Origin of the sequence: Sphingomonas cavernae (genome assembly GCF_003590775.1) — a bacterium.
GTDB classification, from domain to species: domain Bacteria; phylum Pseudomonadota; class Alphaproteobacteria; order Sphingomonadales; family Sphingomonadaceae; genus Sphingobium_A; species Sphingobium_A cavernae.
Genome location: NZ_QYUM01000001.1, coordinates 1 through 57,671, shown reverse-complemented (window position 1 = coordinate 57,671; position 57,671 = coordinate 1). Strand labels below are relative to the sequence as shown.

General features: G+C 63.4%; 38 protein-coding genes, 3 tRNA genes and 3 rRNA genes (1 of these 44 running past the window's edge). 16 read left to right on the top strand and 28 right to left on the bottom strand.

The genetic code is table 11. The annotated features are described in order from the left end of the window. Positions 1-555, bottom strand: the 5' end (the start) of a protein-coding gene (locus D3876_RS00220; RefSeq protein WP_182911815.1) for an autotransporter outer membrane beta-barrel domain-containing protein. The gene continues 7,413 nt to the left of window position 1, outside the view; 555 of the gene's 7,968 nt are visible here — the first part of the coding sequence; the start codon lies at positions 553-555; the stop codon falls past the left edge of the window. Between the two features lie 412 nt (positions 556-967). Here D3876_RS00220 and D3876_RS00215 point away from each other — a divergent pair, with 412 nt between their 5' ends. Both D3876_RS00215 and D3876_RS00210 read left to right on the top strand, forming a co-directional pair. After that, positions 968-1,468, top strand: a complete 501-nt coding sequence (locus tag D3876_RS00215; protein WP_119759132.1) for a MarR family winged helix-turn-helix transcriptional regulator — start codon at positions 968-970, stop codon at positions 1,466-1,468. 121 nt (positions 1,469-1,589) lie between these two features. Further along, the gene (locus tag D3876_RS00210) at positions 1,590-2,282 is read left to right on the top strand and encodes a TetR/AcrR family transcriptional regulator (protein ID WP_182911814.1); all 693 of its coding nucleotides are present in this window, start codon (positions 1,590-1,592) and stop codon (positions 2,280-2,282) included. Positions 2,283-2,922: 640 nt separating this feature from the next. Here D3876_RS00210 and D3876_RS00205 read toward each other — a convergent pair. Next, positions 2,923-5,232: a TonB-dependent receptor gene (locus D3876_RS00205; RefSeq protein ID WP_147417550.1), complete on the bottom strand. Its 2,310-nt coding sequence runs from the start codon at positions 5,230-5,232 to the stop codon at positions 2,923-2,925. Between the two features lie 453 nt (positions 5,233-5,685). On the opposite strand from D3876_RS00205, the gene D3876_RS00200 reads away from it, so the two are divergent. Beyond that, entirely contained in the window at positions 5,686-6,648 is a 963-nt protein-coding gene (locus D3876_RS00200) for a LysR substrate-binding domain-containing protein (protein ID WP_119759129.1), read from the top strand. Here the strand turns inward: D3876_RS00200 and D3876_RS00195 are convergent. From D3876_RS00195 to D3876_RS00120, 16 genes are all read right to left on the bottom strand, one after another. Further along, positions 6,641-8,026, bottom strand: coding sequence for an amino acid permease (locus D3876_RS00195; RefSeq protein WP_119759128.1), 1,386 nt, complete (start codon positions 8,024-8,026; stop codon positions 6,641-6,643). The genes D3876_RS00200 and D3876_RS00195 overlap by 8 nt on opposite strands. A gap of 49 nt (positions 8,027-8,075) precedes the next feature. Continuing rightward, the gene (locus D3876_RS00190; RefSeq protein ID WP_119759127.1) at positions 8,076-9,422 is read right to left on the bottom strand and encodes an MFS transporter; all 1,347 of its coding nucleotides are present in this window, start codon (positions 9,420-9,422) and stop codon (positions 8,076-8,078) included. A gap of 16 nt (positions 9,423-9,438) precedes the next feature. Next, positions 9,439-11,217, bottom strand: coding sequence for an LVIVD repeat-containing protein (locus tag D3876_RS00185; RefSeq protein WP_119759126.1), 1,779 nt, complete (start codon positions 11,215-11,217; stop codon positions 9,439-9,441). Between the two features lie 143 nt (positions 11,218-11,360). Next, a complete protein-coding gene (locus D3876_RS00180; protein WP_119759125.1) occupies positions 11,361-12,272 on the bottom strand; it encodes a bile acid:sodium symporter family protein in 912 nt (303 codons plus the stop codon). Positions 12,273-12,282: 10 nt separating this feature from the next. Next, positions 12,283-13,050: an aspartate dehydrogenase domain-containing protein gene (locus D3876_RS00175; RefSeq protein WP_182911813.1), complete on the bottom strand. Its 768-nt coding sequence runs from the start codon at positions 13,048-13,050 to the stop codon at positions 12,283-12,285. 25 nt (positions 13,051-13,075) lie between these two features. Beyond that, positions 13,076-15,388 (bottom strand): TonB-dependent receptor, encoded by a 2,313-nt coding sequence (locus D3876_RS00170; protein WP_182911812.1) that lies wholly within the window; start codon positions 15,386-15,388, stop codon positions 13,076-13,078. A 315-nt stretch (positions 15,389-15,703) separates the two neighbouring features. Then, positions 15,704-17,146, bottom strand: a complete 1,443-nt coding sequence (locus D3876_RS00165) for an aldehyde dehydrogenase family protein (RefSeq protein ID WP_238475168.1) — start codon at positions 17,144-17,146, stop codon at positions 15,704-15,706. Next, positions 17,143-18,771, bottom strand: a complete 1,629-nt coding sequence (locus D3876_RS00160) for a thiamine pyrophosphate-binding protein (protein ID WP_119759122.1) — start codon at positions 18,769-18,771, stop codon at positions 17,143-17,145. Before D3876_RS00160 ends, D3876_RS00165 begins: the two co-directional genes overlap by 4 nt. Before the next feature lie 19 nt (positions 18,772-18,790). Next, positions 18,791-19,612 carry an alpha/beta fold hydrolase gene (locus tag D3876_RS00155; RefSeq protein ID WP_119759121.1) on the bottom strand — a complete coding sequence of 274 codons (822 nt, stop codon included), beginning with the start codon at positions 19,610-19,612 and terminating at the stop codon, positions 18,791-18,793. Between the two features lie 17 nt (positions 19,613-19,629). After that, a complete protein-coding gene (locus D3876_RS00150; RefSeq protein WP_238475167.1) occupies positions 19,630-20,388 on the bottom strand; it encodes an ABC transporter ATP-binding protein in 759 nt (252 codons plus the stop codon). Continuing rightward, positions 20,388-21,146 (bottom strand): ABC transporter permease, encoded by a 759-nt coding sequence (locus D3876_RS00145; RefSeq protein WP_119759120.1) that lies wholly within the window; start codon positions 21,144-21,146, stop codon positions 20,388-20,390. The genes D3876_RS00150 and D3876_RS00145 overlap by 1 nt, the downstream gene beginning before the upstream one ends. After that, complete coding sequence (locus D3876_RS00140; RefSeq protein WP_119759119.1) at positions 21,147-21,692, bottom strand: VOC family protein; 546 nt, start codon at positions 21,690-21,692, stop codon at positions 21,147-21,149. 12 nt (positions 21,693-21,704) lie between these two features. Further along, the gene (locus D3876_RS00135; RefSeq protein WP_238475166.1) at positions 21,705-22,700 is read right to left on the bottom strand and encodes an ABC transporter substrate-binding protein; all 996 of its coding nucleotides are present in this window, start codon (positions 22,698-22,700) and stop codon (positions 21,705-21,707) included. Then, entirely contained in the window at positions 22,697-23,626 is a 930-nt protein-coding gene (locus tag D3876_RS00130; RefSeq protein ID WP_238475165.1) for a fumarylacetoacetate hydrolase family protein, read from the bottom strand. The genes D3876_RS00135 and D3876_RS00130 overlap by 4 nt, the downstream gene beginning before the upstream one ends. Before the next feature lie 625 nt (positions 23,627-24,251). Next, the gene (locus D3876_RS00125) at positions 24,252-24,926 is read right to left on the bottom strand and encodes a fumarylacetoacetate hydrolase family protein (RefSeq protein ID WP_119759118.1); all 675 of its coding nucleotides are present in this window, start codon (positions 24,924-24,926) and stop codon (positions 24,252-24,254) included. A gap of 14 nt (positions 24,927-24,940) precedes the next feature. Then, a complete protein-coding gene (locus D3876_RS00120) occupies positions 24,941-25,762 on the bottom strand; it encodes a sulfite exporter TauE/SafE family protein (RefSeq protein ID WP_238475164.1) in 822 nt (273 codons plus the stop codon). A 215-nt stretch (positions 25,763-25,977) separates the two neighbouring features. On the opposite strand from D3876_RS00120, the gene D3876_RS00115 reads away from it, so the two are divergent. Genes D3876_RS00115 through kynU form a run of 3 tightly spaced genes read left to right on the top strand, consistent with a single transcriptional unit; the run spans position 25,978 to position 28,515 of the window. Then, positions 25,978-26,784: an aspartate dehydrogenase gene (locus D3876_RS00115; RefSeq protein WP_119759117.1), complete on the top strand. Its 807-nt coding sequence runs from the start codon at positions 25,978-25,980 to the stop codon at positions 26,782-26,784. Positions 26,785-26,803: 19 nt separating this feature from the next. Then, positions 26,804-27,244, top strand: a complete 441-nt coding sequence (locus tag D3876_RS00110; RefSeq protein ID WP_119759116.1) for a VOC family protein — start codon at positions 26,804-26,806, stop codon at positions 27,242-27,244. Positions 27,245-27,252: 8 nt separating this feature from the next. Beyond that, positions 27,253-28,515 (top strand): kynureninase, encoded by a 1,263-nt coding sequence (gene kynU / locus D3876_RS00105; protein WP_119759115.1) that lies wholly within the window; start codon positions 27,253-27,255, stop codon positions 28,513-28,515. A gap of 3 nt (positions 28,516-28,518) precedes the next feature. Here kynU and D3876_RS00100 read toward each other — a convergent pair whose 3' ends face one another. Beyond that, positions 28,519-29,487 carry a LysR family transcriptional regulator gene (locus tag D3876_RS00100; protein ID WP_119759114.1) on the bottom strand — a complete coding sequence of 323 codons (969 nt, stop codon included), beginning with the start codon at positions 29,485-29,487 and terminating at the stop codon, positions 28,519-28,521. A gap of 111 nt (positions 29,488-29,598) precedes the next feature. On the opposite strand from D3876_RS00100, the gene D3876_RS00095 reads away from it, so the two are divergent. The 9 genes from D3876_RS00095 to D3876_RS21100 all read left to right on the top strand — a co-directional run bounded on the left by D3876_RS00095 (position 29,599) and on the right by D3876_RS21100 (position 36,919). After that, entirely contained in the window at positions 29,599-31,080 is a 1,482-nt protein-coding gene (locus tag D3876_RS00095; protein WP_119759113.1) for a 2-hydroxymuconic semialdehyde dehydrogenase, read from the top strand. An 8-nt stretch (positions 31,081-31,088) separates the two neighbouring features. Continuing rightward, positions 31,089-31,880, top strand: a complete 792-nt coding sequence (locus D3876_RS00090; protein ID WP_119759112.1) for a 2-keto-4-pentenoate hydratase — start codon at positions 31,089-31,091, stop codon at positions 31,878-31,880. Continuing rightward, positions 31,877-32,821, top strand: a complete 945-nt coding sequence (locus D3876_RS00085; protein WP_119759111.1) for an acetaldehyde dehydrogenase (acetylating) — start codon at positions 31,877-31,879, stop codon at positions 32,819-32,821. The genes D3876_RS00090 and D3876_RS00085 overlap by 4 nt, the downstream gene beginning before the upstream one ends. Continuing rightward, positions 32,818-33,852, top strand: a complete 1,035-nt coding sequence (gene dmpG, locus D3876_RS00080; protein WP_119759110.1) for a 4-hydroxy-2-oxovalerate aldolase — start codon at positions 32,818-32,820, stop codon at positions 33,850-33,852. The genes D3876_RS00085 and dmpG overlap by 4 nt, the downstream gene beginning before the upstream one ends. Further along, positions 33,852-34,631 carry a 2-keto-4-pentenoate hydratase gene (locus D3876_RS00075; protein ID WP_119759109.1) on the top strand — a complete coding sequence of 260 codons (780 nt, stop codon included), beginning with the start codon at positions 33,852-33,854 and terminating at the stop codon, positions 34,629-34,631. Before dmpG ends, D3876_RS00075 begins: the two co-directional genes overlap by 1 nt. After that, positions 34,628-35,068: a RidA family protein gene (locus D3876_RS00070; RefSeq protein WP_119759108.1), complete on the top strand. Its 441-nt coding sequence runs from the start codon at positions 34,628-34,630 to the stop codon at positions 35,066-35,068. Before D3876_RS00075 ends, D3876_RS00070 begins: the two co-directional genes overlap by 4 nt. 1 nt (position 35,069) lies before the next feature. Beyond that, positions 35,070-35,591: a 3-hydroxyanthranilate 3,4-dioxygenase gene (locus D3876_RS00065; RefSeq protein WP_119759107.1), complete on the top strand. Its 522-nt coding sequence runs from the start codon at positions 35,070-35,072 to the stop codon at positions 35,589-35,591. A 9-nt stretch (positions 35,592-35,600) separates the two neighbouring features. Then, positions 35,601-36,629: an amidohydrolase family protein gene (locus D3876_RS00060; RefSeq protein WP_119759106.1), complete on the top strand. Its 1,029-nt coding sequence runs from the start codon at positions 35,601-35,603 to the stop codon at positions 36,627-36,629. Between the two features lie 77 nt (positions 36,630-36,706). Beyond that, positions 36,707-36,919: a hypothetical protein gene (locus D3876_RS21100; RefSeq protein WP_182911811.1), complete on the top strand. Its 213-nt coding sequence runs from the start codon at positions 36,707-36,709 to the stop codon at positions 36,917-36,919. Between the two features lie 212 nt (positions 36,920-37,131). On the opposite strand, the gene D3876_RS00050 is transcribed toward D3876_RS21100, so the two are convergent. From D3876_RS00050 to D3876_RS00040, 3 genes are all read right to left on the bottom strand, one after another. After that, positions 37,132-37,947 (bottom strand): bestrophin-like domain, encoded by an 816-nt coding sequence (locus D3876_RS00050; protein WP_119759134.1) that lies wholly within the window; start codon positions 37,945-37,947, stop codon positions 37,132-37,134. Positions 37,948-38,058: 111 nt separating this feature from the next. After that, a complete protein-coding gene (locus tag D3876_RS00045; protein WP_119759105.1) occupies positions 38,059-39,813 on the bottom strand; it encodes a ShlB/FhaC/HecB family hemolysin secretion/activation protein in 1,755 nt (584 codons plus the stop codon). After that, positions 39,810-50,894, bottom strand: coding sequence for a YDG domain-containing protein (locus D3876_RS00040; RefSeq protein ID WP_119759104.1), 11,085 nt, complete (start codon positions 50,892-50,894; stop codon positions 39,810-39,812). Before D3876_RS00040 ends, D3876_RS00045 begins: the two co-directional genes overlap by 4 nt. A 602-nt stretch (positions 50,895-51,496) precedes the next feature. Here D3876_RS00040 and D3876_RS00035 point away from each other — a divergent pair. Next, a complete protein-coding gene (locus D3876_RS00035; protein WP_119759103.1) occupies positions 51,497-52,999 on the top strand; it encodes an arylsulfatase in 1,503 nt (500 codons plus the stop codon). Between the two features lie 290 nt (positions 53,000-53,289). Here the strand turns inward: D3876_RS00035 and D3876_RS00030 are convergent. The 6 genes from D3876_RS00030 to D3876_RS00005 all read right to left on the bottom strand — a co-directional run. Further along, positions 53,290-53,366 (bottom strand) — tRNA-Met (locus D3876_RS00030). 162 nt (positions 53,367-53,528) lie between these two features. Beyond that, positions 53,529-53,643 (bottom strand): 5S ribosomal RNA (gene rrf / locus D3876_RS00025). A 138-nt stretch (positions 53,644-53,781) separates the two neighbouring features. Further along, a 23S ribosomal RNA gene (locus D3876_RS00020) occupies positions 53,782-56,576 on the bottom strand. 341 nt (positions 56,577-56,917) lie between these two features. Then, positions 56,918-56,993: transfer RNA gene (locus D3876_RS00015), tRNA-Ala, on the bottom strand. Between the two features lie 83 nt (positions 56,994-57,076). Further along, a tRNA-Ile gene (locus tag D3876_RS00010) sits at positions 57,077-57,153 on the bottom strand. A 225-nt stretch (positions 57,154-57,378) separates the two neighbouring features. Continuing rightward, positions 57,379-57,671 (bottom strand): 16S ribosomal RNA (locus tag D3876_RS00005); the annotation flags it as partial.

Sequence of the window (57,671 nt, the reverse complement as noted above, 5' to 3'; positions counted from 1 at the left end):
TGCGCCGGTGCTCGCGATGCCCGACCGGCTGCCCCCATCGATCACGCCAGTGTTCTCGATGCGCTCGAACCGCCCGTCGACGCCGCCGACGACACGCCCCGTCTCTGCGTTGCGGAACTGCGTCAGCAGGCCGCTCGATCCGTCGGGAATTGCGATCGCCGCCCCGGAGGTGCCGGTGATCGTGCCGGCATTGCCGATCGCATAGCGAACGAACGCGTCGACCGCCGCGATACCGCGCTGCCCGGAGATAGCGCCGCCCTGGCCGACCGAGATGGTGACGAACTTGCCCGGCCCACCGACGATGCCATCGCCATCACCGCCCTCGATCGCGCCCGCCACGATCACGCGGCCGTTCTCGTCATACCGGATCGCCGAACCCGTGTCGGGATTGTTGCGCACCGTCGCGCCCGCGAGGATCGTGGTGACTTGCCCGTCGACGGTCGAGACAAAGCCGTTGGCGTCGAGCCCGCTGCACACGATCACGCCGCCTTCGGGCGCGCATTCGGCGCGCGCGGGCGTGGTGGAAAGGGCAAGCGCCAGCCCCCCTACGCCCAACAGAAGAGCCGCACGCGTGGAGCCGGATCGCGAAGCACGGAAAGAATGCGAAACACGAGCAGTACGAACAGACACCATGATAAATCCCCATGAAGATTTTGCGGGTTTCCGGCGCGTTCGCATTCACAGAACTCGGCGCCGATACGAAAGATTCGGTGCCAAATGGCAAGAAAATTGGTTTCTATCTAATCGTTTAGCTGCACATCACTGTGCAACAACGACGATTTTCTTTGGGAATATGCGGATCAATCTGCCGCCTGTTTCGCGGTTCTCTCCACGCGCGGAGAACACGAAGCCTTGAACGCGTCGACGGCTCTCTGCGCCCGGGCAGCATGCGACGACATGGCGAGGGCAACGCCTGCGATAGCGGCGAAACTTGACGCGTAACCCGGCGCAGGACTAACCGCTCCGCATGGACGACAGGGATTTCATCGAGCAGATGGGAGCCGCGTTTCTGGCGCACCGCTTCAAGCGCGCCTCGGAGGCTCTGGTCGACGATATCGGCGCCCTGCTCCGCCAGCGTGGATTGGCGATCCCCGGTCGCGGGGCTTCGACAGTGCTGCTGCTGCACCGCGAGGGCCCGATGGGTATCACCGAAATCGCGCAGCGACTGAGGCTGTCTCATCCGCTCATCGTCCGCATGACGGGACAACTCGTCGAGGCGGGGCTCGCCACGACCTCAAGCGACCCAAGGGATATGCGCCGAAGCATCGTGGCGCTGACCAGCAGCGGGCACGCCCAGGCAGCAAGCCTCGAGGCATGCAACGACGATATCGAGCGCGCCATGTCCGAGGTCTTTGACGAAATCGATCTCGACATGCTGACGGGGCTGACGAAGCTCGAATCCGCGCTCCTTGCGCGTCCGATCAGCCAACGCGTCCTTGACGAAAGTCGCACGGAAACAATGCCGTAAAGGCGCGCATCGCCGGGATCCATATTTGCAGCACCAGCGTCGTACTTGGTCGCACGGAACATGGCGCAGAGCAGCGCGCATGGCAGCGCGAGCGAAATTCAGGTGCGTTGAGGATCCGACAATGACTGTGCATGTGCTACCGCATTCCCTGTCTTCGCAGACCGGCAAGGCGACCGCCCGCGGTCGTGGTCAGGCGCGCGCGATCATCCTCGACGTTGTCGATCGCCTGCTGTGCGAGCGTGGCGCCGAGACGCTGTCGATGGAACTCGTCGCGCAGGAGGCCGGGATCGTCAGACGCACGGTCTACAATCACTTCGGCAGCACCGGTGAGCTGTTCAGAATATCACGCAAGCGCCTTCTCGCGGCGATCGCGCCGCTGGCGCCCAATGAGGTGCCTGTCGACATTCCGCCCGTCGCTGCGCTCACCATCTTCGCCAGACGGGCGATCCAGTTGTTTACCGACCCGCGCCAGATCGAATTGATGCTGTCCATCGTGCGCGATGGCCGCAGCCATCCCTGGCTCGCCGCGGCCTATGACCGCGAGATCCAGACGCCGATGCGGAGCGCGCTCGAGCGGTATTTCAGCATCGCGCGTCGCGCGGGCCTTTTTGATCACGATCCGCGGCGGGCGAGCTATCAGTTGCTGTGGACGCTCGACGCGGCCGCCATGTCGCTGAGCATATTCCAGGAAGCCGATGCGAGCCGCGCGCTCGACGAGCATGGCGAACGGAGGGTGCGCGCTTTCGTCATGCAGCATTACGGCCGCGAAGAAGCGCAATTTTTCGGGCCGGGCGACGCCAGGCGCGTCGGCTGAATCATCAGACCGCGGTCGATAATCACCCCCCGACCGCAGTGTTTGAGGCAATAAAAAAGCCCCTTGGCGTGTTGCCTTGGGCTGTGTGTTGTGTTGGTTGCGGGAGCGTGCACTGGACGGTGTAACGTTCCCGCGATTGTAGAAATATGAGCATTTCGCGGAGGAGCCTTGGTCGTGTGTCCTTGGGGCATTGGTTCCGCGGTGACCTCGGTGTGAAGTTGCACTACCGAGACCCACTCTGCTGCACTTCACCGCGCACCAACCTGGCGCTCTTCTGTCATTGTGGCTCAACTTCGAGAACGGCAAACCCGGCAAGTCGGTTATTCACGGACAATTTGGGCCGCTCGAAAGCGGCCCTTTGCTCATGACCGGAAGAACTTCCCCGCGACGTTCGCAACGAAAACGGGTCGGTAATTAGTTTTTCGTAGAACGGCCCGACCGCCACTTCGCTATATACTGGCGACAGAAATGACCGCGGCGATCTCAAAGCGGTCGAGCACCGCATCAAGATCGCCGCTGGCCATAGCTTCGAGTTAGGCGCGAAAAATTGCCTCGTTCATGGAGCACTTGCTCAAAAAATGCAGGCCGGCGAATGCCCCTTCAGAAGTAGTGGCACCCGCCGCTCCACAGTTATTGCGGTTCAGTATTTCCATTTGAGCGACGCGCCGTAGGTGCGCGGCGGAGCGTAGGAGACGAGGACGGATCCGATGACGTCGGACTTGCCGCTTTCATAGAGTTCGTTGGTGAGGTTCTTGGCCCAGAGCGTGAAGGTCCATTTGCCGTCTTCGGTCTGGAGCCCGAGCGAGCCGTTGAGCACGCCCACCGAATCCTGCGCGGTACGATCGCTGTTCTCGTTGTCGAAGAAGAAGCCGTCGGTCCAGCTATAGTCGGCGCGCACGAACCCCTCGAAACGGTCGGTGATCGGCACGGTCAGGTCGCCGCCGATGCTGAAGGAATTCTCGGGGCTGCGGCGCAGCACATTGCCCTTCAAATTGGTCGGCACGGGCACCGAGCAGAAGCAGCTCGTATCAAATTGCAGCGCGGTGCTGATCAGGTCGCCCGTGATCTTCGCGTCCATATAGGTGTAGTTGGCGAACAGCGTCAGCCCGTCGACGGGAACCATCTGCGTCTCGAGCTCGATGCCCTTGACGCGCGCCTTGCCCGCATTGGCGATGACATTGTCGGCGGGCAGGTTGGGATCGAAGATCACGAACTGCTGCGTCTGGAGATCCTTATACTCGGTCCAGAAGCCCGTGAGGTTGAGCCGCAGCCGGTTGTCGAGCCACATCGTCTTGGCGCCGATCTCGTAGTTCCACGCATATTCGGGATCGTAGGAAACCCGCGCCTCGCCGGGATTGGTCGCGTTCTCGCCGTTCCAGCCGCCCGACTTGTAGCCCTTGGAGACCAAGGCGTAGAGATAGACGTCCTCGGCCGGCTGCCAGTGCAGGTTGACGCTCGGCGTCCACGCATCCCAGCTCTGCTTGTCCGAGGCCGTAAAGCTGCGCGTGAAATTGCCGTTCTCGTCCTCGAACTCGGCGCCGAGAAAGTCGCCGATCGTCTCGCGGTAGACCGCAAAGCGCTTGTTGTCCCGGGTGTAGCGGATACCCGCGGTCAGCCCCAGCGTCTCGGTGAAGTCGTACGTCCCTTCCACGAACGCCGCCCAGGTGTCCGACTTCAGCCGGGTCTCGCCAATCTCCTCGCCCTGCGCGAAAAACTCGACGAAGATATAGTCCGAGTTCTCGACGCGCTTCACCTTCTCATGCTGGTAGTAGAGCCCGGCAAGAAAGTTGAACGGCCCGTCGAAATCCGAGTTGAAGCGCAGTTCCTGCGAGAAGCTCTCGACCTTCTCGTCCTTGTTGTTGACGAAATAGTCGTCGTTGAAGGCATCGCGGTCGATCGCGCCGAAATCGATCCGGCCATCGGGGCCGTAGACCAGCCTGGTGAAATCGATGAAGCTGCCCGCGTCGTTGTTGACCGCGACGAAGCTGCCCTCGCGATAGGCGGTGATCGAGGTCAGCGTGCCCGACCCCGTGTCCCAGTCGGCGGTCAGATGGACGCCGCCCAGATCGGCATCCTGCTTGCCGTCGATATTATTGGGTCCGCGCCGCCGGTCGGGGTTCACGAAGGGGATGTTGTGATCCGACGGGATGAGGATATCGACCCATTTGCCCTGCGCGCGGCGGCGCGTCAGATCGCCCGTGAGCAGGATGTCGAGGCTGTCACTGGGCTGGTAGCGCAATTGCCCCAGCACCCCGAACGCCGACAGGTCTTCCATGTCGTTGCCCGTGAAGGTGTTGAAGGCAAAGCCGTCGCGCCGGCGCGCGGTCGCGGCGATGCTGCCCGACAGCCCGTCTGCGATGCCGCCCGCGACATTGGCCTTGACGTCGAACGCGGCGTAATTGCCGATCCCTGCCTCCATGCCCGCGCGGAACTCGTCGGTCGGCTTGCGCGTGATGAAGTTGATCGCGCCGCCCACGACATTCTTGCCATAGAGCGTGCCCTGCGGCCCGCGGACGATCTCGACGCGCTCGAGGTCGAACAGCTCGATCGCGGTGCCCTGCGCGCGCGGCAGGTAGACGTCGTTCAGAAAGAAGCCGATCGCAGCGCTCGACGCCGCGCTCTCGATATCGGTCCCGATCCCGCGCAGGAAGATATTGGGCTCGGACACGTTGTCGGGGTTGAAGGTGAAGCCGGGCACGCGGCTTGCGATCTCCGAAAACTCCTCGATCCCCGCCTTGTCGAGCGCGTCGCCGCTGAACGCCGACACCGACAGCGGCGTCGTCTGCAGGCTCTCCTCGCGCTTGCGCGCCGTCACGATGATGTCCCCAACACCAACCGCCTCAGCCTCAGCCACCGACGCCGCATCCTGCGCCAAACCCGTTGCAGGCAACGCCAGCACCGCCGCCGCGCCGATCATCAGTGCCACCTTCATCTTGCCTGTTCTTTTCACCAGCTTGCCCCTTCCATGTCGCGCCTTGCCGCTGGTGGAACGCCCCTGCGCCGCTCTGTCGGGGGCATCGGGCGTCTTTTCACGCCGCCCTCGGCTTCAAGACCAAGAGGGAGCCTATGGAGCGTCGCCATAAGTGAATAATAGCAATGTTACGCCGACCTATATGATAATGACATATCGGAAGGTCGGGCGCAGCCAAGTCGCAAGATCGTGCTGTGACAACCGAACCGTTATAGCGAAACACAAAGACATTATACTGTCACATAACGGGATGGTGATATGTCGAAATCACTATCCCATTGACGGACTGCATTATAGCCGCATCGACAGCGCCCGATTTCGACACTGCCACCAGCACGCTGCAGCACCGGACATGGATCCTGCCCCGCAAGGCGCATGCCCGCGAGGCGCAAACCGACCGTGTGGACACGGCGAACAGGGTGAGGGGACGTCATGGCGCACGCCGAACAGCGGCTCAAATCGATCGAGAACCGCTTTCTCGCCAAGCTCAAGCTTCGTCAGTTGAAGCTGCTGATCGCAGTAGCCGAACATGGCAGCATTTTGCGCGCGGCCAATGCGCTCAACGTCGCGCAGCCCGCCGCCACCAAGATGATCCGCGACCTCGAAGGCGTGCTCGACATGGAACTCTTCGAACGCTCGCCTAGGGGAGTGAAGACGACGCTCTATGGCGATGTCGTCGTCCGCCACGCCAAGCTGATCCTCGCACAGGTGCGTCATGCCAGCGAGGAGCTGTTCTCGTTGAACCGCGGTGCGATCGGCAAGGTCGCGGTTGGCACGCTGCTGTCGGCTGTTCCGCCGTTCCTCCCCGGCGCGATCGTCGCGATGCGCGCGCAGCGCGCGGGCATCAAGATTTCGGTGCTCGAGGGCATGAACGACATGCTGATGGGGATGCTGCGCGTCGGCGATCTCGACATCGTCGTCGGGCGGCTTCCCGAATATCGCGAGCATGAGGATCTGGTGCGCGAGATACTCTACAACGATCCCGCCTCGATCGTGGTGCGCGAGGGGCACCCGCTGTGCGATTTGCCCGTGGTCACGCTTGCCGATCTCCAGCGCGAGGAATGGATCGCGCCGCCGCCGCACAGTGCGCTGCGTCGCGACCTCGACGAATGCTTCAACAAGGCGGGGCTGGAACCCCCGATGCGCGCGATAGAATCGGTTTCGATCGCGACCAACTATGCGGTGCTGCGCCATACCAATCTGGTCGCGGCGCTTCCCAGCCAGGTGGCGGAAGCGCAGGCCGGGCTCGTGCAGCTTCCCGTCGATTTCGCGCTCAGCTTCGGCGCGATCGGCGTAACGCTGCGCGCGAGCAACGACCGTGCGCCCGCCACCGACTATTTCCTGTCGATCGTCCGCCAGATGGCGCACGCCGCGGTCGCGCCGCCGATCAGGTGACGCGGCGCTTGACCGCGTAGAACATACAGACGACGAGCAGCCACAGCACGCCGACGATCAGCGCGGTCCGCCAGAAGCCGGTGTCGAACGCCATCGTCACGAACACGCTCAGCAGCACGAGCAGCCCCACGATCTGCAGACCGGGAAAAAGCGGTGCGCGCACCGGACGCGTCGTGTCGGCCGCCTGGTCACGAAAACGCATATGCGTCACGAGGATCGAAACCCAGGTGAACAACCCGCCGAACAGCGAGATGCCGACCAGATACTGGAAGGCGTTGGGGCTGAACATCGCGATGGCGGCGGCGATGAGGACGCCGACGCTCGACAGCACGGTCGCGCGGACGGGCACGCCGCGCGCGCTCAGCACGCCGATCGCGCCGGGCACATGCCCCGCGCGCGCCAGCGAGAACATCATCCGGCTCGCCATGTAGAGCGCGGAGTTCATCGCGGAGAGCGCGGCGCTCAACACGACGAAGTTCATGACATGTGCCGCCGCGGAGAAGCCGAAGCTTGCAAACACCTTGACGAACGGGCTCTGCTCGACCGCCTCGGCACCGCTCTGCGTCCACGGAACGATCGCGACGATGATCCCGATCGAAAGGATGTAGAACAGCACGAGCCGCACGAGCATCGTCCGCATCGCGTGCGGCACCGATTTTTGCGGATCTTCCGCCTCACCCGCCGCCACCGCGATCATCTCGATCCCGAAGAAGGAGAACAGCGCGATCAGCACCGCCATCCAGACGCCGCCGAAACCGAAGGGCAGCGGCCCGCCCTCGACGAAATAGTTGCCGAAGCCCGTGGCGGGCACGCCAACGCCGAAGATCTTGGCCAGCCCGAACAGGATGAAGGTCAGGATCGCGCCGACCTTGATCGCCGAAAGCCAGTATTCGACGCTGCCGAAATTGCCGACCGCGCGCGTGTTGACCCAAAGCACGCCCAGCCCGAACACCGCGGTCGACACCCAGACGGGCAGCCCCGGCACCCAATATTCCATATAATGCCCGATCGCGACCGCCTCGCTGCCGATCAGGATGACCATTGTCGCCCAATAGGTATAGCGCACGACGAAGCCCGCGAGCGGCGAGACATATTGCTCGGCATAGGTGCCGAACGATCCCGCGGTCGGGCTGGCGACCGCCATTTCCGAGAGGCTGAACATGACGATGAGCGCGATCGCCGCGGCGATGATGTAGCTCAGCAGCACCCCCGGCCCGGCATAGCCGACCGCGATGCCGCTGCCCATGAACAGCCCCGTGCCGATCGCGCCGCCGATGCCGATCATGGTGAGCTGGCGTTGGGTCAGCCCGCGCTTCAGCCCGCCCTCGCGCGCGGCCGCGGCGCTTTCGATAGGGCCAGACGCGACCTGCGCCGGCATGGGAGCTTCCTGAGCGGGAGTCATCATCTTCAAAGGGTCGCCAACACTGTCACGCATTCCTGCCCACCATTTCGTTATCGTTCGGGGCGATCTCGCGGCTGGCGGGCACGTGCCGGTCGACCAGGATCACGCCCAGCGCGGTCCCGACGATCGCGACGCCGATCATCCCGAAGAACAGCCCGGCGCCACCGGGAAGCCCAAGCACGATTCCCGCCCCGAATGCACTTGAAATCGCGCCCAGCCGGCCAATGCTCGCCGAATAACCGATGCCGGCCGCGCGACATTCGACCGGAAACACATGCGCGGCGAGCCCGTACAGCATCACCTGGAGCGCGAGCACGCCCGCGCCCGTCGCGCCCACGCCTGCCAGAATCCAGCCATGCGGCATGTCGGGGGCCGCGATCAGCCACGCCCAGCCGATCGTCGCCAGCAGCGCGATCGCCGCCGCGCAGATCAACGTCCGGCGCGATCCCAGCCGCGGCGTCGCCCATGCCGCGACGAAAGAGGCAAGGACACCGCACAGGTTGAAGATCATCGCGCCGCGGATCGCGCTGTCCATTGCAAAGCCCGCGCGCGACAGCAGCACCGGGATCCAGCTCAGGCACGCATAGAGCGCAAGCATCGAGGCGAAAAAGGCGACGGCAAGCCCGATCGCCGAGCGCGCGAGCGGTCCCGAATAAACGCGTCCGCCCCCTGCCTCGATCTCGGGTGCGGCAAAGGGGCCGGCCTGCTGCCCGCCCGCCTTTGCCAGCATCCGCGCGATGCGATCATTAGTGCCCTGCTTGCGCGCAAGAAAGATCGGGGATTCGGGCAGCCCCGCGAGCATCACCAGCGCCAGCAGCAACGGCAGCGCGCCGCCCAGCGCGAAGGCCGCGTGCCAGCCAAAGGTCGGGATCAGCCATGATGCAAGGCCCGCACCGATCATGCCGCCACACGGCACCGCCACGATCACCAGCGTCACCGCATAGTTGCGCAGTTTGGGCGGCATCCATTCGGCGACGAGCGCGGTGGCGTTGGGCACCGCCGCGCCCAGCCCCAGCCCGGTGATGAAGCGCAACGCCGCGAACTGCGCCACGTCCTCAGCCAGCGCGGTCAGCATCGCAACCACGCCGAACCAGACCACGCTGGCGATCAATGCGGGGCGGCGCCCGATCCGGTCGCCGAGCGCACCGCCGACCCCCGTGCCGATCGCCATCCCGACCAGCGCCGCCGCCATTGCGGGCGCCAGCGCCGAAGGCTCGAGCTTCCAGTCGGCGAGGATCGCGGGCCCCGCAAAGGCGGCGAGCTGGATATCGAAGCCGTCGAGCAGGATGATCGCACCCACGATCGCCAGCAATCGCCAGTGGAAGCCCCCTGTCCGCAGCCCGTCGACCGCGTCCTGAACCGGAATGCTCACCCCCTCCGCCCCCGGCCTAGTCGCGCGGCGGCCAGGGCTTGGCGGGCAGGCCCATTTTCGGCTCGCCGAGGAGCGGGCTCTTCAGCGCGTAGAAACCGTGATTGGTGAAGAGCCAGATGATGTTGCGGTCATATTCGACATAGATGCCGTAACCGAGATTGCCCTTCACATATTCGGGCGTTTCCTTGTCCGTGGGGAAACGCGGTACATAATAGGCGGCGATCTTGGGTTTGGCCGGATCGCTGACGTCGAAGAGCTGAACCCCCGCATTGTAGAAGGCATAGGGAATCAGCCCCTGACGCGAGGTTCCCGGCTGGGTAAAGTATCCCGGCCGCTTGGGCCCGAAGCTGCCGCGGCGTTCGCAGAAATCCTTGAAGGAGGCGCCTTCGGGCGGCGTCGGCCGCGGGAAGGTCGTTGCGATCCTGGGGTTCTTGGGATCGCGCACGTCGATCGCGAAGATATCCTTGTATGGCTCGAAACAGTCATCGTTCATCGGATAGCCGTTCATGAACACGAAGCCCGTGCGCTCATACTGGCTGACATCGATATTGTCGGCCTCGGTCCCCGCGAACTTGGGCACCATGTCGAGATGGCTGATCACCTTGATCTCGGCGGGGTTGGAAATGTCGAGCACGTAGAAGCCGAGCCCGCCCATCGCCGCGAAGCCGATCGTGCCGCCCTTTTCGACGGGCTTGGGGATGAAGATCGGCATGCGCGATCCCATCCACGATGTCCGGTTCCCCGCGCGCGGATTCTTGAGGTAGGCGTCCTCCTCCTCCTTCACGCCCGCGATCTGGCCGGGCACCGAGAATTGCTGGAGAAATTTCGGATTCTTCGGATCCGACATATCCCAGCTCTGGTAGCCGGGCGAATGGAGATAGTTGGGATATTCGGTCAGCGCGAAGCTGTCATCGGGTGCCGCCGACAGGAACATATATTTGCCGCCGTACCATGCGGGCACATCGAGCGAGCCCGATCCCTGCTGCTCTCCCGGCTTCGCGTCGGGATGCTTGTAGTCGGTCGTGCGCGTCGCGACCTTTTCCCATTGGTCGGGCAGCGGGCCGTGCATGACGTAGACGTTAAAGCCCTTGTGATAGCGCCATTTGCGCAGTTTTTCGACGCCGTCGGGTTCGTACATCTTCTCCTTGTAGATGCCGAAGCGCTGGACCTCGTTGGACTGGACCATCACATATTTGCCCAGCGCCTTGTTCCACTGGATCGACGCCGCACCGATCATCTCGCCGCCGGCAAAGGGATTGACCGGCTTGCCCCCGCCCGCGCCCGTCCAGCTCTGCCCCTTGGTGAGCAGCAGCTTCGCCCTGGCGGGATCGGTGATGTCGAACACCTTCAGATTGAGGCGGTCATAGACGTAGAGATAGCGCTTGTCGTCGAAGTCCGCGATATTCTGCCATGTGTGGAAGGGCGACGGCACATGGGGGTAGAAGGCGACGACCTCCATGTTCCTGGCGTAGGACTTTTGTTCCCAGTGATCGAGCTGACCCGCAAAGGGCGCGCGCTCCTCATGCAGCGGCGTGGCCTTGGGATGACGGAATTCGCCGGTCGCCGGGTCGACACCGTAATCGACGCCCGGCTTGGGCATGGGCGGGCGCTGATCATAGGTCAGGTCATGCCATGCCTTGACCATCGGATCGCGGATATCGGTCTTGGCCTTTTCCTCGCCTTCCGATGACCACGCCGCCGACGCCAGCCCCAGCGCGACCGCCAGCCCGACACCGCCGCCAAGCGCCCGTCGCATGAAGCGGTGAGGAAAGGCAGATTTGGCAGTTGCGCTCATGGGGTTCTCCTCGTTGATTCTGACGATCCGGGCAAATGCGCGCCGCGCGGTTTCCCATTTCCGGGACGAAGGCTAACGCGGGCGGGTATAACGATTAAAATAATGATTTGGGCAGGACCTATGCCAGAGCAGCATAGCGGAACTCATGCCGCGACCTCGGGCGAAGGCATGGCGGCGGCGCCCCTCGCCTGCCGCCTTCGTTCCCAGCGGATATAGAGCCAGGGCACGCTGATCATCAGCAATCCATAGGCGAGCGGCAGCCGCGCGATCGCGGGCATCTCGACAAGCGTCACCGACGCGAGCAGCGCGATCGCAAGATTGTGCACGCCAACCTCGATCACGATCGTCAATGTTTGGATCGCGGGCAGCCGTGCGATCGTCGCCAGCAGCCACGCCCCCATCATGGCGAGCAGCATGAGCGCCAGACAGATGCCGAAACTTTCGCCGAACACGCGCCATCCCGCCAGATGGTGCCAGTTGAACGCGGTCGTGCTGAGGCACATGAAGACTATGCCCAGCACCGATATGGGCCGCGCCGCCTCGACGCCGCGCGCCGCCATCTCCGGCCAGCGCGCACGCACGCCCATCCCCAACGCCACGGGCAGGATCGTCAGCGCGCCAAGCGTGATCGCGGTCTGCCCCAGAGGCATGCCGACCTCACGTGTCGAGCCCAGAAACTGATCGAGCGCGAAATGCGTCCACAGCGGCAAGGTGAAGGCGACGAACAGCGTCGACAGCGCGGTCAGGCTGACCGCGAGCGCAACGTCCGCCCGCGCCGCGAGCGTGATCGCATTGGAGGTGACGCCGCCCGGGCTCGCCGCAAGAATGATGAGCCCGACCGCGACCTCGGGCGCGATCGGAAGCGCGAACGCAAGTCCCAGTGCGATCAGCGGAAGCAGCAGCATCTGCGCCGACAGCCCGACGATTACGGCGCGCGGCCGCGCCAGGATTGCACGGAAGTCATCAGCGCCCAGCGCCAGCCCCATCCCGAACATGATCGCGAAGATGATTATCGGAAACACGGTTTGCGACAGAAAGGGAAAGATGCCGGCCACGCTTGTCTCCTCAGACGAACTCGATCGCGCCGGACTGGCCGCCCGCGCGCAGGATGGAACGGCAGACGGCTTCCGCCATCTCGCTGCCCGACACGCCGACCGCCGGCTGGCGCCGTTCTATGGCGAGCCGCGTTCCGTCGCGCCCGATCGCCTCGATCGCGAGTTCGAGATGCGTGATCCCCGGATCGGCGATCAGCCGCGCGTGGCACAGGTCGAGTCCCGTGGTGGCGAGCGCGCAGGCCACCATCGCGTTGACATTGTGCGGATAGCGACGCGCAATTTCTCGCACGCTGCCGTCGAACAACACCGTTTCGGCGGTCACCGCATCTGCAGCCACGCCCAGGCTGCCGGGCGGCTTGCGAAAGGTTATCGAGACCCGATCCCACATGGCGCCCCACTCGACCAAGCTGTCGAGCCCGACCAACGCGCCATGCGCCACGAACAACGATCTGCCGGACAATCTGGCGCTCCGCACCAGTCGTGCGCGAAGGGCGTCGTCGGCGAGCGCGGTGAGCGACAGCGGCATATAGTCGGCGATGCCGAGCAGCGCCTCGCCGTGCCGCGCGCTCACCTCGGGACCGGCGACCTCGACGACGAGATCGGGCGCGAACGCGCGCGCGTCGTCGAGGTCGTCAAGCACAAGCGCGTCAGGAACGCCCTTCAGCCGGTCGCGGTTGCGATTATGGACGAACGCGATTTCCGCGGTCGATACGTGGTCAGCGAAACGGCGATAGATCTCCGCGCCAATGAACCCGAAGCCGATCAGACCGACACGCATCGCACCGCCCCTTCGCCTTTTCAGTTCAGTATTTCCATTTGAGCGATGCGCCGTAGGTGCGCGGCGGAGCGTAGGAGACGAGGACGGATCCGATGACGTCGGACTTGCCGCTTTCATAGAGTTCGTTGGTGAGGTTCTTGGCCCAGAGCGTGAAGGTCCATTTGCCGTCTTCGGTCTGGAGCCCGAGCGAGCCGTTGAGCACGCCCACCGAATCCTGCGCGGTACGATCGCTGTTCTCGTTGTCGAAGAAGAAGCCGTCGGTCCAGCTATAGTCGGCGCGCACGAACCCCTCGAAACGGTCGGTGATCGGCACGGTCAGGTCGCCGCCGATGCTGAAGGAATTCTCGGGGCTGCGGCGCAGCACATTGCCCTTCAAATTGGTCGGCACGGGCACCGAGCAGAAGCAGCTCGTATCAAATTGCAGCGCGGTGCTGATCAGGTCGCCCGTGATCTTCGCGTCCATATAGGTGTAGTTGGCGAACAGCGTCAGCCCGTCGACGGGAACCATCTGCGTCTCGAGCTCGATGCCCTTGACGCGCGCCTTGCCCGCATTGGCGATGACATTGTCGGCGGGCAGGTTGGGATCGAAGATCACGAACTGCTGCGTCTGGAGATCCTTATACTCGGTCCAGAAGCCCGTGAGGTTGAGCCGCAGCCGGTTGTCGAGCCACATCGTCTTGGCGCCGATCTCGTAGTTCCACGCATATTCGGGATCGTAGGAAACCCGCGCCTCGCCGGGATTGGTCGCGTTCTCGCCGTTCCAGCCGCCCGACTTGTAGCCCTTGGAGACCAAGGCGTAGAGATAGACGTCCTCGGCCGGCTGCCAGTGCAGGTTGACGCTCGGCGTCCACGCATCCCAGCTCTGCTTGTCCGAGGCCGTAAAGCTGCGCGTGAAATTGCCGTTCTCGTCCTCGAACTCGGCGCCGAGAAAGTCGCCGATCGTCTCGCGGTAGACCGCAAAGCGCTTGTTGTCCCGGGTGTAGCGGATACCCGCGGTCAGCCCCAGCGTCTCGGTGAAGTCGTACGTCCCTTCCACGAACGCCGCCCAGGTGTCCGACTTCAGCCGGGTCTCGCCAATCTCCTCGCCCTGCGCGAAAAACTCGACGAAGATATAGTCCGAGTTCTCGACGCGCTTCACCTTCTCATGCTGGTAGTAGAGCCCGGCAAGAAAGTTGAACGGCCCGTCGAAATCCGAGTTGAAGCGCAGTTCCTGCGAGAAGCTCTCGACCTTCTCGTCCTTGTTGTTGACGAAATAGTCGTCGTTGAAGGCATCGCGGTCGATCGCGCCGAAATCGATCCGGCCATCGGGGCCGTAGACCAGCCTGGTGAAATCGATGAAGCTGCCCGCGTCGTTGTTGACCGCGACGAAGCTGCCCTCGCGATAGGCGGTGATCGAGGTCAGCGTGCCCGACCCCGTGTCCCAGTCGGCGGTCAGATGGACGCCGCCCAGATCGGCATCCTGCTTGCCGTCGATATTATTGGGTCCGCGCCGCCGGTCGGGGTTCACGAAGGGGATGTTGTGATCCGACGGGATGAGGATATCGACCCATTTGCCCTGCGCGCGGCGGCGCGTCAGATCGCCCGTGAGCAGGATGTCGAGGCTGTCACTGGGCTGGTAGCGCAATTGCCCCAGCACCCCGAACGCCGACAGGTCTTCCATGTCGTTGCCCGTGAAGGTGTTGAAGGCAAAGCCGTCGCGCCGGCGCGCGGTCGCGGCGATGCTGCCCGACAGCCCGTCTGCGATGCCGCCCGCGACATTGGCCTTGACGTCGAACGCGGCGTAATTGCCGATCCCTGCCTCCATGCCCGCGCGGAACTCGTCGGTCGGCTTGCGCGTGATGAAGTTGATCGCGCCGCCCACGACATTCTTGCCATAGAGCGTGCCCTGCGGCCCGCGGACGATCTCGACGCGCTCGAGGTCGAACAGCTCGATCGCGGTGCCCTGCGCGCGCGGCAGGTAGACGTCGTTCAGAAAGAAGCCGATCGCAGCGCTCGACGCCGCGCTCTCGATATCGGTCCCGATCCCGCGCAGGAAGATATTGGGCTCGGACACGTTGTCGGGGTTGAAGGTGAAGCCGGGCACGCGGCTTGCGATCTCCGAAAACTCCTCGATCCCCGCCTTGTCGAGCGCGTCGCCGCTGAACGCCGACACCGACAGCGGCGTCGTCTGCAGGCTCTCCTCGCGCTTGCGCGCCGTCACGATGATGTCCCCAACACCAACCGCCTCAGCCTCAGCCACCGACGCCGCATCCTGCGCCAAACCCGTTGCAGGCAACGCCAGCAGGCCTGCACAGCCGAGCAAAAGCGCACGGCGAATCCCGTCGATTTGAAATGCCACGTTCTTGATCCTCATCCCCAGCAGCGACACGCCACCGACAGAATACCGCTGCCCCTTTCTTGCGGGGTGCATCCGGTGTTCCTCACCCGTCAACCTGTCTCAATCACAGAGCCTATGGGCAGTCGCCATATGTTAAAAATAATATTATCACGCGCTCATATTCCCGTTTGGCATATAAAAATATCGACGATTCATGCCGGTTTCGCCGCGCCAGGCGCCGATTCCCAGCCATCTCGAAACCAAAAGATGCGACCGGGCGAACCGGCCGCCGCAACCGAAAGCCAACGGCTGTTTGAGTATGAGCGCGAGGTGGACCTAGCGGGCTGAAAAGCAGATGACCTTTGTCTGGGACATCTCGCGGATCGCGAAGCGGACGCCCTCGCGGCCCATATTACCGCGCCCGGCACCACCGAACGGCATCGCGTCGAGCCGATAGTCAGTCGAATCGTTGATCATCACGCCCGCCGCGTGCAGATGCCGCGCGGCATGGTGTGCGTCGCGAATGTTCTCGGTGAAGATCGCCGCATGAATCGCATGTTCGGCGCGGTTGGCCGCTGCAATCGCGGCATCCAGATCGGTAAAGGGGAAGAGGCTGACAACGGGGCCGAAAGCCTCCCGGCGCACGATCCGTGCGCTCGCGGGAACATTCTCCAGCACCGTCGGCGGGAAGATCGCGCCCTGCCGCGCCCCGCCCGCACAGCGCGCCGCGCCCGCGGCCAGCGCCTCATCGGTCCATTCCTCGAGCCGCTCGGCCTCGCACGCGGCGATCATCGGACCGATATCGGTTTCTGCCGCCATCGGATCGCCCACGATCAGCGCCGCTGTCTTCGCGGCCAAGCGGTCGCGAAAATCGGCATAGACCGATGCGTGGACGTAGATGCGCTGCACCCCGATGCAATTCTGCCCCGCCGCCCAGAAGGCGCCCGAAACGCACGCCTCGGCGGCCTTTTCCACATCGGCGTCGGCCGCCACGATCACGGGCCCGTTGGCGCCGAGTTCCATCGCCACACGCTTGATCCCCGCGGTGCGCGCGATCTCCTCTCCCACGCGCGCGCCGCCCGTGAAAGAGACCATCGCGACTTCATCCGACGCCACGAGCGCCGCGCCGAAATCGCGGCCATAACCGGTCAGAAGCTGGAGCGCCTCTGCGGGCAATCCCGCCGCCAGCAGCAACTCGACGAGCATGATCGCGGTGAGCGGCGCCTGATCGGCGGGCTTCAGGATCACCGCATTGCCCGCGGCGAGCGCAGGGCCCAGCTTGTGGCAGGCGAGATTGAGCGGATCGTTGAACGGCGTGATCGCTGCGATCACCCCCAGCGGTTCGTAGACATAGTAACCGTGCCGCCCCTCGCCACCTGCAAAGCTGTCAAAGGGGATCGTCTCGCCAGTCAGCCGCGTCGCCTCTTCGGCGGAGAGGCGTAGCGTATTGACCGCGCGGCGCACCTCCTTGGTCGAGGCCTTGATGACCTTCCCCGTCTCCGCAGTGATCATCGCGGCAAAGCGTTCCGCATCGGCCGAGAGCGCATCGCCGGCTCGGCGCAGGATCGCGGCGCGCTCACCGGTGGAGAGCGCGCGCATCGCCTCGGCCCCGCGCAGTGCGCTTGCGATCGCGTCCCCGGCATCGGCAGCGGTGGCGCAGGCGACATGCGCCAGCACCTCGCCGCTATAGGGATTGTCGACCGCCATGCCGGTATCGGCGCCGCGCCAGACGCCGCCGATCAGCAGCGACGCTTTGGGCTCGACCGCCATCAGCATCATGGCTTGTCCTTGTGCAGCACCAGCGCGTCATATTCGCGGCTGTCGAGCAGCGCCTCGACGATCACCGGTCCATCGGCGGCAAATGCATCGACCAGCGCCGCGCGCAGCGCGTCGGGGTCGGCGGCGGTGACGACGGGCACGCCGAAGAGCGACGGCCCGCCGATCGTGCCCTCGGCGCGCACGGGCGTACCATAGATCGGGTTGTGCTTCTTTTCCTGCTTGATGCGGATCAGCGCGAGATCGTTGTCGGTAAAGACCACGATCACGATGTTGAGCTTCTCGCGGACCGCGGTCGCGAGCTCGCCCACGGTCATCAGAAAGCCGCCATCACCGACGACGGTGCACACTGCGGTATCGGGGCGGCAGAGCTTGGCCGCGATCGCCGCGGGCAGGCCGAAGCCCATCGACGACCAGCCATTGGACATGATCTGCGTGCCGGGCCTGGGCGTCAGCCATTTCTGCCCGATCAGGTGCGTGTGCGCGCCGACGTCGCAGGTCATGATGCCGTCTTCGGGCAGCACGTCGCGCAGCACGTCGAGCGCGGCGCAGGGACCGAAGCGGTTGCTGTCGGGCGACAGCCGTCCGAACAGCTCGGCGGTCCGCGCCGCGATCACGTCGAGATCCCAATTCTTGGGCGGGACATCGAGCGCGAGCAACGCGTCGAGGCCAGCAGCGATATCGCCCGTCACGTCTGCGAGCACAGGGTGCTTGCCCGTGTCGATGTCGACGGGTTCGACATCGATATTGGCGATGGCGAGCCCGTCCTTCATCCAGCCTTCGAAGTTGAATTCGACGGGGTCATATCCGATCGCGACGACCAGATCGGCCTCGGCATGCGTGCGGCCGACAAGGTCGCTGAGCGCGTGGAACAGCACGCCCGCATAGCTTTTGTGGCTTTCGGGAACCATGCCCTTGGCCATCGGCGTCAGCACGATCGGCAGGCCGAAGCGCTCGGCGAGCGCGATCACCTTGTCCGCGACGCGCGCATGCGCGGCACCAAGGCCGACCGCGAGGATCGGCTTCCTGGCCGCGCCGAACGCGGCGACGAGCGCGCCGACCGCGGCCGCATCGGGCTGGCGCGGTGCCTTGGGCGTGACTCGTCCGGGCGAAGGCGAGCTGGTCTCAGCCGCGCTCAGCCCGACGGGCAGACCGACATGCACCGCGCCCGGACGCCCCGACAGCGCGACCTCTGCCGCTTCCGCCAGCGTCTCGCCAACCTTCTCCGCGGTCAGCCGCGTCGTCATCTTGGTGATCGGCGCAAACAGCGCCTGATGGTCGATCCCCATCTGCGTCACGCGGCTGCGCATCGCCTCGGGCATCTCGTCCGACAAGGCTATCATCGGCGAACGGTCGAGCGTCGCCCCGCCCACGCCCGTGGCAAGGTTGGTCGCGCCGGGGCCGAAGGTGCCGAAGCAGACACCCGGAACGCCCGTCAGCCGTCCGCAGATATCGGCCATGAAGCTTGCCCCGCCCTCATGGCTGGTCAGCACGAAATCGATGCCGTCGGTGGTGCGAAGCGCTTCCATATAATCGACCCAGCCGCCGCTCGGTACGCCAAAGACATGGCGCACTCCCATGTCGCGGAGGCTTGTGACTACGGCCTTGGCTACGGTCGTTCCGGTCATTGTCTGTCCTTTGATGCGATTATTGCGCGGGGGCGGTATAGCCCGCCGCGTTGCTGTGGGCGCTGCGCCTGACGCCGCGGATGCCGCATGCGGCGAGGAAGCTCAGCACGCTGTCGTTGAATTCGTCCCCGCGCTCGAAAAACACCGAATGACCCGCGGATATCTCGACAAGGAAGGATCCGGGCACGCGCGCCTGGACACGCCGCACCGCCTCGACGGGGAAGAGCACGTCATCCAGCCCGGCCACGAACAGCACGGGCTTTCCGCCACCCACCGCCTCGGGCGCGACCAGCATCGGCCATGTACCCGTCAGGCTGCGGCGATCGACGCGGTTGAAGCTCGCAATGGCCGCGTAGAGCGCCGCCTGCTCGGGATTGGCCGCACGGAACGTCGCATCGAGCACGCGCTCGAGCTGGCTCATATCGGCGGTCGCGGCGCGTGCGGCATCCATCAGCGGCGCGACATCATCGGGCTCGGCGATGGCGTGGAGCGAGGACGCGATGACGAGCGCACGCACGCGCTCGGGATACGCCGTGGCAAAGCTGATGCATGTTCCTCCACCCATCGACTGCCCGACCAGCACAGTCTCGCTGATATCGAGATGATCGAGCAGCGCGCGCAGATCGGACTCGAAGGCGCTCCGCCCTGCATTCTCGACATCGGTCGAACGCCCGAAACCGCGATGGTCGAAGGTGATGACGCGGTAGGAGCGCGCGAAGGCGGCTACCTGCTGGTACCAGCTCGCATGGTTTCCGCCGATCCCGTGCGCGAACACGATCGCGGGCCCCTCGCCCTGGTCTTCATAGTAGATTTCGCTCTGGCCGATCGAAAGAACGGGCATGGCAGACTCCTGACTGTCTAGACGACGCCCATGATCCGGCTCAGCTCGACGACGTGATCGCCGAACGCGGGCATGTCGCGGGTGATCGATGGATCGCGCGGGCGCGGCAGGTCGATCTTGAGATCGGCGATCAGCCGCCCCGGCCGCTCGGACAGCACGAGCACGCGGTCGGACAGCAGCACCGCTTCCGAAATGCTGTGCGTGATGAGCACCACGGTCTTGCGGTCGCGCTGCCAGAGCCTGAGCAGCTCGATGTTGAGCCGGTCGCGCGTCAGCGCGTCGAGCGCGCCGAAGGGCTCGTCCATCAGCAGCACGCGCGGGTTCTGCATCAGCGCCTGGCCGATCGCGACGCGGTGCTTCATGCCCCCCGAAAGCTCGTGCGGATATTTGTCCTCGAAGCCCTTCAAATTGAGCATCTCGACCATCGCGCCGACATCCGCGGCCTCCGCCGCCGCCTTGCCGCGACGGATCTCGAGCGCGAGCGTCAGGTTCTTGTCGACGGTAAGCCATGGCAGCAGGTTCGCGGTCTGGAAAACCACGCCGACATCGTCGCGCGGGGCGTCGACGCCCTCGTCGAACATCGCTGCGCTGCCCGTATCGAAGCCGTGCAGCCCCGCGAGGATGCGCAGCAACGTGCTCTTGCCGCAGCCCGAAGGCCCGATGATCGAGATGAACTCGCAATCCTCGATCGCGATATCGACATCCTCGAGCGCCTTGGTGCCCGTCGGTCCGCCGTAGAATTTGGTCAGGTTTTCAACCCGGATCGCAACACCCATCAGACTGCCCGCCACCACACGAATTTGGAAAGGAGCTCGACCACATAGAAGAGCACGAGCGAGAGCATGGTCACCGTCAGCAGCGCGGCAAAGGTCAGCGCGGTCTGCGACGAACCCGTCGCGAGCAGGATGACGTTGCCGAGACCGTTGTTCGATCCGACGAACTCGCCCACGATCGCGCCGATCACCGCCAGCGGCATCGCCACCTTGCAGCCATCCATGAAGTTGGGCATTGCCGCGGGAACCTGAAGCCTGGCGAACATCGTCCAGCGGCTCGCCCCCAGCGCGCGGAAATGCTCCTCCAGATTGGAGGGCACGCTTGCGAGGCCCCCAAGCGTCGAGATCACGATCGGGAAAAAGGCGAAGAGGAACGCCATCACCAGCTTCGATCCGAACCCGTATCCCAGCCACACCACCATCAGCGGCGCGAGCCCGACCTTGGGGATCGACTGGAGCGCGATCACCACCGGATAGAGCGTCGAACGCGCGACCGGCACGACATGGATCAGCGCGGCGAGCGCGACGCCCAGCACAGCCGCGAGCGCAAAGCCGCTCAACACCTCACCCAGCGTTACCAGCGAGTGATCGAGCAGCATCGCGCGCGCCTCCCAGAAGGCGACGCCGATATCGCTCAGCGCGGGAAGCAGATAGGATTTGACGCCGAAGAGGCGGACGCCGAACTCCCATGCCGCGGCGAGCGCGACGAAGAACAGCGCCGCGACGACCGGATTGGACTGCGTCCTGGGGGGCGTCGCCATTCAGCCCTCCCCGTCGCGATCGCGGAGCTTCTGAATCCGCGGCGGCGGCGGCACGACGAAATGCTCGAGTCCCCAGCGGTCGAAGGTCTCCATCTCCAGCCCGTTCCATACGCGCGGTTCGTGCGGGGGGAAATCGGGGCCGATCTGGATCATGTCCGAATAGAATTCGACATTGTTGCCGTCAGGATCGCGGAAGACGAGGAAGCTGTTGGCGCCCGGCCCGTGCTTGCCGATGCCGCGATCGATCAGCACACCGCGCTCCTGGAGCATCGCCGCGATCTTCTCGAGCTCGGCCACGTCGTCGACATGGTAGGAGAAATGCTCGAGCGGTGGGCGACCGGGTTCGTGGCCCGCAATCTCCTCGGGCGTCATCTGGAGCAGCGCGAGATCGTGATGATCCTGCCCGGCGCGCATGAACACCATGTGCTGGTCGATCCAGTCGGACACTTCGAGCCCGACAACGTCCCGGTAGAAGGCGACCGACGCGTGAATGTCGCGGACCTTCAGCACCAGATGGCCGAGCTTGTTGGGTTTGGGACGATACATCAACTAAGGCTCCTAGGGCCGCGCTGCGGGCGTCGCCGACGCGCCTTCGAAGACGTCGCCGGGCGCGATATCGCCCTTCAGCGCATAGGCCTGTTTCAAGAAATCGAGCGAGCTGGCGACGCGCGCGGGTTTGAAGGTCCCCGCGCCGTCCTTCATCAGCTCCGCGGTCTCGACCATCTGCTGTTTGGTGATCGCCGCATCGAGCATCGGGAAGCGCTTGGTCATCATGCCGACCACCTCGTCGGGATTGGCGGCGGCATATTCGTAACCGCGATAGGTTGCGGCGAGGAACTTCTTCACCGTCTCGGGCTTCTCGGCGAGCATCTTCTCGGTGGTCAGGATGCCGCTGCCGTATAGGTCGAGGTTGAAGGCGGAATAGGAAATCCGGCCGATGGTGACGCCAGCCTCCTTCGCGCGCTTGTGGTACAGCGGCAGGCTGTTGCCTTCCCAGCATTCGCCCGCGTCGATCTTGCCCTCGACCAGCGACGTCACGACCAGCGCTGGATCGAGCTGGAGCAGCTTCACGCTGTCCTTGTCGACGCCGTTGCGCGTCAGCCAAGCGGGCACCAGCGCCTGCATCGCCGAACTCTGCCCGCCGCCAACGGTCAACCCCGCAAGATCGGCGGGCTTTTCGATGGTGTGGCGTTCCTTGACGTAGCACAGCGCGGCGGGCCAGCGCGTATTGATCGTGCCGACCATCCGCGTCTTCCCGCCATTCTGCCTATTGAGGACGACCGAGACGGGGTCGCCATAGCCGAATTCGAACATGCCCTGGTCGAGCTCGTTGGCGGTGCGGATGCCGCCAAAACCGCGCACGACATTCACGTCGAGGCCGGCCTCGGCATAATAGCCCTTGTCGATCGCCGCGATCACGCCCGCCATGCTGCCCTGTGGCAGCCACGACATATTGAAGGTGACGCGCTCCTTGCCCGCATCGCCCGTACCGCCACAGCCGCCAAGCATCAGCGCCACCGCCGCGACCGCGGCCCGGATCATTCCCTTGCTCATGCTTCCGCCCTTTCCGCACGCACGGGATTGGCGAGCGTGCCGATCCCCTCGACCGTCGCGACCATCTGGTCACCATCCTTCAGGAAAATGCCGCGCCCCATGCCGACGCCCGCGGGCGTGCCCGTCGCGATCACGTCGCCGGGCTTCAGCGTCAGCAGCATCGAGAGATAGGCGATCTGCTCATAGGTGTTGAAGATCATCTCGCCCGAATTGCCGTCCTGCATCACCTCGCCATTGACGCTCAAGGTGAGCTTCAGGTCGTGGAGGTCGTCGATACATTCGGCGGGGACGAACCACGGGCCCATCGGGGTGAAGCTGTCGAAGCTCTTGCCGCGGAACCAGTCGTGCGAGAACGGGAAGTCGCTGCGCCGCGTCATGTCGCGCGCCGAGATGTCGTTGACGATCACATAGCCCGCGATGTGTGCATGCGCCTGCTCGACCGGGATGCGCCGTCCCGCCCGGCCGATCACCACGCCCAGCTCGACCTCCCAGTCGACCTTCTTGCTCTCGGGCGGCAGGAAGACGGTGTCGTCCGGGCCGATGACGCTGTCGACGGTCTTGAGGAAGATATAGGGCATGCTGTCGGCCTTGGCGGCGAGCTTGGTCGCCATCTCCTCGGCATGCTCGATATAGTTGGATGCCGCCCCGAACACGCGGTGCGGAGCAAAGGGCGCGAGCGGCGTCGCGGCGACGGGATCGAGCTGCGCCCCGCGCGCCCAGGCGGCGAGCGTCGCCAGCTCGTCCTTCACGCCCTCCCAGTCGCGCACCAGTATGTCGACCGAGCCGATCCGGCGCTTCAATGCGTCGCTGGCGCCCGCGCCATCAGCAATCGCCGCAAGGTCATAGAGCGCCTCGCCCAGCACCAGCGCGGAGCGGATCTCGTCGCCCGCCGCATAGCTTGCCAGCGCATACCAGGGTGCCGTCATCATCGTCTCCAGAAACAGCGCCGGTCAGCCAGGAGAGGCGGTGCCGGCGGATCGATCTTCTGGAATCAATAAAAGGCATAGCGGCGGGGGATAATAATACCGCTTTGGAATAGCGGGCCCATATTTTGCTATAGGGGTTTTGACGGTGGCGTGATGGTCGGAGCAACCCGCGATAATGTCGGGTCAAATGTCGCTATGGGGTGGTTAGCGGACGTCTCGAACTCCCTCTCCCTTAAGGGAGAGGGTTGCGCAGACTTGGCGGCTGTGCCGCCTAGTCGGAGCTGGGTGAGGGGGCGTAAGTCAACGGCAACGCACGACTCCCAAGCTTCCACCCCCTCATCCAACTCCGCCTAGTTGCGCTCACGCGCAGCAAGGCTCCGTATCCTTCTCCCTTGAGGGTGAAGGTCTCCTTCGGGTCGAAAGCCGACAGCACCCACAAAATCGCTGTCCCACACACCCCCCGATTTGCAAGGCTAGGCGGCGGTCAATGCACTTGCGCCGATCGCCCGCTCTTTCGCATCGTAAAGCAGTAGCGACACACCGAAAGGCAACGCGAAATGAAATTGTGCAACCGCGACATTTTACTTCACGATTCAAGGGAAAAGTGGGAACATAAGCGCGCGCCTTACACGATCTCCACCTCGAGCGGGGTCAGCCCCTCGATCCGGGCCTCTAGCTGATTGCCGCGCGTGACCGCGCCCACGCCCGCGGGGGTGCCGGTGAAGATCAAATCGCCGGGCATCAGGCGCATATAGGTCGACAGCTCGGCGATGATCGCGGGAACGTTCCACAGCATCTCCGACGTGCGCCCGCTCTGACGCGTCTCGCCATCGACGGTGAGCGTGATCGCGACATCGCTGAGGTCGCCCGCGTCCGTGGCGGGCGTGATCGCGCCGACGGGGGCTGCGCCGTCGAAGCTCTTGCCCATGTCCCAGGGGCGGCGCTTGTCCTTGGCCGCGCCCTGCAGGTCGCGGCGCGTCATGTCGAGCCCGATGGCATAGCCGAAGACGTGGCGCAGCGCGTCCTGCTCGGCGATGTCGGCGCCACCCAGTTCGAGCGCGACGACCAGTTCCACCTCGTGATGCAGGTCCTCGGTGCGCGGCGGATAGGGCAGCTTGCCCGGCACCGTCGGCAGGCAGCTCGCGGGCTTGATGAAGAAAAAGGGCGGCTCGGCCACCACATCGCCCATTTCCTTCGCATGCTCGGCATAGTTGCGCCCGACGCAGAAAATGCGTCCCACGGGGAAGCGGCCGCCGCCGACGATTGGAAGCACGGGCTGGACGGGCGGTTCGATGGTCATGCGAGTCGTGTCTCTCAGCTTGTCAGCACACGCCACGCCATACGCAGCGCGACGATCAAAAGGAAAACGCCAAATGCGACACCCAGATGACGCTTCGACAATTTGTGCGCGAGCGCGGCGCCCCAGGGCGCTGAAATCCAGGTCATCGGCGCGATCAGCAGGAAGCCGATCCAGTTGACATAGCCAAGGCTTCCCATCGGCAGCCGCGGATCGCCCCAGCCGCCGAGGATATAGCCGATCGTGCCGGGAATGCTGATCAGCAGCCCGAACAGCGAAGCGGTCCCGACCGCGCGGTGAATGGGATAGCTGCACAGCGTCAGGATCGGAACCGTCAGCGTCCCCCCGCCGATGCCCATCATCGAGGAGGTCGTGCCGATCGCCAGCGGCATCGTCTGCGCCGCGACCCCGCCTGGAACCTGCTTTGCGAAGGTGAAGTGATCGAGCGGCAGCAGCATCTTGGCCGCGACGAGGAAGGCCACCACGGCGAACACCGCGGAAAGCACGACGCTCTGGACATGCGATGCGATCAGCGTGCCCAGCACCGCGCCGAGCAGGATCGCGACGCCCCATCTGCGCGCGAGGTCGCCATCGACCGCGCCCTTCTTTGCGTGTGCGCGCGACGAGGAGATCGAGGTCGGTATGATTGTCGCAAGCGAGGTCGCGACCGCGACGTGCATGCGGATCGCAGGATCGACGCCCAATATGCCCAATGTCGTATCGAGGATCGGCACCACGACAATGCCGCCACCGACACCGAGCAACCCCGCGATCACACCGCCGACCAGCCCCGTCGCCGCCATCGCGACCGCCATCATCACCAAGGACGAAATATCCATGCCCCGCTCCCTTTTCCGATTCCGGACAGGGTGCGCGCTAGCCGCTCGACCTCCACAGGAAACCTATAAAGACGGCGCCCGGTTATTCGCTTTCGGCATAGTGACGGCGGCCGACACTATGCCATTCCGCAATAACGGGCCGCCGCAATACTATATTTCGGTGATACGCAGCCCGCTTATGCTCGACCCGATTCCAGACGGGGAGACACAAGGGCGTGACGCGTAATGTGGGTATTGCCGGCTTCGGCACGATCGGCGCCGTGGTCGCGAAAAGGCTGGCGGAGGGATTGCCGGGGCTGACGCTTGCCGCGATCAGCTCGGGCCGTCGCGAGGTCGCGGAGAAGCGCGCGCACGAGCTCGGCCTTTCAGTTCCGATCGTCTCGCCGATCGAGCTCGCGTCGCGCTGCGACATTATCGTCGAATGCGCACCGACCGCCGCCTTCCTGTCGATCGCCGAGCCCGCGCTCACCGCGGGGCGCACGCTCGTCACCGTTAGCGGCGCGGCGATCCTCGAGCACCCCGAGATCGTCGACAAGGCGCGTGCGGGCAATGGCCAGATCGTCCTCGCGACCGGCGCGCTGCTCGGCCTCGACGCGGTGCGCGCGGCGGCCGAGGGCAATATCCATTCGGTCCGCATGGTCACGCGCAAGCCGCCCAAGTCGCTGCGTACCGCCAAGCATGTCGTCGAGAATAGCATCAGCCTCGACAACCTCGCCGAACCGCTGCTGCTCTTCCGCGGCAGCGCGCGCGAAGGCGCCCGCGCCTTCCCGTCGAACGTCAATGTCGCGGCCGCGCTTGGGCTCGCGGGCATCGGGGCGGATCGCACCGAGCTCGAGATCTGGGCCGATCCCACCCGGACGCGCAATTGCCACCGCATCGACGTCGATGCCGACAGCGCGCGCTTCGGCCTCGAGATCGAGAACATCCCTACCGACGAGAACCCCGGCACCGGCCGCATCACCGCGCTCAGCATGATCGCTGCGCTGCGCGGGCTCGCAGCGCCACTGCGCGTCGGCACCTGATTTACAGAAAGGAAGACCCATGACCGTTCATCTGAAGCACGTCGCCATCGCCTCGGCGGATCCCGACAACGCCGCCAAGTTCTTCGTCGAGGTCCTCGGCTGGACGATCGCGGGCCGTGTCGATAGCCGCAATGCGCTCGGCTATTACGTCACCGACGGCACGATCAACATCGCGCTCCTCAACTTCAAGAACCGTCCCGCTGCTGGCATGGAGTTCCCCGAGGGCTATACCGGACTCCACCATCTCGGCTTTCAGTGCGAGGATATCGAGGATATCGTCGATCGCTTCGAAAACTCGGGCTTTGCGCCGCGCCACGACGTCAATATAGCGCAAGGGCTGGGCATGAACCCCGCCAAGGACAATGCCGAGTACAAGATGACCGGACCCGAGGGCGTGATGATCGACGTTTCCGAACGCGGCTGGGTGGGCACCGCCACCTACAAGGCAAAGACGGCCTGAGCACAATGATGGCAACGGCTCCCGTGCTCCCCACCGATCTGACGCGCGACGCCGCACTGGCGCTCGATGCCGCCGACCCGCTTGGCGCTTTCATCGACGAGTTCCAGCTCCCCCGGGGCGTTGTCTATCTGAACGGCAATTCGCTCGGCCCCAGCCCCAAGGCGGCGATCGCGCGCGTCACCGAGGCGGCGGCCGAGGAATGGAGCACGGGATTGGTCACGAGCTGGAACCGCGCGGGCTGGTTCCAACTTCCCTATCGGCTGGGCGACCGGATCGCGGGGTTAATCGGTGCCGAGGCGGGTGAGGTTGTGATGACCGACAGCACCAGCCTCAACCTGTTCCGCATCGTCGCAGCCGCGCTCGCGATGCGCCCCGACCGGCGCGTCATTGTGATGGAAGGATCGAATTTTCCGACCGACAATTACGTCATCCAGGGGCTGATCGAGACGCTGGGCCGCGGCCATGTCATCCGCTTCGCCGAGAAGAACGAGATCGCTTCCGCGATCGGACCCGATGTCGCCGCGGTCGTGCTGACGCAGGTGCATTACAAGAGCAGCCATATCCTCGACATGGCCGCGATCACCGCACAGGCGCACGCCGTCGGCGCGCTCGCGGTCTGGGATCTGTGCCACAGCGCTGGCGCGATCCCCGTCGATCTCAATGGCTGCAATGTCGATTTCGCGGTGGGCTGCACCTACAAGTATCTCAACGGCGGCCCGGGCAGCCCCGCCTTCCAGTTCGCCGCTAAGCGCCATCACGAGGCGATGACCCAGCCGCTCACCGGCTGGTGGGGGCATGGCGCGCCCTTCGCCTTCGAGCGCGACTATGCCCCGGCATCGGGCATCGGACGGATGCTCACGGGCACGCAGCCGATATTGAGCATGGTCGCGGCCGAAGCAGGGCTCGATATCGCCGAGCGCGCGGGCGTCGGTGCGGCACGCGAAAAGTCGCGCGCATTGGGCAAGCTCTTCCAGGATCTCGTCGAAGCACGATTGGGCGATGCCGGCTTCACGCTCGGCGGCCCCGCCCAGACCGATGATCGCGGCGGGCACATCGCGCTCGAACACGTCAATGGCTATCCGATCATGAAGGCGCTGATCAGTCGCGGCGTGATCGGCGATTTTCGCGCGCCGACCACGATGCGCTTCGGCTTCTCCCCGCTCTATCTGCGCTATGCCGATATCTGGGATGCGGTCGATATCCTGGTCGCCACGATGGAGACCGGACTGTGGCGCGATCCCGCCTTCGCCGCGGTCGAGGCGGTCACCTGATCGCTATTTCGCCGCCTCAAGATCGGCGACGCTCTCCGCCGCCACGCGCCTGAGCATGGCAAGGAAATAGTTGGTCGCGGGCGAGGTATCCCCGCCCGAGCGCAGCGTAACGCCGATCGGGCCATAGCCGATGTCGAAATTGACGGGCAGCCGCACCAGGTCGGGTTGCGCATCCGCCACCTGATAAGGGACAGCGGCGACCATGTCGGTCTCGCGCAGGATCGTGTAGTTGGCGAGGATCGAGACCGATTCCACCGCGCGCACGGGCAGTTCCAGCTTCGCCTTGCGAAAGCTCTGTTCGAGCTGGCGTCTGAGCGAAGTCTCGGGCGGCGGCATGATCCATTCCTGCGCCTGAAGATCCGCGAGCTTCACCACCGACAGTTCGGCGAGCGGATGCCCCTTGCGCACCACGATCGAGACGGGCTCCTCATAGAGCACCTCCTGGACCAGCCCCTCGCGCTCGCGGAATTCGGGGAGTCGCCCGACCACCAGATCGAGATCGCCGACGCGCAGCATCGGCATCAGCTTGTCATTGGTCCCCTCGACCAATGAGACTGTGATCCCCGGCCGCTCGCGCTTCAGTGCGACGATACTGCGCGGAAGCAGGCTTGGCGCGGCCGCGAGCAGCGTGCCCACCGCGATCTTCCCCGTCGTCCCCTCGCGCAGTGACAACAGTTCCTCGCTGGCGTGGCGCACCTGCGACAGGATCAGCTTGGCGTGGCGGATGATGACGTCGCCATAGAGCGTCGGCGTCACCCCGCGCGACGAGCGCTCGAAGAGCTGCATGTCGAGCGTCGCCTCGAGATCGCGGATCATCTTGGTCGCCGCGGGCTGCGCGACGTTGAGCAACGTCGCTGCGCGCAGGATGTTGCGCTGCTCGCCCACCGCGATCAGCAATTTGAGCTGCCTGAGCTTCAATCGGGCGAGCAGCCGGTTCTCCACCACCTGTGTCGATCGCTCGCTCGCCGCCATCCTCACCCTATCACATTTGCGTTATACGAAGGCCTCAAAATATTATTTTCGCATTATAAACACAATCCATAGTTTCGGCCGCATCAAACGAGAATTGCCGCTGGAAACCGCATGACCGCCCCCCATCCCTACCCTTTCGCCGGACGCATTCTCCCCAACTATGTCGACGGCGCTTTCGTGGAGGCTGGAGAACGTTTTCCGGTCATCAATCCCGTCACGGGGGCCACGATCGGCGAAGTCGCGCTCGCCGACAAAGCCACCGTCGATGCTGCGGTGCATGCCGCGCGGCGCGCGCTGAAGGGGCCATGGGCGCGGATGACGCTCGCCGAGCGCACCGCGATGCTGGTGAAGATTGCCGACGCGATCGAGGCGCGCTTCGACGATTTCGTCGCTGCCGAGATCGCCGACACGGGCAAGTCGATCCTGCAGGCGACCAGGATCGATATTCCGCGCGGTGCCGCCAATTTCCGCAGCTTTGCCGCGCTTGCTCAGGCGCGCTCGACGCAATGCTTCGAAAGCGACACGCCTGATGGGCTCGGTGCGATCAACTACAGCATCGCACGCCCGCTAGGCGTTGTCGCGGTGGTGTCTCCGTGGAACCTGCCGCTGCTGCTCCTCACCTGGAAGGTGGCGCCAGCGCTCGCCTGCGGCAACACCGTGGTCGCCAAGCCGTCGGAGGAAACCCCCTCGACCGCGACGCTGCTGGCAGAAGTGATGGATCAGGTCGGACTGCCCAAGGGCGTGTTCAACCTCGTCCACGGCTTTGGCGGCAATTCGACAGGCGAATGGCTGGTCAGCCACCCCGACATAGACGCGATCACCTTCACCGGCGAGTCCGCGACGGGCTCTGCGATCATGCGCGGCGCCGCCGCTGACGTGAAGCCGATCTCCTTCGAGCTTGGCGGCAAGAACGCTGCGATCGTGTTCGAGGACGCCGATTTCGAAGCCGCGATCGCGGGCACGATGCGATCGGTCTTCTCCAATTGCGGGCAGGTCTGCCTGTGTTCGGAGCGCGTCTATGTCCAGCGTCCGATCTTCGATCGCTTCGTCCACGAACTCGCCGCGCGCGCCAGGGCGCTCAGGATCGGCAATCCGTTCGACGGCGCCGATATGGGCCCGCTGATCTCGGCACAGCACCGCGACAAGGTGCTCGGCTATTACAAGCTCGCGGTCGAAGAAGGCGCCACGGTCGTCACCGGCGGCGGTGTGCCGCAATTCGGCAACGATCTCGATCAGGGCAGCTTTGTCGAGCCGACCATCTTTACCGGTCTATCGGACGACGCCCGCTGCGTGCGCGAGGAGATTTTCGGGCCCGTCTGCCATATCGCCCCCTTCGACACTGAAGAGGAGGTGATCGAACGCGCCAATGACTCGCGCTACGGCCTCGCTTCGGCGGTGTGGACGAGCGACGTCAAGCGCGCGCACCGCGTCGCACGCCAGCTCGAGGTCGGCGTCGTCTGGGTCAATGACTGGTTCCTGCGCGATCTCCGCACGCCCTTTGGCGGGGTGAAGCTCTCGGGCATCGGCCGCGAGGGCGGCGAGCATTCGCTCGCCTTTTATTCCGAACCCATGAACATCTGCATCAAGCTGTGAGCGCGTCCATGTCTCCAATCGAACAGGTCGCCGAAGCGCTTCGCACCGCGGAAAGCAGCGGCACCCCCTGCGCGCCGATCGCGTCGCTGCTGCCGGCAGGCAACCTCGCCGCCGCCTATCAGGCGCAGGAGATCAACACGCGCGCCGCGCTCGCCGCGGGCCGCCGGCTCGTCGGTCGCAAGATCGGGCTCACCTCCAGCTCGGTCCAAACGCAGCTCGGCGTCGACCAGCCCGATTACGGGATGCTCTTTGCGGACATGGCATGGGACGACTGCGCCGAAGTGCCGATCGACGCGGTGCTCCAGCCCAAGGTTGAGGCCGAGGTCGCGCTGGTGCTTGACCGCGACCTTCCGCATGAACGCCACACGATCGCGGACATCATCTGCGCGACGGCCTATGCGCTCCCGTGCATCGAGATTGTCGGCAGCCGCATCGCCGACTGGAAGATCGGCATCCTCGACACCATCGCCGACAACGCTTCTTCTGGCGCGTTCGTGCTCGGCACCTCGCCGCGCAAGCTTTCCGATTTCGATCTCAGGCTCTGCGGCATGGTGCTCGAAGCCAATGGCCAGACCGTATCCTCGGGCGCGGGCCGCGCGTGTCTCGGCAATCCGCTGAACGCTGCGCGCTGGCTGGCCGACGTGATGGTGGCTTCGGGCCGTCCCTTGGGCGCAGGCGACATCATCCTGACCGGTGCGCTCGGCCCCATGACTGCGGTGCAGGCAAGCGATACGATCGACGTGCGCATCAACGGACTTGGCAGCGTCTCCGTACGCTTCGGCAAGGGAACGCGCGCATGACCGGCAAGACGAAAGTCGCGATCATCGGATCGGGCAATATCGGCACCGACCTGATGATCAAGATCATGCGCCTTTCCGACACGCTCGAAATGGGCGCGTTCGTCGGCATCGATCCCGAATCCGAAGGCCTGAAGCGCGCCGAACGCATGGGTGTGCCCGTGACTGCCGGCGGCATTGAGGGCCTGATCGCGCTGCCCGGCTTCGATGATATCGGGATCGTGTTCGACGCGACCTCGGCGGGCGCGCACGCGAGGCACGACGCAGTGCTGAAGGCGCATGGCAAGACCGTGATCGACCTGACGCCCGCCGCGATCGGCCCGTATGTCATCCCGCCCGTCAATGGCGACGCGCATCTGGGTGCGGCGAACGTCAACATGGTGACGTGCGGCGGACAGGCGACGATTCCGATCGTCGCCGCGATCAACCGCGTCGCCAAGGTGCATTATGGCGAGATCGTCGCCTCGATCGCGTCGAAGAGCGCCGGCCCCGGCACGCGCGCCAATATCGACGAGTTCACCGAAACAACGTCGAAAGCGATCGAGGTGATCGGCGGCGCCACGCGCGGCAAGGCGATCATCGTGCTCAATCCCGCCGAACCGCCGCTCATCATGCGCGACACCGTTTTCTGCCTGACCGAGGATGGCAACCGCGACGCGATCACCGCTTCGGTCGAGGCGATGGTTGCCGAGGTGCAATCCTATGCCCCCGGCTATCGGCTGAAACAGGCGGTACAGTTCGAGCATATCGGTTCCAACGCACCGCTGCATATTCCAGAGATGGACGGCAATTTTACAGGGCTGAAGGTCAGCGTCTTCCTCGAGGTCGAGGGGGCGGCACATTATCTCCCCGCCTATGCAGGCAATCTCGACATCATGACCTCCGCCGCGCTCAGGACCGCCGAGAAGATCGCGGCGCGCAAGAAGGAAAGGATCGCAGCATGAGTTTCGATCCGACCACGACCAAGCTCTACATCCAGGACGTCACGCTGCGCGATGGCATGCACGCGATCCGGCACCAGTACGGTCTCGATCATGTCGTGAAGATCGCAAAGGCGCTCGATACAGCGAAAGTCGACGCGATCGAGGTGGCGCATGGCGACGGACTTGCGGGTTCGAGCTTCAACTATGGCTTTGGCGCGCATACCGATTGGGACTGGATCGGCGCGGTTGCCGAGGTGCTTGAGCACAGCGTGCTCACCACGCTGCTGCTCCCCGGGATCGGCACCGTCCACGATCTGAAGCGCGCGTATGACATGGGTGTGCGTTCGGTGCGTATCGCAACGCACTGCACCGAGGCCGATGTCGCCAAACAGCATATCGAGGCCGCGCGCAATCTCGGCATGGATGTGTCCGGCTTCCTGATGATGAGCCACATGGTTGCGCCCGATGTGCTCGCCGGTCAGGCGCTCCTCATGGAGAGCTATGGTGCACACTGCGTCTACGTCACCGACAGCGGCGGCGCGCTCGATATGGACGGGGTTCGCGCGCGGTTCGAAGCCTATGACCGCGTGCTCAAGCCCGAAACCCAGCGCGGCATCCACGCGCATCACAATCTCTCGCTGGGCGTCGCCAACTCGGTGATTGCGGTGCAGCAGGGCGCGATCCGCATCGACGCGAGTCTCGCGGGCATGGGCGCGGGCGCGGGCAACGCACCGCTGGAGGTCTTCATAGCCGCCGCCGACCGCAAGGGCTGGAACCATGGCTGCGATTTGATGATGCTGATGGATGCCGCGGAGGATCTCGTGCGCCCGCTCCAGGATCGCCCCGTCCGCGTCGATCGCGAGACGCTCTCGCTGGGTTATGCGGGCGTCTATTCCTCCTTCCTGCGCCACGCGGAAAAGGCGGCCGCCGACCACGGCCTCGATACCCGCGCCATCCTCGTCGAACTCGGCAAACGCCGCATGGTCGGCGGGCAGGAAGACATGATCACCGATGTCGCGCTAGACATGGTCAAGCAAAGGGAAAGTGCGTGATGCCGGACCTCGACCTTATCGCCGAACGGCTCGACACCGCAGCCGTCACCGCGCGCGCGACCGCGCAGATCACCGCCGAGCATCCCGGTTTCGCGCTTGAGGACGCCTATGCGGTCCAGCACCGCCTGATCGAGCGCCGCCTTGCGCGCGGCGAGCGGATCGTAGGCGTGAAGATGGGCTTCACCAGCCGCGCCAAGATGGTGCAGATGGGTGTCTCCGATCTCATCTGGGGCCGCCTCACCGACGCGATGCAGATCGCCGATGACGGCGTGCTCGACATCGGTCGCTTCGTCCATCCGCGCATCGAGCCCGAGATCGCCTTCCGCCTCAAGTCGCGCCTCGCGGGCCCAATCAGCTCGGCCGAGGCCTTCGCCGCGATCGCGGCGGTCGCCCCCGCGATGGAGGTGATCGACAGCCGCTATGCCGATTTCCGCTTCGCGCTCTCCGACGTAGTGGCGGACAATTCCTCGTCCTCGGCCTTCGTCATCGGCACCTGGCAGGAGCCCTTTGGCGACCTCTCCAATCTCGGCATGACGATGAGCCTCGATGGCCGCGCGGTGCAGTTTGGCTCGACCGGCGCGATCCTCGGCAATCCCGTGCGCTCGCTGGTCGAGGCAGCTCGCCTCGCCGCGCAATCGGGGCTCGCGCTTGAAGCGGGCTGGACCGTGCTCTGCGGTGCCGCCACGCCTGCTGAGGCACTGCGCCCCGGCATCCATGTTCGCCTCGAAGCCGAACGGCTCGGCCGCGTCGACCTCCATGTCGCGGGGGAGCGAGCATGAGCAACGGATGCGTCATCCCCGGCAAGGCGACGCCGCGCGGCGCCTTCCCGCATTATCGCCGCGCGGGCGATTTCATCTTCGTCTCGGGCACCAGTTCGCGCCGCGCGGACAACAGCATCGCAGGCGCGGAGGCCGACGGCTTCGGCGCAACAACGCTCGACATCCGCGAACAGACGCGCGCGGTGATCGGGAATATCCGCGACATCCTGGCCGACGCAGGGGCGTCGCTCGCCGACGTCGTCGACGTGGGCGTGTTCCTCGTCAACATGAACGACTTCAAGGGTTTCAACGAAACCTATGCCGAATATTTCGGCACGGATGGGCCAACGCGAACGACGGTCGCGGTTCACCAGCTCCCCCATCCCCATCTCCTGATCGAGATCAAGGCAACCGCTTACGCGCCCGTTGCGCGCGGGCAGAACGGCAAGGCAGACTGAGATGCTGACATACGGCCTCCCCTTCAATTTTCAGGCGTGGATCGAGCAACATCGCGATCTGCTGAAGCCCCCCGTCGGCAACGCGCAGATCTGGCAGAATGCCGACTTCATCGTAACGATCGTCGGCGGGCCCAATGCGCGCACCGACTATCATGTCGATCCGTGCGAGGAGTTCTTCTACCAGATGCAGGGCGACATGAACCTGCGCCTCTGGGAGAATGGGAGCCCACGCGACCTGCCGATCCGCGAGGGCGACATCTTCCTGCTGCCCCCGGGCGTGCCGCACTCGCCACAGCGCCCGGTGCCGGGCAGCATCGGCCTCGTCATTGAGCGCCAGCGCCCCGAAGGCATGCTCGATGCCTTTCAATGGTATTGCGACGATTGCGGCGAAATCGTCCACCGCGTCGAGGTCCAGCTCAAGAGCATCGTCGCCGACCTGCCGCCGCTCTTCCAGCGCTTCTACGATAGCGAGGAACTGCGCACTTGCGGCGCCTGCGGCACCGTCCATCCCGGCAAGGCCTGAGACAAGACCATGACCTTCGCAGTCGATATTCACAGCCATTTTCTGCCTGAAAAATGGCCCGACCTCGCCGAGCGTTTCGGCACGCCCGACTGGCCCTGGATGAAGCAGTTGGGCGGCGGCAAGGCGATGCTGATGCTGGGCGACAAGGAATTCCGCCCCGTGCTTAACGATTGCTGGGACGGCGCGCGCCGAATCGAGGCGATGGACGCGCACGGCATCGACGTTCAGGTGATGTCGGCCACGCCGCTGCTTTTCGCCTATGGCCGCCCGCCCGAGCAGGCTGCAGAGGTGGCACGGCTGTTCAACAGCGCCGCGCGCGAGATCTGCGCGCACGATCCGAAGCGTCTCAAGTCGCTATGCCAGGTGCCGCTGCAGGACACCGACCGCGCCTGCGCCGAGCTCGATCGTGCGATGACGGAGGGTCATATCGGCGTTCAGATCGGTAATCATGTCGATGACCGCAATCTCGATGATGCAGGGATCATCACTTTCCTGCATCACTGCGCCGATGTCGGCGCCGCAGTGCTCGTCCACCCATGGGACATGATGGCGCAGCAGCGCATGCCCAGATACATGATGTCCTGGCTCGTCGGCATGCCCGCCGAAACGCAGCTCTCGATCCTGTCGCTCATATTGTCGGGCGCGTTCGAGAAGCTGCCCCGCAACCTGCGGATCTGCTTCGCGCATGGCGGCGGCAGCTTCGCCTTCCTGCTCGGCCGTGTCGACAATGCGTGGCGGCACCGCGACATCGTTCGCGTCGATTGCCCCAACCCGCCCTCGAGCTACACCGATCGCTTCTACGTCGATTCCGCGGTGTTCAACGAGGATGCGCTCGCCATGCTCGTCAAGGTGATGGGCGAGGACCGCGTGGTGCTCGGCTCCGACTACCCCTTCCCGCTCGGCGAGCAGATCGTCGGTCAGATGATCCGCGAAGATCAGGCGATCAGTCCCAGCCTGCGCGCCAAGCTGATGGGCACCAACGCCGCGCGCCTGTTCAATCTGAACGGCACAGGCCCGACATCTCCCGAAACGCTCTGAGCACGATGTAAAAAAGAACCAGCCGGCGCGTTCCCGTCCATCTCTTTTTGCTTGGTTCGAACTACTTCCAGCGGCGCGTGCCCGAGGTCGCCGATCCTGATCTTCAAGATGTGACAGCCGCGAAGCTTTCTGTCGATCGCAAGGTCGAACAATGCGCGATCGCGCAGTCTGCGATGGCCATCGAGAAAGAAGCGGATCGCCAGACGTCTCGCGGTTTCAGCGGGCACCTCGTTCCGATGATCTGGCCTGCATTCCACGGGCGCCTCTTGCGCAACGGGATCGAAATCTGAAAGTCCCATTGTCGATCTCCTTCATTCGGGACAGGGCCAACTGCGATCGTGTCGCAAAATTCCGCAGCGAACGGTCGACTTTCCTGCACCTGCAATCATCGATTTTCAGAAAGTCAGGCTGAGACAATGGAACCGGCATTCGCCGTGACCAATTTTCCAAAAGCAAATCCATGGCCTGTCGCGATCGTACTGGCGCAGAAATGCAGCCAGTTCTAGCGCCAGCGGTCAAAGGTCCCCGGCGGCTGCTTTCGAAGCGCATCCCGCAACTCGATCATCGGGCCCTGTGCCTCGGTGATGCCGCCCAGCGCTGGCCGGTCGATATCCATGATCAGCAGTAGCGACATGACCATGAGTATGAAGAGGAATCCCGCGACGACGATGCCGCGCGACCCGATCAGCACATAGCCGAGGACACCTGCGGTCACCACGACATAGATCACAAGAACGACGAACACCTCGGCCGGTACGCGCACCTGTCGCGCGGCTTTGCGCGATGCGTCGAGATCGATGACCTCGTTGACGGTATCGAGCAGCGAGCTCGAGAAATGCTTGTTGCTTACGCTGTCGAACGCGGCGGCAGTCGCCGACCACAGGTCGGTCAGCAGCCGGTCATTTCTTTCGAGAAGCGACTTCGTGTTGGCCGGTTTCGCTGTCCCGAGCGCAACGCGATTCTCGGTATAGGCCAGCAATATGCCGGACATGCGCGACCGGTGTGGATCTTCAAGCAACTGCGAACGCAGATAGCTTGTGCCGATTGCATTGGCTTCCTGCAGCACAAGCGAACGCCGCGTTTCGAATCGATCGACCGCCAGCGCGAAGGTGAAGCCAAGCAGCAAGGCAAGCAGCCCGAGCACCGCGGAGACGACATAGCCTTCCTGGCTGCCCTCGTCCTTGTCGCCGGTCCTCCGCCTTTCGCGGTATCTGCGGCCGAAATATCCGATGAATGCGGCCAGGCACATCGCCAGCAGCAGCAACACGCCCAACATCAGGGTTGGTGTATTCTCCATCCACTGCCCGAATGCGATCATGCACGCCTCCGTCGTTTGCGGGAACGGTGCGGCCATCGGGTGGTGTGCACAATCAGGAAAATCCCGGGCTGTCACAGGAATTACCCCGAAGCCGCGCAGATAAGGCCAGGGCTAGAAACTTATCGTCGCGACGATTGCTGCCTGTGTGTCCTTGTCACGTGCGAACGAGGGGCGGTTGAGCTGGGTGCCGACCTCCACCTGCAGGTCAAGATAGTGATCGACTGTGTAGTGCAGGTTCACGCCGACGCTGGCCAGTTCCTCAGAGCGCCGAAGGTCGGGAATCCGATTGCGCTGGCGCAGCCAGGCATAGTCGATGAACACGCCCACCTGCATCTGGTCGCTGATCGCCTGCCCCTTGCCGAAATTGCCGATCAGGCTGAACGCGGGCGAGCGCAGCTCGGTCGTCAGTACCAGGCCCTCGCTACCGAGCGCGGTGTTGGTGTCATAACCACGCACGCTGCCGATGCCGCCGCCGCCGATCTGCTCGCTATAGGGCAGATTGTCGCTCGCGACCTGTACCAGGCCGCGCGCGATCCAGCTCATCCCGTGGGGCAGCGTCGTGGTCCGCGTCAGCGAGATCCGGTCATAGACATAGGTCGCATCGGACCCGGGAACGAGCAGCCGGAACGCCGCGTCGTTGTTGTTGTGGGTGATATTCCCGGGCGAGATCACGAGCAGGTTCTCTGCCACGGTCTCGCCGTGGCTATCGGGGAGGCTCGCGGTGTAGATGACGGGAAACTGGAATATCCCCACCGCATTGTCGAGAATGCGGAATCTCGCGAACTCGAGATTGCTGTCGGTCCGCTTGAAATCGAAGCCGGCCTGCAGGCGCTGCTTCAACCCGCCCCAGAGAGGCAGATCGGATGACCAGCGCATGCTGACCTGCCCCGAATGGCCCCTGCTCCTGAAGATCGGGGCAAGTCGGGGCGTCTGCGTCGCGTAGGCTCCGAAGAAGAGCACGCGGTTGTAGGCGTCGATCGGGACCACATAGCTCGCAGAATGCGATTCATAGCGACCATTGAAGGCGCGCGTGAACTGGTAGGAAAGGATCTGGCCCGTGCCAGCGACGTTGCCCCAGTTGAAGCCGACATACCATTCGTCACGATCAAGCGTCGGCACACCCTGATTGTCATAGCCTGCATAGACACGCCAGGGAGCGCGGTCCTGCGCCTGAAGCTCGATATCCGTCAGTCCCGTCTCGCGTCCAGGCTTGGCGATCGCGCTGACGGTGAGGAAGGGGTTCTGGTTATAGTCCTCGAGCGCTTCGCGAAGCCGCGGTGTCGTCAGCACCTCGCCGCTCTTCAGGTCGCCGAAGTCCCGGATCAGCTCGGTAGAGAAATGCCGGTTCCCGGTGACCGTGACCTCACCGACGCGATATTCGGTGATGACGACCTGGACGATGCCATTCTCCACATTCTGCGGCGGCACCGAGACGTGGACGAAAGGATGCTCCTTCGCGCGATAGGTTTCGCGGACCAGATGCCCGATCGCATCGAGGTCAGCCTGGGTCAGGGGGGGGCCGATATAGGGGCGAAGCTTTGCCGCAAAGTCGGGATCCGAAAGGAGCGGCGCCTCACGCACCCCAATGCCGTCTGAAACTGTCTCCGGCGCGACGCCGCCCGCCTGAAGCCTGCCCATACCGTCCACGAAGACAAGGCCCCTCAACTCGGGAACAAGCACTCGCGTATCTCCCTCGACGGGAGCCGCTTCCGGCGGAACCTCGACCGGGGGAGTAGCGGGTTGCGGCGGCAACTTGGGCTGGACGCGCTCGAAATCCTGGGCATTGGCGGCGACGGGGAGCAGCACACCGAGCATAATGAGCACGGCGCAGCGCATGCTGCGCGGCATCGGGTGCGCGCGCTTCACTGTGGGCCCTCAAGGAAGTTGACGGTCAGCGGAAGCGTCGATTGCACCTGCCAGTTTTTCGCGCGCCTTCCCTGTATCAGGACCTGTTCGGTCGAATTGATCGTAGGTGCACCGCTCTGAACGACGACACTCGTGTCGGACGGTGTCGTGCTGCGCGCCGCGACGATGCTCGGCAAACCGCTAAAGGCGTTGGTCCGGCCAAGATAGATCGGATCCACCACGGGATAGGGTATGTAGAAATGGGGATTACCGACGGTCCGGCCGAAGCGCAGGAACAGATCTGGGAAGTCGGGGAAGCAGTCACTTGTCGGCACGCGGACGCAGATATCTCGATCGGGGATGATCGTGCCGGGCCCCGAGGCAGTGGTCGGCAGGATGTAGTTGGAAAACAGCGTGCCCGTGTTTGCCGTGAAGTCGTCGGGCTCGAGCGCGACCGTAACCGTCCGGTCGCCTGGCTCACGAGCATCATAGGTGCCGAAGGTTTCGGTGACGAGCGCGCCTTCGCCAGGAGCAAAGCCCGAAAGCGCGAAATTGTCGGACGTCAGGATCGCATCGGTATTGCCGTCATAGGTCTTAGTGGGGTTGCCGATGATCGCAGCGGTGATCGTCGCGCGGTCGATCTGGCCCGGCCCGCTCGCGCTGGTCGGGAGGATATAGTTGGAGAGCAAGGTGCTGCCATTGGCCGTGAAATTGCCGCTGCCAAGCGTCGCGGTCACGATGCGTGAGCCGGCGTTCTTGTCGTCGTAGCTGCCGACCGTCTGCGTAACCGTGGCGCCGTCGCTCCCGAGGAACCCGGTGAGCGCAAAGTTGGAGGGCGCCAGGGTTGCCGCGGTCGTACCGTTATAGATCCTGGTCGGGTTGTTGATGATCGCGGCGGCAAGGGCTCTTGGATCGATCTGCCCCGGTCCGGTGGCGGTCATAGGCAGGACATAGTTGGAGAGCAACGTCCCCGAGTTCGCCACGAGGTCCGTGCCGTCCAGCGTCGCGGTCACGGTGCGCGCGCCGGCGTTGGCGCTGTCATAGACCCCCACCGTCTCGGTCACGGTCGCCCCCTGTCCCGCAACGAAGCCCGTCAGCGCATAGTTGGCCGAGGCAAGCGTCGCGGCGGTCGTCGCATCATAGCCCTTTGTCGGGTTGCCGATGATCGCGGCGAGCAACTGCCTCGTGTCGATCCGCCCAAGTCCCGCCGCGTCGGTCGGCAGGACATAGTTGGACAGCAGCGTGCTCCCATTCGCGGCGAAGTCCGTCGGGTCAAGCATAGCGGTCACAGCGCGCGTTCCTGCGTCTGACGATGCGAACAGGCCCGCGGTCTCGGTGACGGTCATGCTGTCGGAGCCGACGAGTCCGCCAAGCGTGAAATTGGACGGGTTCAGTATTGCGGCGGTCGTGCCGTCATAGATCTTGGTGACGCCCGTCAATGTCGCGATCAGCCGCGCGGGATCGATCTGGCCCGGGCCCGAAGCTGTCGTCGGGAGCACATAGTTTGAGAGCAGCGTGCCGGCATCCGCGGTGAAGTCGGCGGTTTCGAGCGTTGCCGTCACCATGCGCGCGCCGGCGTTGATGCTGTCATAGCTTCCCGCCGTCTCTGTCACTGTCGCGCCCTGGCCGGTGATAAAGCCAGTGAGCTGATAGTTGGCCGAGCCGAGCAGGGCAGCGAGCGTGCCATCATAGGTCTTGGTCGGATTGCCGACGATAACGGCGCCGAGTTGCGCCGGATTGATCAGGCCGGTTCCCGTGGCGGCGGTCGGGAGGTTGTAATTTGAAAGCAGCGTGCCGCTGTTCGCGACGAAATCTCCGCTGTCGAGCGTGGCGCTGATAGCGCGGAGCCCGGCATCCGGGGTGGCGAAGATGCCGACCGTTTCAGTAACGCTCGCGCCTTCACCCGCGACGAAGCCGTTCAGCATGAAATTGGGCGGCGTCAGCACAGCAGAGGTCGTGCCGTCATAGGTCTTGACGACATCCACGAGCGTCGCGGTGAGCGGCGCTGGCGTGATCCGGCCGATGCCGACGGCCTGCGACCTCAGCGCATAATTGGCGAGATCCGTGCCCGGGAGCGCAATAAACTTGGCGGTTGATGCGTCGATCAGCACTGCGTGAAGCCCGACATTCTTGTCGGCGTAGGTTCCAGTCGCCGTACTTTCGACGGAGAGGCCGTCGCTGCCCAGGAAGCCCACCGCCCGGAATTGGATCGATGGCACGACAGCGCTCAGCGTGCCATCATAGACCTTGGTCGGATCGGCGAGAAGGATCAGCGTGATCTCCTTCGGATCGATCGTGCCGGGCCCGGTTGCGGTCAGCGGCAGCGCGTAGTTCCGCAGGTCGGTGCCGCCGTTCGCGACGAAATCGGCGCTCCCGAGCATGGCGGTCACGAGCCGCGCACCGGCATTGGGCGAACCATATTCGCCTGCCGTCTCGGTGATCGTCGCGCCCTGGCCGGCAACGAAACCCGTCAATGCGTAGTTGGCCGAGGTCAGCGTTGCTGCGGTCGTCTGATCATAGATCTTGGTCGGGTTGCCTATGATGAGAGCCGCAAGCTGCGCCTTGGAGATGATGCCGGAGCCGATGGCGCTTGTCGGCAATATGTAGTTCGACAGCAGCGTGCCGCTGTTCGCGACAAAATCGCCCGAATCGAGCGACGACGTGATCAGCTTTATTCCGGCGTCCGCGGTGCCATACACGCCTACGGTCTCAGTGACAGCCGCACCTTCGCCACTGACAAAGCCCGCCAGTGCAAAATTGCCGGGCGTCAGCAACGCCGCCGTGGTGCCGTCATAGGTTTTGGTTGGCAGGCCGATGATAGAGGCCCTCAGCACCCGTGGATCGATCTGTCCGGCGCCGCTGGCGGTGAGCGGCAATATGTAATTGTCGAGGAGCGTGCCACTGTTGGGACTGAAATTGGCAGCGCCAAGCGTCGCTGTGACGATATGCGCGCCCGCATTGGGCCCGTCATAGAGTCCGGCGGTCTGGTTCACCGTCGCCCCCTCACCCGCGATGAATCCCGTCAAATCATAGTTGGCTGCCGTCAGCGTGGCGGCGAGCGTGCCGTCATAGGTCTTGGTCGGGTTGCCGATGATCGCGGCGCTGAGCGCTAGTCGGTCGATCTGACCAGGGCCGGTTGCTTGTGTTGGGAGCACATAGTTTGAAAGCAGCGTGCTGCCGCCTGCTGTGAAGTCGCCGCTGTCGAGCTGTGCGGTGACCGTCCGAATGCCGGCGTTCGCCGAATCATATGCGCCGACGGTCTCGGTAACGATCGCGCTATCGGCCCCGACAAATCCGGTCAGTTGATAATTGGCCGGCCCGAGCGTCGCGGCAACCGTTCCGTCATAGGGCTTGGTCGGATTCCCAATGATCAGCGCAAGCAGCGCCCTGGGATCGATCTGGCCGGGGCCTGTGGCGCTCGTCGGCAGATTGTAATTGTCGAGCAGCGTTCCCGTGTTCGCGCTGAAATCGGTTGCACCGAGCGCAGCCGTCACGGTGCGTGCGCCGGCATTGGCGCTGTCGTAGGTGCCCAGAGTTTGGGTGACGGTTGCGCCTTCGCCAGCCACGAAGCCCGTGAGCTGATAGTTGGCCGCGCCGAGCGTCGCGACGGCGTTGCCGTCAAAGATCTTGGTCGGATTGCCGATGATGGCGGCGACCAGGTCGGCGCGATTGATGGTGCCCAGTCCTTCGGCGCTCGTCGGCAGCACATAGTTGGCGAGCAGCGTGCCGGCGCCGGCGGTGAAATCGGTGCCCGCCAGTGCTGCCGTCACCAGATGCGGGCCGGCATTGGGCGAGGCATAGGCGCCGACGGTCTGATTGATCGTCATCGACTCCGATCCGACCAGCCCGACGAGATTATAGTTCGCAGGGATCAGCGTGGCGGTCGCGTTGCCGTCATAGGTTTTTGTCGGATTGCCGATGATCGCGGCGAGAAGCGCCTTGGGATCGATCGTGCCCGCGCCTGTAGCGTCCGTCGGCAGGATATAGTTGGAAAGCAGCGTCCCTGCATCGGCGGTGAAATCCCCACTCGCCAGTGTGGCGGTTACTATGCGCCCACCCGCATTGGCGGAATCGTACAGGCCGGCTGTCTGCGTGACGGTCGCGCCTTCGCTGAGGACAAAGCCGGTGAGCTGATAGTTGGCGCTTGTCAGCGTCGCGGCATTGCTGCCGTCATAGGTCTTGGTCGGGTTGTTGATGATCGTGGCAGTCAGCGTCGCGGGCGTAATCTCGCCGATCAATGCGTCGTCAATGACGTTGACGATCGAATAGTTGCCCGCCGCCGTGCCCGTCAGCGACAGGCCCGTGACATCGACGGCAATGCCCGTCGCGACGTCCTTGGTGGCGTAACCGCCGCCGGTGATGGCGGCGGCATTGACGGACACGTCATCGCCCGCAACGACGCCGCCCAACGTATAGGCGGCGTTGACCGTCGGCAGCGCGAAGCCGCCATCGTACACCTTGGTCACGCGGATCAGTTGCAGCAGCGCCTGCGTGATATCAGCGGCGAGGCCCTGCGGCTGCTGCAGGACGTAGTTGCCGAACGGATTATTATCGAGCGTGTAGCCCGACGCGGTAACCGGGATCGCCGTACCGACATTGGGCGAGGCGAACACGCCCGTCGCAGCGGCGCTGTTGAGCGCGACCGTGTCTCCCGACACGACATTGTTCAGTATCGCGCCGACGCTGTTCAGCGTGGCTGCGGTGCTCCCGTCATACACTTTGTTGTTGGCGATGACCCCAGAGATCGTCAGCAGCCTCGCATCGATGGTCCCGGCACCACTCGCACTGACGGGCACGATATAGTTGTTGAGGTCGGTGCCCGCGTCGGGCGTGATGAATCCGGCGAGCGAAGCGGTGACCGTGGTCGCATCGACATTCTGCGAATTATAGGCACCTGCAGTCTGGGTGACGCTGGCCCCTTCGCTGAGCACGAAGCCGGTGAACTGGAAATTGGCCGGCGTCAGTATCGCGTTGGCATTGCCGTCATAGGTCTTGGTGGGGTTGCCGATGATCGCAGCGGTGAGCGTCGCCTGCGTGATCGTACCGATGGTGTCGGTGATGCTGGAACTGATGAAATAGTTGCCGCCGCTCGTGCCCGTGAGTGTCAGCCCGTTGACCGTTACGGGCTTGGCGGTGCCGACGTCCTTGCTGTCATTATACTGGCCTGTGACACCCGAGGTCTGCGCTTCGACCGTGTCGCCGCTGAGCACGCCCGTGAAGCCATAGCCGCTCGATGCGGTCGGCAATGCGATCGTGCCGTCATAGACCTTGGTGACCGAGGCGAGGAAAATCTCGAGCGGATTGATATCCGCGGTCAATCCTTGCGGCTGGACCAGTGTGTAGTTTGGCGCATCGGTCCCCGAAATACCGTAGGCGGTCGTGGTGACCGGCTTGTTCGTACCGGCATTGGGATTGTCGAAATTGCCCGTGGCTGCCATCGACAGATTGACCACGTCCCCGGCAAACACGCCACTGAGCGCGGTGCTGGTGTTGTCGAGCTGGGCGATCGTGTTTTGGTCGTAGGTCTTGTCGAGCGCGATCGCGCCGATCACGTTGAGTGTCGCCGGGGTGATGATCCCTATAGGCTCGCTGGTCGTCGTCGGGCTGATGATATAGTTGGGCGCATCCGCGCCGGTCAGCGCCACGCCCGCCAAAGTGACCGGCTTGCCGGTGCCGACATTCTTGTCGTTATAGTCACCGGTAATGCCACTGGCGTTCACCGAAACATCGTCGCTGCCGAACGCGCCCGCGAGCGTATAGGCGCTGTTGGCCGTGGGGGCGGTCGTCGTTGCGTCATAAACCTTGGTGACAGAGGCGAGTGCGATCGTCGCCTGCGTAATGTCGGCGAAGAGTCCGACAGGTTGCAGCACGAGGTAGTTGGCGGCGTCGGTGCCCGCGATGGCGTAGCCCGTCGCTGTGACCGGCTTGTTGGTGCCGACATTCTTGTTGTCGAACGTGCCGGTGGCGCCGGTGGAAACGACATTCACGGTGTCGCCCGCGAACACACCGGTCAGGTCGGCATTGCTGCTGTCCAGCGACGCGGCGATGGTGCCGTCATAGATCTTGTCGAGCGCGAGCACGTCGATCACCTGCACCTGCGCCTGCGTGATTGTCCCTGCGCCGCTTGCGCTGACTGGCAGGACGTAGTTGGTGAGAATGGTCCCGCCCGTCGGGGCATAGTCGCCCGCGGCGAGCGACGCCGTCACCACGCGGCTTCCGGCATTTTTGCTGTCATAGATACCCGCGGTCTGCGTGACGGTCGCGCCTTCGCCCGCAACGAAACCCTGCACGCTGAAATTGCTGCTGGTCAGAATGGCGGCAGTGGTCGCGTCATAGACCTTGGTCGGGTTGTTGATGATCGAGGCGATGAGCTGCGCCGGGTTGATCGTTCCGGGACCCGAAATGACCGTCGGCAGCAGGTAGTTGGAAAGCAGCGTTCCCGCATTGGGCACGATATCCGACACGACGATCGTGGCATTGACCGTGCGTGCGCCGGCATTCGGGCTGTCATAGGCAGCGCCGGCCGACTGTGTGATCGCCCCGCCTTCTCCGGTGATGAATCCGGTCAGCGAATAATTGGAGGCGCCCAGCGAGACCTGGGTCGTGCCGTCATATGTCTTGGTCGGGTTGCCGAGGATCGCGCCCGAGAGCGGCCGGGGGTTGATGTCCGCGGTCAGCCCCGAAGGCTGGCTCAGCGAATAATTGCCTGCCTGCGGACCGGCGATCGAATAGCCACCGATATTGACACGCAGATCGGTGCCGACATTCGACTGCAGGAACGAAGCCGTCGAGCCCGATGCGTTCAGCAACACCGTATCGCCACTCAGCACCCCGATCAGCGACGCCGATCCATCCAGCGTGGCGGCTGTCGTGCCGTCATAGATCTTGTCCAGCGCAGTGACGTTGGCGATGGTTAGGCCCCGCGGCGTGATGTTCGCCGCAAGCCCGCCGGGCTGGAAGAGCTGGTAGTTGCCGATATCCGCACCGGCAATCGTGTAGCCGGCAACGGTGACCGCGATGCCGGTGCCGACGTTGGGCGTGGCGAAGGTTCCAGTGGACGCAGAAGGATCAAGCGTCACGTCATCGCCCGCGATAACCCCGAAAAGCGTCACCGCACCCGCGAGTTGCGCAACGGTCGTCTGGTCATAGACCTTGTTCTGCGCGCTGACGTTCAGAATGTTGAGGGGTGCGGGGGTGATCGTGCCCGGCCCCGACGCATCGAGCGGCAGCACATAGTTCGCGAGCAAGGTCCCCGGCCCCGCGATGAAGCTGGCCTGCGACGGGAAGAATGCGGACACTATGCGGCTGCCGGCGTCGGCCGTGTCATAGTCGCCGATATTGCCGGGCGTGACACTGATGCTCTCGCTGCCGATCAGGCCGGAGATCAGGAAGCTCGAGGGATTGAGGCCGATGCGCGTCGCCCCGTCATAGACGCGAGTCGGGTTGCCGATGATCGACGCGGTCAGAAGCGCTTTGAGGATCGTGCCGACACCGGTGGCTTCTGTGGGCAGCGTGTAATTGTTGAGGTTGGTGTTCGGGAAGGGCAGGAAATCGGTCGGGTCGAGCTGCACGAATACGGGCTTCTGCCCGGCATTGGGATCGGCATACTCCCCGACCGTTTCCGTGACGATGGCGCCTTCGCCGGGGATGAATCCGCTGAGCGTGTAGTCCGAGGGTGAGAGCGTTGCGACGATCGTCCCGTCATAGACCTTGGTGGGATTGCCGGTGATGTCGACGATGACGACGCCCGGGCCCAGCGGGATGCGCGTGATCGTGCCCGGCCCGGTCACCGGCGACGGGACGATGTAGTTGGACATCAGGGTGCCGGGATCGGGATTGAAATTGCTCGCGTCGAGTGACGCGGTGACGGTCCAGACCCCCGCATCGGACGAAGCGTATTGCCCCGATGTCTGTGTGACGGTTGCGCCTTCTCCGACCACGAAGCCGTCGACCTCGAAATTGGACGGCCCAAGCGAGGCATTGGCATTGCCGTCATAGCCCTTGGTGGGATTGTTGATGATGATGATCGTCAACGGTGCGGCCGTGATCTCGCCCTGGATCGTTCCCAGCGTCGGCAGGAGATAGTTGGAAAGCAACGTTCCCGGTGCTGCCTGGAAGTCGGACGGTGAGAGCGAAATCGCGATGTCCCAGACACCGACATTCTTCGAGGCGTAATTGAGCCCGGAAGCCTGGGTCAGCGAAATCGTTTCCCCGGGCGCGAAATTGCCAAGCGCGACCTGGGACTGGTCCACGAAGGCATTGGTCGTCCCATCGTAGATCTTGGTGGGCAGGCCATTGGCCGCGAGAGTGAGCGGGCGCGGCGTGATGTCCGCCGCCAGCCCCGCTGCGAAGCTGAAATTATAGTTGCCGGCGTCGACGCCGCTCAGCGTCACGCCGCTGATCGTGACCGGGATATCCTGTGCGACGTCCTTGCTCGCAAATTCGATCTGTGCGCCGGTTCCGGCAACAGGCACGACGTCATCACCCGGGATGAGCCCGCTGACGATAAGACCGCCGGTATTGACGGTGGCAAAGCGCGTTCCGTCATAGATCTTGTCATTTGCCGTCAGCCCCGACACCAAGAGCGCCGCCGGCGTGATGTTGGCCGCAAGCCCCGTCGGTTGGGAAACGACGTAGTTGGCCGCGGCAGCCCCACTCAGCGTGAATCCGGTTCCCGTAACCGCTATCGCGTTCCCGACATTCTTTGTCGCGAAAATCCCTGTCGCACCTCCCGCGTCGAGAGACACGACATCGCTTCCGACGATTCCGAACAGCGATGCAGCGCCGGTATTGAGCACCGCGGCAGTCGTCCCGTCATAGACCTTGTCGTTCGCCGTCAGTCCGCTGATCAGAAGCTGCGCGGGATTGATCAGGCCGGGTCCAGTAGCAACCGTCGGCAGCACATAGTTGGTGAGGCTGGTCCCGCTGCCCGCGCTGAAATTGGGGGTGGAGAAGGTCGCGTTGACCGTGCGGTTTCCCGCATTGGCGGCGTCATAGGCGGCGGTGGCCGCCGCGCTGACCGTGATCGTCTCGCCGGCAGCAACGCCGGCAAGTGCAAAGTTGGCCGATGTCAGCGCAACCGCCGCCGACGCATTGTAGGTCTTGGTCGGATTGCCGATGATGCTCGCCGTGAGGACGGCCGGATTGATCGTGCCTGTACTGGCGGTGACCGGCGCGTTGGACGCGTAGCCGAACACCGGAATGCCGTCGTGCGTCGCCTGAAAATTGTTGGCGGTCACCGCAATGCCAGTGGCCGAATCCTTGCTGGCGTACACGCCATCGAGCGTCCAGTCGTCATTGTTGATTAGGCCGGTGACGGTCGTGTTCGTGTCGTCGAGAAATGCCGTCGTCGTGCCGTCATAGCTCTTGGTGACGGCGCCGAGGCTGATCGCCACGCTGGGCGCGATACTGTAGAGCAGGCCATTGCCCGCCGCCGCGGGGGCGGTGCCGAACGGCGCCGCATATTGATAGAAGCCGGGGGTCAATCCGCCCGTGGTGTCGTTCGCGGGATCGCCCGAATAGACGAGCCACTGCCCGCCCGCCGTCAGTGCCGCGGCGCCGGCCTGGTTGATGAAGCTTCCCGTCTCGACCAGCACGTTGCCCGTGCTTGCCACGCTGGCGGCAAGCGTCGTGCTTCCCGCTGCACGCAAGGTCACCGAGCCGCCACCCGAAATCTGCTGGTTCACCGCAAGGTTGCGAAAGGCGTCGAGGGTGAGGTCGCCACTCCCCGTCCATATCACCGGCGCCGCAACGGTGATGTCGCCCGCACCGCCGCTGCCACTGGCGGTTTCCTGCGTGACGTCGGTGCCGCCATCGAGCGACGCGGTGATCGTCGCGGCCAGCGCGGTGTCGATGGTGATGTCGCTGGGATCGAGCAGCCACAGTCCGCCCTTCCCAGCATCGATCCGCGCGGTTCCGATATCTACCGCCTTGCCCGATGTCTCGATCCGCCCGCCGCCGAGCGCCCCGCCCGCGAGCAGCGTCGTGCTCGACTCGATCGTCAGGCTTTCGGCGAGTTCCGAGCCCGTCCCGAAATGCGATGCGCCGACCAGCACCTCACCGCCTTTGCTGCCCGCGGCGGTCACATAAGCCGACGAGGCGAGACGCACATCCTTGCCGTTGACGCCGATCGTGCCGCCGCTGCCGTCGACATTGGTCGCGGCGAGCGTGCCCGAAACCTCGACCTTGCCCTTGGGTGCGGCGAGCCAGAGTTCGCCGTTGATCGTCTCGGTGCCCGTCGCCTGGACAAGGCCGTCGCGATTGCCCGCAAGCGCGAAGATATTGCCGCCCGCGGTCTTGAGCGCCGCCGCAGCAGCCTCGATGCGGCCGGTCTGGGTGACGTCACCGTCGCCGCCATTGGCGAAGGATACGAAGATATTCTCGGCCTTGCCATCGGTCGTCGCCAGCAGCACGTCATTCGCGGCCGCCAGCGAGACGCGGCCCTTCGATGCCTGGATAGTCCCGGAATTGGTGACCGCACGCGCGATCATCACGACGCTGCCCGACTGCGAGACGATCGAACCCTGGTTGACGATCGCGCCCGCAGACGTGCCCGAAATTGCGAGCGGCCCGCCCGCCATGAAGGCGCCCGGATCGATCTGCCGCGTCGAGGCGACGAAGCTGCCACCCGTCAGCACGCGACCGCCCGGCCCAACGATGACGCCATGCGGGTTCATCAGATAGACCGAACCCGTCGCCGAAAGCTTGCCGTCGATCTGCGAGATCTGCCCGCCAAGCACGCGATTGAGCGTCGCGCCACTTGCATTGTCGATATGAACCTGGTGCTGGGTGGCGATAGAAAATGCGCCCCAGTCAATCACGCCGCGTTGCGAGGACTGGGTGATGCTGAGCGCGGTGGGGGAAGGCTGGCTGATCTGGCCCGCGCCAGCGACGAAAACCCCGCCCGTCGGAAGCCCTGCGGGGACGGTCTGGGCAGCGACGGGCCCGGCGGCCAGGCCCAGAGCGACGATGGCACCGCATAACAGGTCGGGGGCCCGGCAATGTCCGCCCAGTCGCCGCCAGACCTGCCACCCCGCAGCTCGAGCTTCGCCCGTAGAGAGTGCCGTTCCCCTCAGCAGCGCGTATAAATGGCGCCTCAGCATGATGACGTCCCCTCTTGCAGGACTTGCTCACCTGGTAAGGGATCATCTTATGGTCGATCGGATAGCAAGCCTATCGGGAAAAACCCCTAGAGCATTGAGTTCGGGCGCTATTTGATTCGAATGCGATATGAATTTCCGGCGTGTCGCCTGAAAAACACTTCTCGGTCATTCGGACGGCAGTTGGCGGCCGAAAATGCGGAAAGCGGTCTTGAGCGCTTTCGGGACGTGGTTGGCGCGCCAAAGGCAGGAACCGCCTGAATCCCACACCTACATCCCTCAAAATTCACGCCCAAGAGCAAACGCTCATTCAACTCGACCGGAGTGGCTCCAAATGGCCGTGTCCGGAACGGCAGCTATGCGTGGCGATGGCCAGCACACTGCCATTGGTCCAGCATCGTTCGCAGCGATTGCCATGCATCCAAGCCAAGAAAGCGCAGGCCATGGTCATCGCTCCGACGGGGCGTCGGATGCGCCCACCGCCCTAACCCGGAAAGGCATCACCTGAGCAAGTTCCCGAACAATGTCAGGGTAAATCCCGATACTGCGTCCATGCGCCACACGCCAAAATCAAAGCTCCATGTGGTCAAGCGAGGAGAGATTCGATGGCAAAGGCAAAGCCCAATATTCTCGTCATGTGGGGAGACGACATCGGTCAGTCGAACCTCAGCATCTTCACCAAAGGAATGATGGGCTACACGACGCCCAACATCGATCGCGTTGCCCAGGAAGGCATGCTGTTCACCGACTATTATGCCGAGCAGAGCTGCACTGCCGGCCGCGCCAGTTTCATCACTGGCCAGGGCGGGCTTCGTACGGGCCTCACCAAGGTCGGCATGCCGGGCGCCAAAGAAGGCATGAAGGATTCGATCCCGACAATCGCCACCGTGCTCAAGGCGCAGGGCTATGCGACAGGACAGTTCGGCAAGAACCATCTCGGCGACCGTGACGAGCAACTGCCGACGATGCATGGCTTCGACGAATTCTTCGGCAATCTCTACCACCTCAATGCCGAGGAGGAGCCGGAGAACCCTGACTATCCCGACCCAAAGGAATTCCCCAACTTCAAGAAGCGCTTCGGCCCGCGCGGCGTGCTTCACTGCAAGTCGGACGGCAAGGGAGGCCAATCGATCGAGGACACCGGCCCGCTGACCAAGAAGCGGATGGAGACGATCGACGACGAGGTGACTGAAAGGGCTGTCGCGTTCATCCGCGACCAGGTGAAGGCAGGCGTTCCGTTCTTCGTCTGGTTCAATACCACGCACATGCACTTCCGGACCCATGTGAAGCCGGAGAGCAGAGGCCAAGCCGGGCGCTGGCAGAGCGAGTATCACGACGTCATGATCGATCACGACAAGGCGATCGGCGTGCTGCTCGACCTCGTCGACGAGCTCGGCATCGCCGACGACACCTTCGTCATGTACTCGACCGACAACGGCCCGCACTGCAACTCTTGGCCGGATGCGGGCACCACCCCGTTCCGCTCGGAAAAGAACACAAGCTGGGAAGGCGCCTATCGCGTGCCCGCGCTGGTCCGCTGGCCGGGCAAAATTCCGGCGGGCTCGATCTCGACCGACATCGTATCGCACCTCGACTGGCTGCCGACCTTCGCCGAAATGGCCGGCGCGGGAAGCATCAAGGAGGACTTGCTGAAGGGCGCCACGCTCAACGGCAAGAAATTCAAGTCCCACCTCGACGGCTTCAGCCTGGTCGGCCACCTGACCAAGGGCGAGAAGAGCCCGCGCAAGGGCTTCATCTACTTCACCGACGAGGGCGAAGTCGCAGCCCTGCGCATGGACAACTGGAAGGTGGTGTTCATGGAGCAGAAGTGCCAGGGCACGCTGGAGATCTGGGGCCGCCCCTTCGTCACCGGTCGCATCCCCAAGCTCTTCAACCTGCGGACCGACCCGTACGAGTTCGCCGACATCACCTCGAACAGCTATTGGGACTGGTATATCGACCGGGCGTTCATCCTGGTCCCCTGCCAGGACATTATCGGCGAGTATCTCGGGACGCTGAAGGACTTCCCGCCGGCTCAGAAGGCAGGCAGCTTCAATCTCGAGAAGGTGATGGACACGTTGCAGTTCGGCGCCACCGGCTCCGCCTGAAGATTGGATGCCCGCACTGTCCTCGCTGCGCCAAGGCGTAGCGGCGATAGTGGATCGGGAGTGCCCGTCGGCAACAAACTGCGGCGCCCACCCTGACCTTGAGCAAGGCGGCAACGCTGTTGCCGCCTTGCCTGACTTCGTCGCCGGGAAGAGGCGCAATCTTCAGGGCCGGACGATGCCGGGCGCGTCGGCTGAATCACCAGACCGCGGTCGATAATCACCCCCCGACCGCAGTGTTTGAGGCAATAAAAAAGCCCCTTGGCGTGTTGCCGAGGGGCTGGGTGTTGTGTTGGTTGCGGGAGCAGGATTTGAACCTGCGACCTTCAGGTTATGAGCCTGACGAGCTACCGGGCTGCTCCATCCCGCGTCACCAATGTGGGCCGGAAGGGAGACGGAAGCGTTAGCTTCCGCAAGGCCGACCGGCCGCCGCGCCTTATTGGCGCGTATCTCGTCGCGGATGCGACGAAACAACAAACAAAGTGAATGGGTTCTTGTGTAAGGACATTTCCGCTTATGCGCCGGCTTCAAAGCCTGGCGACGACCTACTCTTCCAGTGCTTAAGCAATAGTACCATCGGCGCAGTCTGGTTTCACGGCCGAGTTCGGGATGGGATCGGGTGGGTCACAGACGCTATGGTCACCAAGCTATGGAGCCGGCGCATGAGCGGAGGTTTGTTCTTAAAAATCGATACCGTGCACATTGAAGTGTTCGAGACCAAATTATTGGGCTGCTTTAATTATCCAACCGCAACGGCAACCAGAGTTGTCATTGATGGTGGGACTATCAAGCGTGAATAGAGCAATTAGTACTGGTTAGCTCCACGCATTACTGCGCTTCCACATCCAGTCTATCAACGTCGTGGTCTCCGACGGCTCTATGAAATCTTATCTTGAGGGAGGCTTCCCGCTTAGATGCTTTCAGCGGTTATCCCGTCCATACATAGCTACCCTGCTGCACCGTTGGCACGATGACAGGTCCACCAGAGGTATGTTCAACCCGGTCCTCTCGTACTAGGGTCAACTCCTCTCAAATTTCGACGCCCACGGCAGATAGGGACCAAACTGTCTCGCGACGTTCTGAACCCAGCTCACGTACCACTTTAATTGGCGAACAGCCAAACCCTTGGGACCTGCTCCAGCCCCAGGATGTGATGAGCCGACATCGAGGTGCCAAACAACCCCGTCGATATGAGCTCTTGGGGGTTATCAGCCTGTTATCCCCGGCGTACCTTTTATCCGTTGAGCGATGGCCCTTCCACGAGGGACCACCGGATCACTATGACCGACTTTCGTCTCTGCTCGACTCGTCAGTCTCGCAGTCAGGCTGGCTTATGCCATTGCACTCTAACAGACGGTTTCCAACCGTCCTGAGCCAACCATCGCGCGCCTCCGTTACTCTTTAGGAGGCGACCGCCCCAGTCAAACTACCCGCCACAGAGGGTCCCCGCACCGGATAACGGTGCTGGGTTAGACATCAGAAAACAACAGGGTGGTATTTCACCTATGGCTCCACCAGGGCTGGCGCCCCGGCTTCAAAGCCTCCCACCTATGCTACACAATTCTTTCCTAATGCCACTCTGAAGCTGCAGTAAAGGTGCACGGGGTCTTTCCGTCTAACCGCGGGTACTCCGCATCTTCACGGAGAATTCAATTTCGCTGAGCATGTACTGGAGACAGTGGGGAAGTCGTTACGCCATTCGTGCAGGTCGGAACTTACCCGACAAGGAATTTCGCTACCTTAGGACCGTTATAGTTACGGCCGCCGTTTACCTGGGCTTCATTTCGGAGCTTGCACCCCTCCACTTAACCTTCAGGCACCGGGCAGGCGTCAGGCCCTATACGTCGTCTTGAAGCCGACTTAGCAGAGCCCTGTGTTTTTGCTAAACAGTCGCTACCCCCTGGCCTGTGCCCCCCACAAAAAGTTGCCTTGATGTGGGGCCTCCTTCTTCCGAAGGTACGGAGGCAATTTGCCGAGTTCCTTCAGTACACTTCTCTCAAGCGCCTTGGTATACTCTACCAGACCACCTGTGTCGGTTTCGGGTACGGTCTATACGGTGGGGCTATTTCCTGGAACCTCTTCGAAGCACGTCCAATCCGTTAAGGACGTACAACATACGAGATCCGTCACACACCACCAGGCCCACGAATATTAACGTGGTTCCCATCGACTACCCCCTTCGGGCTCGTCTTAGGGGCCGGCTCACCCTGCTCAGATTAGCTTTAAGCAGGAACCCTTGGTCTTTCGGCGAGAGGGCATCTCACCCTCTTTATCGCTACTCATGTCTGCATTCGCACTTCCGATACCTCCACCGTCGGTTACCCTTCGGCTTCACAGGCTTACGGAACGCTCCGCTACCGCGTGGATAAATCCACACCCTAAGCTTCGGTGCACGTCTTGAGCCCCGTTACATCTTCGCCGCAGGATCTCTTATCTAGACCAGTGAGCTGTTACGCTTTCTTTAAAGGATGGCTGCTTCTAAGCCAACCTCCTGGTTGTTTTGGAGATCCCACATGCTTTCCCACTTAGACGTGACTTGGGGACCTTAGCTGTAGGTCAGGGCTGTTTCCCTTTTGACGACGGACCTTAGCACCCGCCGTCTGTCTCCTGGACAGTACTCGTTGGTATTCGGAGTTTGGTTAGAGTTGGTAGATCTCGCGACCCCCGCATCCATCCAGTGCTCTACCCCCAACGGTATTCATCCAAGGCTCTACCTCAATAGATTTCGCGGAGAACCAGCTATTTCCCGGCTTGATTGGCCTTTCACCCCTAAACACAACTCATCCGATAATTTTTCAACATTAAACGGTTCGGTCCTCCAGTGGGTGTTACCCCACCTTCAACCTGGTCATGCCTAGATCGCCGGGTTTCGGGTCTAATGCATCAAACTCTGTCGCCCTATTAAGACTCGCTTTCGCTGCGCCTACACCTATCGGCTTAAGCTTGCTTGATACACTAAGTCACAGACCCATTATGCAAGAGGTACGCTGTCACCCCATAAAGAGGCTCCAACTGCTTGTAAGCATTCGGTTTCAGGTACTGTTTCACTCCCCTCATCGGGGTGCTTTTCACCTTTCCCTCACGGTACTAGTTCGCTATCGGTCATGCACGAGTATTTAGGCTTGGAGGGTGGTCCCCCCATGTTCAGACAGGGTTTCACGTGCCCCGCCCTACTCGAATCCTGATGTCCTATTTTCGCATACGGGGCTGTCACCCGCTATGGCGCCACTTTCCAGAGGCTTCTGCTAATTAAACACCAGGCATTGGCCTGGTCCGCGTTCGCTCGCCACTACTAACGGAATCTCGGTTGATGTCTTTTCCTCCGGGTACTGAGATGTTTCAGTTCTCCGGGTTCGCTTTACCAAGGCTATTTTATTCACCAAGGTAATATCCTTTCCCATTTAACCCAGATCCCGGATCAAGTCCGGGACAAGGATTAAATGGTAAGGATGGGTTTCCCCATTCGGAAATCGTCGGGTCAAAGGTTGCTCACACCTCACCGACGCTTATCGCAGCGTGCCACGTCCTTCATCGCCTGTGCATGCCAAGGCATCCACCAAATGCTCTTACCTCACGTTTGAGAGTCCACACCACCAATGACAACGCTGGAAAACCTCTCCTTGCAAAAGAGGCCGCCATCGAATGCGCGTCACGGTAAATGCAGATAATTAAATCTCAGCCAAATGATTTAGTAACAATATAAATCACGCCCGTAAGCGCGATCGATACTGCCACGGCATCGATTTTAAGAACCCATTCACAATGTCAAATATTGGGGAGCAGATCTCCCCATATTGCCGGCAAAAGCCGGCAAACTCATGTCTTCATCTCTGGAAATATCTTGGTGTGCGCGTCAGCGGCTTCGCTTCGCTGCGCCGATCCTTGTCCTCGTCGATCCCCCGGATCGACTGTGGGCAAGGATGGTGGAGCCTATCGGGATCGAACCGATGACCTGATGCTTGCAAAGCAACCGCTCTCCCAGCTGAGCTAAGGCCCCATAACCCTGCACGGCCCCTCCGCGGACAAGCCGCTTCGGGATCATCGTGCTCGCCGATCTCCCAGATCGGCTGTGCGCGATGATGGTGGGCCGAGTAGGAGTTGAACCTACGACCTCACGCTTATCAGGCGTGCGCTCTAACCACCTGAGCTACCGGCCCCCAAATCGGGAACTCATCAAAGCGATGCTTTGATGAAACCCACCGCACCAAAGCCGGCCATAAAGGCCGCGGGCGGCGTGAGCCAGCTCAGGCTTTCGCGCCAATCGTCTCGATCGGCGCGATTTCCAGTGATGAAGGGACATGAGGACGGCGGCTATGTTCTTTGGAAAAGGAGGAAGCTCTTTCCTGAAACAAGTTCAGGACGCTTTCCGCCGATATCCTTAGAAAGGAGGTGATCCAGCCGCAGGTTCCCCTACGGCTACCTTGTTACGACTTCACCCCAGTCGCTAAACCCACCGTGGTCGCCTGCCTCCCTTGCGGGTTAGCGCAGCGCCTTCGGGTGAATCCAACTCCCATGGTGTGACGGGCGGTGTGTACAAGGCCTGGGAACGTATTCACCGCGGCATGCTGATCCGCGATTACTAGCGATTCCGCCTTCATGCTCTCGAGTTGCAGAGAACAATCCGAACTGAGACAACTTTTGGAGATTAGCTCACCCTCGCGAGTTTGCTGCCCAC

Excerpts from the sequence above, each read along its gene's own strand:
- D3876_RS00215 (WP_119759132.1), top strand. The coding sequence starts at position 968 with ATGGACGACAGGGATTTCATCGAGCAGATGGGAGCCGCGTTTCTGGCG.
- D3876_RS00210 (WP_182911814.1), top strand. The coding sequence starts at position 1,590 with ATGACTGTGCATGTGCTACCGCATTCCCTGTCTTCGCAGACCGGCAAG.
- D3876_RS00200 (WP_119759129.1), top strand. The coding sequence starts at position 5,686 with ATGGCGCACGCCGAACAGCGGCTCAAATCGATCGAGAACCGCTTTCTC.
- D3876_RS00195 (WP_119759128.1), bottom strand. The coding sequence starts at position 8,026 with ATGCCGGCGCAGGTCGCGTCTGGCCCTATCGAAAGCGCCGCGGCCGCG.
- D3876_RS00185 (WP_119759126.1), bottom strand. The coding sequence starts at position 11,217 with ATGAGCGCAACTGCCAAATCTGCCTTTCCTCACCGCTTCATGCGACGG.
- D3876_RS00175 (WP_182911813.1), bottom strand. The coding sequence starts at position 13,050 with ATGCGTGTCGGTCTGATCGGCTTCGGGTTCATTGGCGCGGAGATCTAT.
- D3876_RS00165 (WP_238475168.1), bottom strand. The coding sequence starts at position 17,146 with ATGATGCTGATGGCGGTCGAGCCCAAAGCGTCGCTGCTGATCGGCGGC.
- D3876_RS00160 (WP_119759122.1), bottom strand. The coding sequence starts at position 18,771 with ATGACCGGAACGACCGTAGCCAAGGCCGTAGTCACAAGCCTCCGCGAC.
- D3876_RS00155 (WP_119759121.1), bottom strand. The coding sequence starts at position 19,612 with ATGCCCGTTCTTTCGATCGGCCAGAGCGAAATCTACTATGAAGACCAG.
- D3876_RS00150 (WP_238475167.1), bottom strand. The coding sequence starts at position 20,388 with ATGGGTGTTGCGATCCGGGTTGAAAACCTGACCAAATTCTACGGCGGA.
- D3876_RS00145 (WP_119759120.1), bottom strand. The coding sequence starts at position 21,146 with ATGGCGACGCCCCCCAGGACGCAGTCCAATCCGGTCGTCGCGGCGCTG.
- D3876_RS00140 (WP_119759119.1), bottom strand. The coding sequence starts at position 21,692 with ATGTATCGTCCCAAACCCAACAAGCTCGGCCATCTGGTGCTGAAGGTC.
- D3876_RS00135 (WP_238475166.1), bottom strand. The coding sequence starts at position 22,700 with ATGAGCAAGGGAATGATCCGGGCCGCGGTCGCGGCGGTGGCGCTGATG.
- D3876_RS00130 (WP_238475165.1), bottom strand. The coding sequence starts at position 23,626 with ATGACGGCACCCTGGTATGCGCTGGCAAGCTATGCGGCGGGCGACGAG.
- D3876_RS00125 (WP_119759118.1), bottom strand. The coding sequence starts at position 24,926 with ATGACCATCGAACCGCCCGTCCAGCCCGTGCTTCCAATCGTCGGCGGC.
- D3876_RS00120 (WP_238475164.1), bottom strand. The coding sequence starts at position 25,762 with ATGGATATTTCGTCCTTGGTGATGATGGCGGTCGCGATGGCGGCGACG.
- D3876_RS00110 (WP_119759116.1), top strand. The coding sequence starts at position 26,804 with ATGACCGTTCATCTGAAGCACGTCGCCATCGCCTCGGCGGATCCCGAC.
- kynU (WP_119759115.1), top strand. The coding sequence starts at position 27,253 with ATGGCAACGGCTCCCGTGCTCCCCACCGATCTGACGCGCGACGCCGCA.
- D3876_RS00100 (WP_119759114.1), bottom strand. The coding sequence starts at position 29,487 with ATGGCGGCGAGCGAGCGATCGACACAGGTGGTGGAGAACCGGCTGCTC.
- D3876_RS00095 (WP_119759113.1), top strand. The coding sequence starts at position 29,599 with ATGACCGCCCCCCATCCCTACCCTTTCGCCGGACGCATTCTCCCCAAC.
- D3876_RS00090 (WP_119759112.1), top strand. The coding sequence starts at position 31,089 with ATGTCTCCAATCGAACAGGTCGCCGAAGCGCTTCGCACCGCGGAAAGC.
- D3876_RS00085 (WP_119759111.1), top strand. The coding sequence starts at position 31,877 with ATGACCGGCAAGACGAAAGTCGCGATCATCGGATCGGGCAATATCGGC.
- dmpG (WP_119759110.1), top strand. The coding sequence starts at position 32,818 with ATGAGTTTCGATCCGACCACGACCAAGCTCTACATCCAGGACGTCACG.
- D3876_RS00075 (WP_119759109.1), top strand. The coding sequence starts at position 33,852 with ATGCCGGACCTCGACCTTATCGCCGAACGGCTCGACACCGCAGCCGTC.
- D3876_RS00070 (WP_119759108.1), top strand. The coding sequence starts at position 34,628 with ATGAGCAACGGATGCGTCATCCCCGGCAAGGCGACGCCGCGCGGCGCC.
- D3876_RS00065 (WP_119759107.1), top strand. The coding sequence starts at position 35,070 with ATGCTGACATACGGCCTCCCCTTCAATTTTCAGGCGTGGATCGAGCAA.
- D3876_RS00060 (WP_119759106.1), top strand. The coding sequence starts at position 35,601 with ATGACCTTCGCAGTCGATATTCACAGCCATTTTCTGCCTGAAAAATGG.
- D3876_RS00050 (WP_119759134.1), bottom strand. The coding sequence starts at position 37,947 with ATGATCGCATTCGGGCAGTGGATGGAGAATACACCAACCCTGATGTTG.
- D3876_RS00040 (WP_119759104.1), bottom strand. The coding sequence starts at position 50,894 with ATGCTGAGGCGCCATTTATACGCGCTGCTGAGGGGAACGGCACTCTCT.
- D3876_RS00035 (WP_119759103.1), top strand. The coding sequence starts at position 51,497 with ATGGCAAAGGCAAAGCCCAATATTCTCGTCATGTGGGGAGACGACATC.